The 57457-nt window shown below is 59.4% G+C and carries 54 protein-coding genes (1 of these 54 cut by a window edge); 5 read left to right on the top strand and 49 right to left on the bottom strand.

Annotated elements, in window-relative coordinates; translation table 11 throughout:
* The 47 genes from carB to EYQ49_05270 form a co-directional block, all read right to left on the bottom strand.
* Window positions 1–2670, bottom strand: partial view of a carbamoyl-phosphate synthase large subunit gene (carB, locus tag EYQ49_05500; GenBank protein HIG25332.1) — the 5' portion only. The gene continues 636 nt to the left of window position 1, outside the view; only the first 2670 of its 3306 coding nucleotides appear in the window; its start codon is at window positions 2668–2670; its stop codon lies off the left edge, out of view.
* On the bottom strand, window positions 2670–3773 hold the full coding sequence (carA, locus tag EYQ49_05495; GenBank protein HIG25331.1) for a glutamine-hydrolyzing carbamoyl-phosphate synthase small subunit: 1104 nt from the start codon (window positions 3771–3773) through the stop codon (window positions 2670–2672). Before carA ends, carB begins: the two co-directional genes overlap by 1 nt.
* Window positions 3770–5062, bottom strand: a complete 1293-nt coding sequence (locus EYQ49_05490; protein ID HIG25330.1) for a dihydroorotase — start codon at window positions 5060–5062, stop codon at window positions 3770–3772. The genes carA and EYQ49_05490 overlap by 4 nt, the downstream gene beginning before the upstream one ends.
* Window positions 5059–6024 (bottom strand): aspartate carbamoyltransferase catalytic subunit, encoded by a 966-nt coding sequence (locus tag EYQ49_05485; protein ID HIG25329.1) that lies wholly within the window; start codon window positions 6022–6024, stop codon window positions 5059–5061. The genes EYQ49_05490 and EYQ49_05485 overlap by 4 nt, the downstream gene beginning before the upstream one ends.
* Window positions 6021–6599 (bottom strand): bifunctional pyr operon transcriptional regulator/uracil phosphoribosyltransferase PyrR, encoded by a 579-nt coding sequence (gene pyrR, locus EYQ49_05480; GenBank protein HIG25328.1) that lies wholly within the window; start codon window positions 6597–6599, stop codon window positions 6021–6023. Before pyrR ends, EYQ49_05485 begins: the two co-directional genes overlap by 4 nt.
* Window positions 6600–6679: 80 nt before the next feature.
* Window positions 6680–7099 carry a transcription antitermination factor NusB gene (gene nusB / locus EYQ49_05475; GenBank protein ID HIG25327.1) on the bottom strand — a complete coding sequence of 140 codons (420 nt, stop codon included), beginning with the start codon at window positions 7097–7099 and terminating at the stop codon, window positions 6680–6682.
* Between the two features lie 3 nt (window positions 7100–7102).
* Complete coding sequence (gene efp, locus EYQ49_05470; GenBank protein ID HIG25326.1) at window positions 7103–7666, bottom strand: elongation factor P; 564 nt, start codon at window positions 7664–7666, stop codon at window positions 7103–7105.
* A gap of 10 nt (window positions 7667–7676) precedes the next feature.
* The gene (locus EYQ49_05465) at window positions 7677–8882 is read right to left on the bottom strand and encodes an aminopeptidase P family protein (GenBank protein ID HIG25325.1); all 1206 of its coding nucleotides are present in this window, start codon (window positions 8880–8882) and stop codon (window positions 7677–7679) included.
* On the bottom strand, window positions 8771–9214 hold the full coding sequence (aroQ, locus tag EYQ49_05460; GenBank protein HIG25324.1) for a type II 3-dehydroquinate dehydratase: 444 nt from the start codon (window positions 9212–9214) through the stop codon (window positions 8771–8773). The genes EYQ49_05465 and aroQ overlap by 112 nt, the downstream gene beginning before the upstream one ends.
* Complete coding sequence (locus EYQ49_05455) at window positions 9207–10220, bottom strand: 3-dehydroquinate synthase (protein ID HIG25323.1); 1014 nt, start codon at window positions 10218–10220, stop codon at window positions 9207–9209. Before EYQ49_05455 ends, aroQ begins: the two co-directional genes overlap by 8 nt.
* An 11-nt stretch (window positions 10221–10231) precedes the next feature.
* On the bottom strand, window positions 10232–10768 hold the full coding sequence (locus EYQ49_05450; protein ID HIG25322.1) for a shikimate kinase: 537 nt from the start codon (window positions 10766–10768) through the stop codon (window positions 10232–10234).
* 39 nt (window positions 10769–10807) lie between these two features.
* Window positions 10808–11377, bottom strand: coding sequence for a prepilin peptidase (locus EYQ49_05445; GenBank protein ID HIG25321.1), 570 nt, complete (start codon window positions 11375–11377; stop codon window positions 10808–10810).
* Window positions 11284–12168, bottom strand: coding sequence for a shikimate dehydrogenase (gene aroE / locus EYQ49_05440; protein HIG25320.1), 885 nt, complete (start codon window positions 12166–12168; stop codon window positions 11284–11286). Before aroE ends, EYQ49_05445 begins: the two co-directional genes overlap by 94 nt.
* Window positions 12152–13549, bottom strand: a complete 1398-nt coding sequence (gene mltG, locus EYQ49_05435; protein ID HIG25319.1) for an endolytic transglycosylase MltG — start codon at window positions 13547–13549, stop codon at window positions 12152–12154. The genes aroE and mltG overlap by 17 nt, the downstream gene beginning before the upstream one ends.
* Entirely contained in the window at window positions 13546–13974 is a 429-nt protein-coding gene (ruvX, locus tag EYQ49_05430; GenBank protein ID HIG25318.1) for a Holliday junction resolvase RuvX, read from the bottom strand. The genes mltG and ruvX overlap by 4 nt, the downstream gene beginning before the upstream one ends.
* A gap of 6 nt (window positions 13975–13980) precedes the next feature.
* The gene (gene alaS, locus EYQ49_05425) at window positions 13981–16560 is read right to left on the bottom strand and encodes an alanine--tRNA ligase (GenBank protein ID HIG25317.1); all 2580 of its coding nucleotides are present in this window, start codon (window positions 16558–16560) and stop codon (window positions 13981–13983) included.
* Window positions 16561–16602: 42 nt separating this feature from the next.
* Window positions 16603–16860, bottom strand: coding sequence for a hypothetical protein (locus EYQ49_05420; protein HIG25316.1), 258 nt, complete (start codon window positions 16858–16860; stop codon window positions 16603–16605).
* Window positions 16860–18167: a replication-associated recombination protein A gene (locus EYQ49_05415; GenBank protein HIG25315.1), complete on the bottom strand. Its 1308-nt coding sequence runs from the start codon at window positions 18165–18167 to the stop codon at window positions 16860–16862. Before EYQ49_05415 ends, EYQ49_05420 begins: the two co-directional genes overlap by 1 nt.
* A gap of 7 nt (window positions 18168–18174) precedes the next feature.
* Complete coding sequence (gene aspS, locus EYQ49_05410; GenBank protein ID HIG25314.1) at window positions 18175–19893, bottom strand: aspartate--tRNA ligase; 1719 nt, start codon at window positions 19891–19893, stop codon at window positions 18175–18177.
* Between the two features lie 32 nt (window positions 19894–19925).
* The gene (locus tag EYQ49_05405; GenBank protein HIG25313.1) at window positions 19926–21185 is read right to left on the bottom strand and encodes a histidine--tRNA ligase; all 1260 of its coding nucleotides are present in this window, start codon (window positions 21183–21185) and stop codon (window positions 19926–19928) included.
* Window positions 21186–21268: 83 nt separating this feature from the next.
* Window positions 21269–23494: a bifunctional (p)ppGpp synthetase/guanosine-3',5'-bis(diphosphate) 3'-pyrophosphohydrolase gene (locus tag EYQ49_05400; protein HIG25312.1), complete on the bottom strand. Its 2226-nt coding sequence runs from the start codon at window positions 23492–23494 to the stop codon at window positions 21269–21271.
* 66 nt (window positions 23495–23560) lie between these two features.
* Entirely contained in the window at window positions 23561–24733 is a 1173-nt protein-coding gene (secF, locus tag EYQ49_05395; GenBank protein ID HIG25311.1) for a protein translocase subunit SecF, read from the bottom strand.
* Window positions 24658–26160, bottom strand: coding sequence for a protein translocase subunit SecD (gene secD / locus EYQ49_05390; GenBank protein ID HIG25310.1), 1503 nt, complete (start codon window positions 26158–26160; stop codon window positions 24658–24660). Before secD ends, secF begins: the two co-directional genes overlap by 76 nt.
* Before the next feature lie 11 nt (window positions 26161–26171).
* Entirely contained in the window at window positions 26172–26489 is a 318-nt protein-coding gene (gene yajC / locus EYQ49_05385) for a preprotein translocase subunit YajC (protein HIG25309.1), read from the bottom strand.
* A 76-nt stretch (window positions 26490–26565) separates the two neighbouring features.
* Complete coding sequence (tgt, locus tag EYQ49_05380) at window positions 26566–27675, bottom strand: tRNA guanosine(34) transglycosylase Tgt (protein ID HIG25308.1); 1110 nt, start codon at window positions 27673–27675, stop codon at window positions 26566–26568.
* Window positions 27672–28679: a tRNA preQ1(34) S-adenosylmethionine ribosyltransferase-isomerase QueA gene (gene queA / locus EYQ49_05375; protein HIG25307.1), complete on the bottom strand. Its 1008-nt coding sequence runs from the start codon at window positions 28677–28679 to the stop codon at window positions 27672–27674. The genes tgt and queA overlap by 4 nt, the downstream gene beginning before the upstream one ends.
* Window positions 28680–28710: 31 nt before the next feature.
* A complete protein-coding gene (gene ruvB, locus EYQ49_05370; GenBank protein HIG25306.1) occupies window positions 28711–29745 on the bottom strand; it encodes a Holliday junction branch migration DNA helicase RuvB in 1035 nt (344 codons plus the stop codon).
* An 8-nt stretch (window positions 29746–29753) separates the two neighbouring features.
* Window positions 29754–30347, bottom strand: a complete 594-nt coding sequence (gene ruvA / locus EYQ49_05365; GenBank protein HIG25305.1) for a Holliday junction branch migration protein RuvA — start codon at window positions 30345–30347, stop codon at window positions 29754–29756.
* Window positions 30344–30844, bottom strand: coding sequence for a crossover junction endodeoxyribonuclease RuvC (gene ruvC, locus EYQ49_05360; protein ID HIG25304.1), 501 nt, complete (start codon window positions 30842–30844; stop codon window positions 30344–30346). Before ruvC ends, ruvA begins: the two co-directional genes overlap by 4 nt.
* Before the next feature lie 45 nt (window positions 30845–30889).
* Window positions 30890–31639 (bottom strand): YebC/PmpR family DNA-binding transcriptional regulator, encoded by a 750-nt coding sequence (locus tag EYQ49_05355; protein ID HIG25303.1) that lies wholly within the window; start codon window positions 31637–31639, stop codon window positions 30890–30892.
* A gap of 14 nt (window positions 31640–31653) precedes the next feature.
* Complete coding sequence (gene pdxT / locus EYQ49_05350) at window positions 31654–32232, bottom strand: pyridoxal 5'-phosphate synthase glutaminase subunit PdxT (GenBank protein HIG25302.1); 579 nt, start codon at window positions 32230–32232, stop codon at window positions 31654–31656.
* A gap of 5 nt (window positions 32233–32237) precedes the next feature.
* Entirely contained in the window at window positions 32238–33128 is an 891-nt protein-coding gene (gene pdxS / locus EYQ49_05345) for a pyridoxal 5'-phosphate synthase lyase subunit PdxS (protein HIG25301.1), read from the bottom strand.
* 50 nt (window positions 33129–33178) lie between these two features.
* Window positions 33179–34312 (bottom strand): DUF3048 domain-containing protein, encoded by a 1134-nt coding sequence (locus EYQ49_05340; protein HIG25300.1) that lies wholly within the window; start codon window positions 34310–34312, stop codon window positions 33179–33181.
* 2 nt (window positions 34313–34314) lie between these two features.
* Entirely contained in the window at window positions 34315–35028 is a 714-nt protein-coding gene (locus EYQ49_05335; protein ID HIG25299.1) for a hypothetical protein, read from the bottom strand.
* 68 nt (window positions 35029–35096) lie between these two features.
* On the bottom strand, window positions 35097–36173 hold the full coding sequence (locus EYQ49_05330) for a glycosyltransferase family 1 protein (GenBank protein HIG25298.1): 1077 nt from the start codon (window positions 36171–36173) through the stop codon (window positions 35097–35099).
* Between the two features lie 9 nt (window positions 36174–36182).
* Window positions 36183–37079 (bottom strand): phosphatidylinositol mannoside acyltransferase, encoded by an 897-nt coding sequence (locus tag EYQ49_05325; GenBank protein HIG25297.1) that lies wholly within the window; start codon window positions 37077–37079, stop codon window positions 36183–36185.
* Window positions 37080–37094: 15 nt separating this feature from the next.
* On the bottom strand, window positions 37095–37739 hold the full coding sequence (locus EYQ49_05320; protein ID HIG25296.1) for a CDP-alcohol phosphatidyltransferase family protein: 645 nt from the start codon (window positions 37737–37739) through the stop codon (window positions 37095–37097).
* Window positions 37740–37778: 39 nt separating this feature from the next.
* Complete coding sequence (locus EYQ49_05315; GenBank protein ID HIG25295.1) at window positions 37779–38282, bottom strand: hypothetical protein; 504 nt, start codon at window positions 38280–38282, stop codon at window positions 37779–37781.
* Between the two features lie 10 nt (window positions 38283–38292).
* The gene (locus tag EYQ49_05310; protein ID HIG25294.1) at window positions 38293–38964 is read right to left on the bottom strand and encodes a ComF family protein; all 672 of its coding nucleotides are present in this window, start codon (window positions 38962–38964) and stop codon (window positions 38293–38295) included.
* 9 nt (window positions 38965–38973) lie between these two features.
* Window positions 38974–39609 carry a uridine kinase gene (locus EYQ49_05305; GenBank protein HIG25293.1) on the bottom strand — a complete coding sequence of 212 codons (636 nt, stop codon included), beginning with the start codon at window positions 39607–39609 and terminating at the stop codon, window positions 38974–38976.
* A 4-nt stretch (window positions 39610–39613) separates the two neighbouring features.
* Window positions 39614–41056 carry an adenosylhomocysteinase gene (locus EYQ49_05300; GenBank protein HIG25292.1) on the bottom strand — a complete coding sequence of 481 codons (1443 nt, stop codon included), beginning with the start codon at window positions 41054–41056 and terminating at the stop codon, window positions 39614–39616.
* 90 nt (window positions 41057–41146) lie between these two features.
* Window positions 41147–42217: a mannose-6-phosphate isomerase, class I gene (manA, locus tag EYQ49_05295; protein ID HIG25291.1), complete on the bottom strand. Its 1071-nt coding sequence runs from the start codon at window positions 42215–42217 to the stop codon at window positions 41147–41149.
* A complete protein-coding gene (locus EYQ49_05290; protein HIG25290.1) occupies window positions 42210–42446 on the bottom strand; it encodes a Trm112 family protein in 237 nt (78 codons plus the stop codon). The genes manA and EYQ49_05290 overlap by 8 nt, the downstream gene beginning before the upstream one ends.
* Window positions 42447–42453: 7 nt before the next feature.
* Window positions 42454–43812 carry a phosphomannomutase/phosphoglucomutase gene (locus EYQ49_05285; GenBank protein ID HIG25289.1) on the bottom strand — a complete coding sequence of 453 codons (1359 nt, stop codon included), beginning with the start codon at window positions 43810–43812 and terminating at the stop codon, window positions 42454–42456.
* Window positions 43805–44971: a glycosyltransferase gene (locus tag EYQ49_05280; protein HIG25288.1), complete on the bottom strand. Its 1167-nt coding sequence runs from the start codon at window positions 44969–44971 to the stop codon at window positions 43805–43807. Before EYQ49_05280 ends, EYQ49_05285 begins: the two co-directional genes overlap by 8 nt.
* A complete protein-coding gene (locus EYQ49_05275; protein ID HIG25287.1) occupies window positions 44964–47468 on the bottom strand; it encodes a hypothetical protein in 2505 nt (834 codons plus the stop codon). Before EYQ49_05275 ends, EYQ49_05280 begins: the two co-directional genes overlap by 8 nt.
* The gene (locus EYQ49_05270) at window positions 47465–48175 is read right to left on the bottom strand and encodes a CPBP family intramembrane metalloprotease (protein ID HIG25286.1); all 711 of its coding nucleotides are present in this window, start codon (window positions 48173–48175) and stop codon (window positions 47465–47467) included. The genes EYQ49_05275 and EYQ49_05270 overlap by 4 nt, the downstream gene beginning before the upstream one ends.
* Before the next feature lie 77 nt (window positions 48176–48252).
* Between EYQ49_05270 and EYQ49_05265 the strand changes: the two genes are divergently transcribed.
* A complete protein-coding gene (locus tag EYQ49_05265) occupies window positions 48253–50160 on the top strand; it encodes an ATP-dependent metallopeptidase FtsH/Yme1/Tma family protein (protein HIG25285.1) in 1908 nt (635 codons plus the stop codon).
* Window positions 50161–50163: 3 nt separating this feature from the next.
* Entirely contained in the window at window positions 50164–50610 is a 447-nt protein-coding gene (locus EYQ49_05260) for a hypothetical protein (protein HIG25284.1), read from the top strand.
* 22 nt (window positions 50611–50632) lie between these two features.
* Here the strand turns inward: EYQ49_05260 and EYQ49_05255 are convergent, their stop codons facing one another.
* Complete coding sequence (locus tag EYQ49_05255) at window positions 50633–52075, bottom strand: hypothetical protein (protein HIG25283.1); 1443 nt, start codon at window positions 52073–52075, stop codon at window positions 50633–50635.
* Window positions 52072–55248, bottom strand: a complete 3177-nt coding sequence (locus EYQ49_05250; GenBank protein ID HIG25282.1) for a glycosyltransferase family 2 protein — start codon at window positions 55246–55248, stop codon at window positions 52072–52074. Before EYQ49_05250 ends, EYQ49_05255 begins: the two co-directional genes overlap by 4 nt.
* Window positions 55249–55283: 35 nt before the next feature.
* Here EYQ49_05250 and EYQ49_05245 point away from each other — a divergent pair, with 35 nt between their 5' ends.
* From EYQ49_05245 to EYQ49_05235, 3 genes are all read left to right on the top strand, one after another.
* Window positions 55284–56252 carry an NAD-dependent epimerase/dehydratase family protein gene (locus EYQ49_05245; GenBank protein HIG25281.1) on the top strand — a complete coding sequence of 323 codons (969 nt, stop codon included), beginning with the start codon at window positions 55284–55286 and terminating at the stop codon, window positions 56250–56252.
* 43 nt (window positions 56253–56295) lie between these two features.
* Window positions 56296–57258 carry a GDP-mannose 4,6-dehydratase gene (gene gmd, locus EYQ49_05240; GenBank protein ID HIG25280.1) on the top strand — a complete coding sequence of 321 codons (963 nt, stop codon included), beginning with the start codon at window positions 56296–56298 and terminating at the stop codon, window positions 57256–57258.
* 7 nt (window positions 57259–57265) lie between these two features.
* A partial coding sequence (locus tag EYQ49_05235) for a 2-phospho-L-lactate transferase (GenBank protein HIG25279.1) occupies window positions 57266–57457 on the top strand: 192 nt, incomplete at its 3' end.

The following is a 57457-nucleotide window of genomic DNA, read 5'->3' as shown; positions in this document are numbered from 1 at the left end:
GAGTCCTTCGGTACGAAGTTCGGCCAGGGTGGCGCCCATCATGACTCGGCTGGCTACTTTGGCAAGTGGCACCCCGGTGGCTTTGGCTACGAAGGGCACGGTTCGAGAGGCCCGCGGGTTGGCTTCGATCACGTAGATTTCTTCGCCTTTTACGGCGAACTGCACGTTGATGAGGCCACAGACTTCGAGTGCTTCGGCGATACGCAAGGTGGTTTTTTCAATGCGCTGGATTACCGAGTCAGAAAGGTATGGCGGTGGGATTACGCAAGCGCTGTCTCCGCTGTGTATTCCCGCTTCTTCCACGTGTTCCATGACGGCACCGATTATGGCTGCCCCGGTGTTGTCGCGTATGGCGTCCACGTCTACTTCGGTGGCTTCTTCTAAGAACCGGTCCACCAGAACTGGGCGTTCTGCGGATAGTCCACCTTCGATGCCCAAACTGCCGAAGGCTAAGAGTTGGTCCATGGCTCGTTCGAGTTGGTGGTGGTCGTAAACGATTTCCATGGCTCGGCCACCTAAAACATAGGAAGGTCGTACTAAGACTGGGAAGCCCACTTGGTCGGCGATCTTTTGTGCCCCGGCTAAGTCAACGGCTGTGCCTCCGGGAGGTTGGGGTATTTCCAGTTCTTCGCATAGAGCGTTCCAGAGTTCCCGGTCTTCGGCTAGATCGATGGAGCGTGGGCTGGTGCCGGCGATGAGTTCCTGAGGAAGTTCTCCGGCCAGTTTTAGCGGGGTTTGGCCGCCGAGAGACACGATGATGCCGACGGGTTGTTCGGCTTCAATAATGTTGGTCACGTCTTCGAAGGTCAGTGGCTCAAAATACAACCGGTCGCTGGTGTCGTAATCGGTGGACACCGTTTCGGGGTTGCAGTTCACCATGATGGTTTCGTAACCGGCTTCGCCGAGGGCGTAGCTGGCGTGGACGCAGCAGTAATCAAACTCGATGCCTTGGCCGATGCGGTTTGGTCCAGAGCCTAAAATCATAACTTTGGGGCGATCGGCGGGGCGCACTTCGTCTTCGTCTTCCCACGCTGAGTAGTGGTAGGGGGTGTCGGCGGCGAATTCGGCGGCGCAGGTGTCTACGGTCTTAAAAGTGGGGTGCACCCCAGCCGCTTGGCGGGCTGCTCGTACGGTTAGTTCGTCGTCTTTCCAGAGGTAGGCCAGTTGGGCGTCAGAAAAGCCGAGTTGTTTGGCTCGTTTCCAGTCTGGGGCGCTGAGGTCGTGGGCGGTGCGGGTTTCCAGGTGGGCACGCTCTTCGGTGATGGCCAACATTTGGTCGAGGAACCACGGGTCTACGGCGGTGTCGGCGTTTACTTGGTCCACGGTGTAGCCCCGCCGTAGCAAAGCTTCCAGTTGAAAAATTCGCCCCGGGGTAGCGATTTTTGCTGCGGCCCGTAGTGCATTGTCGTCGAGGTCGTTTAAGGCTTCTTCAGCGGGGTCAGCGTTGAGTCCCAAGCGTCCGTTTTCTAGCGAACGTAAGCCTTTTTGTAGTGACTCGGGGAAGGTTCGTCCGATGGCCATGGCCTCCCCTACTGATTGCATGGCTGTTCCGAGTACGCCGGAGGTCCCGGGGAATTTTTCGAAGGCCCAGCGGGGGATTTTGGTTACTACATAGTCGATGGATGGTTCAAAGGCCGCTGGTGTTTTTTTGGTGATGTCGTTGGGTATTTCGTCCAGGGTGTAACCGACGGCGAGGCGGGCCGCTATTTTGGCGATGGGAAAACCGGTTGCTTTTGAGGCCAGCGCCGACGAACGGCTGACTCGAGGGTTCATTTCGATGACTACTTGTTGCCCGTTGGCGGGGTTGACGGCGAACTGCACGTTTGAGCCGCCGGTTTCGACGCCTACTCGGCGGAGGCAGGCGAACGAGGCGTCACGCATTTCTTGATATTCGACATCGCTAAGGGTTTGGGCGGGGGCCACGGTGATGGAGTCGCCGGTGTGGACCCCCATGGGGTCAACGTTTTCGATGGAGCAAACCACCACGCAGTTATCGGCGTGGTCACGCATTACTTCGAGCTCGTATTCTTTCCATCCAGCGATGGATTTTTCGATCAAGATTTCGGTTATGGGGCTGGCATCTAAGCCGTTTTGTGCCATTTTGGTGAATTCTTCGGGGGTGGCGGCGATGCCGGTGCCTTTCCCTCCCAAAATGTAGGCGGGGCGGATAACTACCGGGAGGCCGATTTCACCAATTACTTTTTCGGCTTGTTCCATGTTGTGTGCTACTCCAGAGTCCGGCACTTGGAGGCCAATTTCGATCATGGCTTCTTTAAAGAGTTGCCGGTCTTCTGCGGTGGCGATGGCTTCGGCTCGGGCCCCGATGAGTTCCACATTGTTGTCTTCTAATACCCCGGCTTCCACGAGTTCCATGGCCAGGTTGAGGGCTGTTTGGCCGCCCATGGTGGGCAGTAGGGCGTCGGGTTTTTCTTTTTCAATTATGCGGGTGAGTACGTCGAGGCGCAGGGGTTCTATGTAGGTGGCGTCGGCGAAACCGGGGTCGGTCATGATGGTGGCTGGGTTGGAGTTCACCAAAATTACTCGGTAGCCCTCTTGGCGTAGCACCTGGCAGGCTTGGGTTCCGGAGTAATCGAACTCGCAGGCTTGTCCGATCACGATGGGCCCTGACCCGATGATCAGGATGCTGGATATATCGTTGCGGCGAGGCATTAGTTAGTTTTCCCGTTTACGGAGGCCATGAGTTTTTCGAAATCCTTAAAGAGGTAGCGGCTGTCGTGGGGGCCGGGGCCGGCTTCGGGGTGGTATTGCACGCTGAAGGCGGGCAGGTCTGTGCAACGTAGGCCCTCTACGGTTTCGTCGTTGAGGTTTATGTGGGTTAGTTCGGCGTTGTTTAGTGATCCGTCGGCTACGCAGTAGTTGTGGTTTTGGCTGGTGATTTCTACTTGACCGGTGGCTAAGTTTTTTACCGGGTGGTTTCCGCCGTGGTGGCCGAAGGGCAGTTTGTAGGTTTCGGCGCCCAGGGTGGCGGCCAGTAGTTGGTGGCCTAAGCAGATGCCAAAGATGGGGACTTCGCCGAGTAGGGCTTCAATGTTGTGGCGAATTTCTATTAAGGGTTCGGGGTCACCGGGGCCGTTGGAAAGGAACACTCCGTCGGGTTCGTGGGCCAACACTTCTTCAGCGCTGGTGCTGGCCGGTACGACCAGCACGTCGCCCAGGGCGGAGAGTTGCCGCAAGATGGTGGTTTTTATGCCGAAGTCGTAGGCCACCAAGCGGCGGGAGCCTCCGGTGGAGGCCACTTGGTAAGGCTCAGCGCAGGTCACAGTAGAGACCAGGTCCAAACCGTCGGTGGAGGGTGCGTTGGCTACCGCTGTTCGGAGGTCGTCAAGGTCTGCGGTGCCGAAGGCGGCGGGCATGGCGCCGTGGTCGCGGAGGTAGCGGGTTAGGCGGCGAGTGTCGAGGCCTGCCAAACCGGCTAAGGCGTATTGTTCGAGGAGGTCTTGCAAGCTTCCGGTGGCTCGCCAGTTGCTGTGGCGGCGGGTGAGTTCTCGTACGAAAACTCCGGCACAAGCAGGTTGGGTGCCTTCGGCATCGTGATCATTTACCCCGTAGTTCCCGATATGCGGGTAGGTGAAGGTGATGATTTGTCCGGCGTAGGAGGGGTCGGTTATTACTTCTTGGTAGCCGGCCATCACCGTGTTAAAAACCACTTCGCCGGTGGTTATTCCGTTGCTGGGGGTGACGCCGATTGCTTCTCCGGTGAAGACCATTCCGTCGGATAGTACGAGGCGCGCGGGGGTTGGTTGGATGCTCATCGTTGTGCCTCGCCGTCTACCACTACTGCTTCGCCGGCGCAGATGGTGTGGCGTATTCGGCCGCGTAGCGTCCGTCCTTCGTAGGGGGTGTTGGCGCTGCGACTGGCCATGGCTTGGCCCGAAACAGTCCATGTTGCGTCGGGGTCGATGACGCAAAGGTTGGCGGCGGCCCCTGGTTGCACGTTTACTCCTTGGTGGTCGTTGAGCCCGGCGATGATTGCAGGTTGCCAGGACATGACGGCCAGAATATCTGGCAGGTCGAGGCCAGAGTCTTCGAGGGCCACACTAAATGCGGTTTCTAGGCCCAACATGCCGGGAGGGGCAAGGTCGAAGGCGTGTTCTTTGTCGTGTGCGGTGTGGGGGGCGTGGTCGGTGGCGATGGCGTCGATGGTGCCGTCGGCTAATCCTTGGCGTACGGCAGTCACGTCTGAGTCGGTGCGTAGTGGGGGGTGAACTTTGAACACCGGGTCGAAGGTGGCGCAGGCCGCATCGGTGAGGCTGAAGTGGTGGGTGGTTGCTTCGGCGGTTACCGGCAGCCCTTCTGCTTTGGCGGCTCGTACGAGTTCTACCGAGCCGGCTGTGGAGAGGTGTTGAAAATGCATGTGGGCTCCGGTGAGGCGCATAAGGGCGATGTCGCGGGCCACCATGAGTTCTTCGGCTTCGGCGGGCTGGCCGCCGATGCCCAGTTTGGCTGACCATTCTCCTTCGTGCATGTAGCCGCCTTTGCTGAGGGCTTCTACTTCGCAGTGTTGGGCCAATATCACCGGTCGGCCCAGACGTTTGCTGAGCCCGGTGCTGTATTCCATGATGCGGCGCATTAGTCGAGGGTCTTGGAGGCCGGTGCCGTCGTCGGTGAAGATGCCTATGCCGAGGTCGACCAGTTCGCCGAGGGGTGCCATTTCTTGTCCGAGGCGGTCGATGGTCATAGCGGCGGTGGGCACTATTTCGCAGAGAGCGTTTTTTCCGAGGGTACGTATTTGTTCTACTACCGCAGCGCAGTCGGTGGTTGGGGTGGTGTTGGGCATGGTGACCAGAGCGGTGTAGCCGCCGAGGGCGCCACCTCGGGCACCGGTTTCAATGGTTTCGGCAACTTCTTGTCCTGGTTCCCGAAGATGGCTGTGGAGGTCGACGAACCCGGGTGACACGATGCAACCGCTGGCGTCAAGGTGGTGGTCGCCGGAAAGGTTTTGCGCTACTGCTTCGATGCGTCCGTCGTCGCCGATTAACACGTCGGCTTGTTGTTGGCCGGAAGCGTCGATGATGGTCCCGCCGTGAATTACCGTGCTCATTTGTTTCCTTCTGCCGTTGGGCTTTCAATAAGGTCTCGTCCTGCGCCGAGCAGCAAAAAGAGGACGGCCATGCGTACCGATACGCCGTTGGCTACTTGGTCCAGGATGACTGCTCGAGGGTCGGCGGCTACCACTGCGTCTATTTCTACACCGCGGTTGGTGGGGCCGGGGTGGCATATTATTGCTTCGCTGGGTAACAGGTTGGCTCGTTTTTCATTCATGCCGAAATCGGTTACGTATTCGCGAATGGAAGGGATGAGCCCTTCGCTAATGCGTTCGTGTTGGAGTCGAAGCAGGTAGCAAACATCGGTTTCTTCAAGCACGGCGTTTAGGTCGTGCGAAACTTCTACTGGCCACCCGGCTAGCGATGAGGGCAGCAGTGTGGCTGGGGCCACCAGAGTTACTTTTGCTCCGAGGGCGGTGAAGGCCAGCACGTTTGATCGAGCCACCCGCGAGTGGGCGATGTCGCCTACTAGGGCGATGCGCAGTCCGTTGAGGTTCCCGCAGTGTTGGCGCAGGGTATAGGCGTCGAGCAGCGCTTGGGTGGGGTGTTCGTGGCAGCCATCGCCGGCGTTTATTACTACGGCGTCGGTCCAGTTGGCGATGCGTTGGGCGGTACCGGCCATGGGGTGGCGAACGATGAGGGCGTCGGCCCCGTAGGCCTCGATGACTTCGACGGTATCGCGCAGGCTTTCTCCTTTGCTTAGCGAGGATGAGCCTGCGCCGAAGGTCATGGTGTCGGCCGATAAGCGGCGGGCTGCTGTGTCGAATGAAAGGCGGGTTCGGGTGGAGTTTTCAAAAAAGAGGGTGGCGATAGTTTGACCCCGTAGTGCCGGGACTTTCGGAATAGGGCGCTGGCTGATTTCGGCGAAGATGTCAGTCAGGTTGAGTATTTCTTCGATCTCGGTGGCGGTCATGCCTTCGATGCCGAGCAAGTTGCCGTCTACCAGTGCGTTGCTCATTTTTTTACCGCCCCGAGGTCGACCCCTTGCTGGTGCACATCTACTACTTCGTCGCGGCGGGTGGGCAAGTTTTTTCCGACGTAGTCGGGGCGTATCGGTAGCTCGCGGTGGCCGCGGTCTACCATGACGGCGAGTTGCACTCCTTGGGGACGGCCGAAGGTGCCTAGGGCGTCGAGGGCGGCGCGAATGGTTCGGCCGGTGAACAATACGTCATCTACCAGTACTACTGTTTTCCCGTCGAGGTTCATGGTGATGTCGGTTACTGCTTCGGGCACCACAGGGCGCAACCCAATGTCATCGCGGTGGAGTGCCACGTCGAGGGTGCCGGTGGCAGGGCGTTGGCCGTCGATTTCTGCGAGGGCTTCAGCCAGTTGTTCGGTGACGAAAACTCCGCCGGTTTGTAAACCGATGAGCACGACGTCGCTGAGGCCGTGGTTGCGTTCAATAATTTCGTGGGCCATACGGCGGACTGCCCGGGCCATGTCTTCGGCGCCCAATATTCGTGCGTGGGCAACAAAAACGCCCCCAAAGGGGGGCGTTTGTCCTCGTTCTCTTTTTGCCACTTGATGCTCCATTCGTCCGTGTGAGCCTCTCTGAACTCACTTCACGGTCGAAAACAAACTCTAGCAAGAATGGCGACTGAACGCGTCAACTGTTAGCTTTCGCGGCGTTTTTCTTGGGCGATGCCTGAAATAACTCCGTTTACGAAGCGGCTTGATTTTTCGGTGGAGTAGTCGCTGGCCAGTTCTACTACTTCGGTGAGAATGGCTTGGGTGGGTACGTCGGGCCGGTGAGTGATTTCGTAGACCGCCATGCGGAGCAGCGACCGGTCGACGGCGGGCATGCGGTCGATGTGCCAGCCTTGAGAGAACTGGTTGATGAGTTCATCTATTTCGTCTTGGTATTGGGCGACCCCTCGAACGAGGTCTTCGGTGAATGCTTCGGGGGTGAGGGCTTGGTTTTCTAACTCTGTGATGAGGTCGTGTTCGGCGTGTTCGGCGGCGTAGAGAATCCCTAAGGCGGTTTCTCGGTCTTCGCGTCGTGAACCAACACCGGTCCCGGATCGATCAGGCATGCTTTAGACCCGGCTGAGGTATTCGCCGGTGCGGGTGTCTACTTTTACTTTTTCGTTTGGTTCAACAAAAAGCGGCACTTGGATAACCAGTCCGGTTTCTAGGGTGGCTGGTTTTCGAGCTCCAGACACCCGGTCGCCTTGTAGCCCTGGTTCGGTTTCGGCGATGGTAAGTTCGACTGCTGCGGGAAGTTCTACTCCTACTACTTCTTCGCCGTACATCATGAGTTGTGGTTTGCTGGTATCGGTCAGGTAGTTGGTGGAGTCGCCGAGGGTTTCTGGGGTGACGGTGAGTTGGTCGTAGGTTGAGGTGTCCATGAATACGTAGTCTTCGCCTTCTCGGTAAAGGAACTGCATGGTTCGCTTGTCGATAATGGCTCGTTCAACTTTTTCGCCGGCTCGGAAGGTGCGGTCGACGACGGACCCGGTGCGCACGTTGCGCAGGGTGGTGCGTACGAAGGCGTGGCCTTTGCCGGGTTTGACGTGTTGGAAGTCCACGACTTGCACGAGGGAGCCTTCGAGGTTGAGGCTCATTCCGTTTTTTAGATCGTTGGTGGTGATGGTGGCCATGGTTTCTCCGTCAGAGTGTTTTGGGTGCTTTGGTGAGCGCCCGGTGTCCGGTGTCGGTTACTACCAGGGTGTCTTCCCAGCGCACGCCTCCGAGTTCTTCGAGGTAGGCGCCGGGTTCGACGGTAATAACTTGACCGGTGCGCAGGTTATCAGTGGAGCGTGAAGACACTGCGGGGGCTTCGTGAATGTCTAGGCCAACGCCGTGGCCGGTGCCGTGAATGAAGGCATCGCCGAGGCCGGATTTTTGCAAACTGTTGCGACAGGCGGCGTCTATGTCTTTAAGTGGCACCCCGTTGGCTACTGCGTTGAGGCCGGCTTGTTGGGCTTGCAACACTGCTTGTAGGAGGTCGGCTTTGGGGCCTTGGCCGGTGCCGCCGACCCGGAATGAGCGTGTCATGTCGGAGCGGTAACCGTCGATTTGCGCTCCGAAGTCGCAAATAACTAGGTCGCCTTCTTCGAGTTGACGGTCGGTGGGTTGGGCGTGGGGGCGGGCGCTGTTGGGTCCGCTGGCCACCAGGGTGGTGAAGGCTGTTCCGTCGGCGCCTCTGACCATCATTTCTTTTTCGAGGGTTTGGGCGATTTCTTTTTCGGTGGTTCCGGGGGTAATGAGGCCTGTCACGGCGGCCAGTGCTTGGTCGGCCAGGTGGCCGGCGTTTTCTATGCGGTCGATTTCTCCGGGGTCTTTGATGCTGCGGAGTTCTTCTACCAGGCCACTGGTGGGGGTTACGGCGGTGGGGGCGAACCAGTTGACATAGTTTTGTTGATCGGCCCAGGTCACGTTGTTTGCTTCAAGGCCGATTGTGGTTTGGTTTTTAGCTAATTCGGTGAGTTTTTCTTTCCCGCCGTCGCTGGTTATTTCACTTTGTGTGTCGGTGGCGGCAACTTCTGCGGCGGCTTGGCTGCGGTACCGTCCGTCGGTAATTAGCCAGGCCTCTTTTTCCTCTACCCAAAGCACTCCTGCTGAGCCGGTGAACCCGGTGAGGTAGCGGATGTTGGTCAGGTTGGTCACCAGTAAGGCCGAGCAAGATGCTTGGTCTATGAGAGGGCGCAAGCGGTCGAGGCGGCCGGCCAGTTCAAGAGGGGCCAGATTAAGGGGAGCCGGGGTCACTGTTTGAGTAGCGCGGCGGTTGCGTCTAGCGCGAGGCGGTACCCCAAGGCGCCAAAACCGGCGACCGTGCCTGAAGCCACGGGGGCCACTACCGAGGTGTGGCGCCATGGTTCACGGGCCGCGGGGTTAGAGAGATGTAGTTCAATGACCGGGCCTTCAAAGGTGGCCAGGGCATCGTGGATGGCCCAGGCGTAGTGGGTGAACGCTCCGGGGTTTATGACAATGGCAGCGCAGCGTCCTCGGGCGGCGTGGATGGCTTCCACCAGTTCACCTTCGTGGTTGGACTGCTGGTGTTCGAGGGTTAGGCCGTGAGCGGCGGCGGCTTTTTCTGCGGTGGCTTGATGCTCTTGGAGTGTTTCGGCGCCGTACACCTCGGGGTCGCGTTGACCCAAGAGGTTGAGGTTGGGGCCGGAGAGCAGCAAAACAATTGGTTCACTCATGAGAGGTTCCTCGTTTTTCTTCCATTTGGTTCAGTGTTTGGAGCACATCTTGTGGTTTTATGTCGGCCACTACTTCTACCCCTTGGGGGCCGTCGAGGGCGAAGGTTAAACCATTGAGTGCTTTTTTGTCGCGTCCCATTACTGCGAGCAGTTCTTGATGGTCGGTGCCTGCTGGCAGATCAACGTGGAGGTCGTAACTGGCGACTGTTTGGTAATGCTCGGCTACTCGTTGTTGATTTATGCGCCCCAGTGAGGCCGCCAGGTGGGCGGCAAAGATCAAGCCGATGGCCACCGCTTCGCCGTGGCGTAACCCGTATTGTCCGGTGGTTTCTAAGGCGTGGCCCAGGGTGTGGCCGTAATTCAATATGGCTCGGCGGCCAGACTCTCGTTCGTCTTCGGCCACTACTTGGGCTTTTATTTCTCCGCAGCGGGCGACTTTTTCATCGAACGATAATCCGGCAAGGTCTTGCCCGCCGAGGAAATGATATTTCGCCATTTCGCCGAAGCCGCTACGCATTTCGGCGGCCGGCAGGGTGGCCAAGGTGGCGGTGTCGCACAGCACAGCGGTGGGTTGCCAAAAAGCTCCGACCAAGTTTTTTCCTTCGGGCAGGTTGACGCCGGTTTTTCCGCCGATGGCGGCATCTATTTGGCCCAGCAGGGTGGTGGCTACATGTATCACGGGGGTTCCTCGATGGTATGACGCTGCGGTGAATCCGGCGAGGTCGGTGACCACGCCGCCTCCTACTCCGACGATGCAGTCTTGTCGGGTGAGTCCCCATTGGGCCAGCGAGCGGCAAAGGTTTTCTACGTTGCTTAAGGTTTTGGCTTGTTCGCCGTCGGGCACCAAAAAGACTTGGTGTTCTCGGCCGGGGTCTACGGCCACCCCGATGCCTTCTTGAGTGATGATGGCTACTCGTTGCGCAGCGTCTGGCACTACTTGAGCCAATTCGTTTACTGCTCCGGGCCCTACCAAAACTGGGTAATCCCGGCCGTTGTTTAGGGGCACTTCTCTGCGAATCATTGGCTTGCTCCGGTGAGGTTGAGGGCCATAATTTCTTCAACTATGGCTTTTAGCGTGCGGTCATCGGTGTCGATGGTTGCTTCGGCGGCGGCTTGGTAGTCCGGCCGGCGTTGGCGTTCGAGTTCTTGCAAAATAGTTAAAGGGTCGCCTTGGGATAGAAGGGGGCGGCCGGTGCCGTCACCTACTCGTTGAGCCAGTGTTTCTGGGGTGGCACGAAGCCACACCACGTGGGTGCGTTCTTTAAGTATCTGCTGGTTTTCTGCCCGGGTTAAGACCCCTCCCCCGGTGGACAGCACTAAGGGTTGTTCGGTTTGGAGCACTCGTTGCAAGGTGTCTGTTTCGACTTGGCGAAAAGATTCTTCTCCGCCTTCGGCAAACAGTACGCCGATGGATCGTCCGGTGTCGTTTTGTATCCACCGGTCGAGGTCAATATGGCGACGGTTGCTTTGGGCCGCCACGGCGGCACCCACCGTTGATTTGCCGGCACCCATTAACCCGATGAGGGCCAGGTGGGGGCGGTGTTGAGCGTTCATGTTCTTAGGTTACTGACTACCACCGGTTAGGTCGGGGGATTAATTCCAGATCGCGGAAATTAATAGTGTGGCGGCGGCTAGTGGGGGGCCAAAAGCGACCGGTCCGGTGAAGCGTTTGCCGGAGCGTTGGAGCACTAAAAGCATTAAGGCGCCTCCGCAGGCCACTATGAGAGTAAGGGCCACCGCCAAAAAAATGTCGGACCCGGCGACCCAACCCAGTTGCCAACCTAGGGGCCCGGCGAGGCGCACGTCGCCACCGCCGAGGCCTTCGGGGGCTCGCCGGTGGATGAGATACAAGAAGCCGGCAAAGCCGACCATGCCCAGGAGCGCCCAAAATAATGGGGCGGGCCGGTCTTCGATTAAGACCACCGCCACGTGGAGCGCTACTAGTCCGGCAGCCAAGCGGCTCACCATGGAGGTGGGTAGCCGGTGTTGGCGCAGGTCCACTAGAGACAGCGCCACGAGCCAGCCGATAAGCCACAGCCACGCTAAATCGTTAAATACAGTTTGGGCGGTCACTGAGCAGTGTGGGAGCGGGCTTCCAAAGCAGCGGTTACTGCGTTTTCCATGGCCTCTATAGGGGCAGGCTGGTTGGTCCACAGGTTGAATGCTCGGGCCGCTTGGAACAGCAGCATGGAGACCCCGTTGTGGGCTTCGATGTCTTGTTTTTTTAGAGCCGCCATCCAGGGGGTAACCAACGGGTGGTAGATCAAGTCGATCGCTACTTGCCCGGGGTGGAGCAGCGTGGGGTCACAGGGCATACCTGGGGGGCCGCCGTGCATGCCGACTGAGGTGGCGTTCACAATTAAATCGGCGGTAGCCAGAGATTGGTGGTCTCCGGTGTGGCCAATCGGGCCAGCGAGTTGCGCAGTTTCTTGCGCTTTTTCTGCGGTGCGGTTGATGACCGTTACGGAGTTTGCTCCGGCTTGGGCGAGGGCCAAAACTACGGCGCGGGCCGCTCCTCCGGCCCCCAGTACCACGGCTCGGCATCCGGCCACGGTGAAGTTTGCGTCGTGGGCTAGGCCGCCCAGGAAGCCTTCGCCATCGGTGTTGTGGCCTACTAATTCTTGGCCTTGGGGGGCCACACAATTTACTGCATTGAGCAGGGTGGCGGTTTCGGTGCACCGGTCAACTGCGTTGGCTACTGCGGTTTTGTGGGGCATGGTGACGGAGAGCCCGCCCAAACCGGTGCTGCGCATATCATTTAGTGCTTGTTCTGCTTCGCCGGGGGCCACCTCAACGGCGGTGTAATGCCAGGTCAAGCCAGCAGCGGCGAAGGCGGCGTTGAGCAAAGTTGGCGAAAGCGAGTGGGCAATAGGGCTTCCGATGACGGCCGCCAGGGTGGTCTCGTCGGGCAACCCTTGGGCCGCTGCGGTAAAGGTGTTAGCCACAGCCCAAATCTTTGGCTCGGCATATTTCTACGGCTGCCGCGAATTCTTCTCCGGTGACGGCGAAGGTGTGGGCTCCTAACACATCGTTTTCGTCGGTGCGAACAAAAAACATCCAAGGCCCGTCTTCTGGGTTAACTGCTGCTTCGAGCGAGGAGCGTCCGGGGGCAGAAATTGGGGTGATGGGGAGGCCGGGTTCGATCCAGGTGTTCCACGGGGAGTCGCTGGAAAGGTCGGCGCTTACCAGGTCTTGTCCGGCGGTTTTTCCGGCGGCGTAACGCACGGTGGATTCCAACCCTAATGACCACCCTTGGTCAAGACGGTTGTGAATGACTTGAGAAATTTTGCCTCGATCAAGGTTGAGCAAGGCTTCTTCTTCAATAAGCGAAGCCACTATCAGCGCCTCGTAGGGGGTGAGCCCGACTTCGGCGGCCCGCGCTTCGAAGTCCAGTTCGGCCACCACGTTGAGGAACTGGTTGTGCATGCGGGTAACCAGGCTCAGCTCGTTGGTCAAGGTGGCGTCATCAAGTTGGTAGGTGTCGGGGAAGAACATGCCTTCGTAGTAGGGCAGGTTGAACTCTTCGGGGTAATGCTCCCACCGCACCACGTCGCTGACGAACGCTTCTTGTAGTTGCTCTTCGCTGTAGGTGGGCATGCGTTCTTTGAGTCGGGTAATGGTTTGGCTAATGGTCAGACCTTCGGGGATGGTTACCCGAATAACTTCCGGCGGTATTGGCCCTTCGTTTAATGCGTCAACCACCCCTTGGAAACCCATGTGTTCTTGTAGTACGTAGTCGCCGGCTTGAAACGAGTATTCCACGTCGGCCGGACAGTCAATAAACCAAGCCAAGGTGGGGTGGCAGCGCATCCATTGGCGGAACATGGCCGAATCGTCGATTATGTCGACGCTGCCCAGGTTGACGGCTACTTCGTTGGCTGACCAACCGGGTTCGATAACGAAGTCAATTTCTTCGCCGGGAAGCGCTTGTGGGGACACCAAACTGTTGACCCAGTTGTCGACTTTTCGGTAGGCGAAACCGAGGGAAGAAAAGACTACGAAAGCCACAATTCCCCAGCGTGGGAGCGGGCCTAGGGGTGGCCGGTGGCGCACCCAACGCACATCAGGGCTGGTATCGGCTCGGCCGCTAAAGATTGAGTCGTCTTCAGTTTCAGAAAAAACTGAGGGGTCCCACACGATTTCTTCGGCTACTGCTTCTTCTTCGGGCACCACCGCTACTTCCTGGGTGGTGGGGTCGAGTCGGGGAGGGCTCTGTTCAGCGGCCAGGTTGGCGCCGATGCTGGCCGAGGAACGTCCCGATGAAGCAAGGTCGGACGACGAGCGACGTGCGCTGTTTTCCTCTAACCCTTTTTCGGGTTGCTCTTCCTCGCTCAACGTTCCTCCTGGTTTTGTTGACTATCTAGCCAAGCCTGCAGCATGACTGCGGCCGCTATTTGGTCAACAACTTGGCGGCCGGCTTTTCCTTTGAGTCCTTGCTCCCGCATGGAGCGCTCAGCGGTGACGGTGGTCAGACGTTCATCGTAGGTCTCCACCGGCACCCCAAGGGTGGCACCCAACTGTTTTGCTTCTTTTAACATAAGCAGCGCCATGGGTCCGATGCTTCCGTCAAGCGAGTAGGGCACACCAACTACCACTATTTCTACTTCCCATTCAGCAACCAGTGCCGCCAAGGCACGGTGTTCGCTGGGGCGATCGTTGGTGCGTTGCACAGTTTCTATGGGCGTAGCCAGGCGGCCGCCGCTGTCGCTTACCGCTACCCCGATGCGTCGGGAGCCGAGGTCCAGGCCGAGGGCCCGCACAGTTGGTTAGCTCGCCTGGGCAGCGGCCCGGGCTTGTTCTAAGGCTTGGGGGAGGTTTTCTGGGTTGCGCCCGCCGATGACCGTCATTTCGGCATTGGGGCGTCCTCCGCCACCGATTGTTTTTGCTGCTTCGGCTACCAACACTCCGGCATCTAGTCCGCTTTGGGGGGCGACTACCGCTACTAGGGCTGCTCCCCCACCTTCGGGGGCTGTTCCGAGGACCACAGCGTTCACGCCATCTTGGGTGCTGATTGCTACCGCCAGGTCACGCAATCCGTCACGGTCTATGCCATCTACTTGGCTCACCACTAGGCCGTCTTGGGCGGTGGCGGCTAATTCGTCGGCTCGGCCTAAGGCCAGCTGGCTGCGGGCTTGGGCGAGTTGTTGGCGAGTGGTTTTGTGTTCGGCTAAACGTTTTTCTACGCCGTCGAGCAGGTCGTCTACCGGTACGCCGATCAGGTCGGCGGTTTGGGCCAGAGTGGTTTCGGCTTGGCGGAGGCGTTCTATGGGGGCGGCACCGGTGATTGCTTCGATACGGCGAATGTTTGATCCGATAGAACTTTCACTCACTATTTTGAACGACCCAATGTCGCCGAGGGCCTTTACGTGGGTTCCGCCGCAGAGCTCCACGGAGTGGGGGCCGGCTTCTAGCACACGTACCCGGTCGCCGTATTTGTCGCCAAAGAAGGCTATGGCTCCTGCTGCTTCGGCTTCTTCTTTGCTGGTTTCGTAGTTGTTGCAGGTGGGGTTGTTCAACACGTCGGTGTTAACAAGGTCTTCGATGGCTGTGGTTTCTTCTGCAGTGAGGGCTTCGTAGTGGCTGAAATCGAAACGTAACCGGTCGGGGCCCACGGAGGAGCCTTGTTGTTTGACGTGGTCGCCGAGGACTCGCCGCAATGCGGAGTGCAGAAGGTGGGTGGCGGTGTGGTTGCGACGAATGTCTGAACGCCGGTTTACGTCTATGGCTGCTTCTACTTGGTCACCAGGAGCCAAGGCTGGTTCGTCTTGTTCTACTTGGTGGGTATGTAACCCATCGAGGGCCAGGGTGGTGTTGGTTACCGTGAGTGCCCCTTGGGGGCCGGTCAGGGTGCCGGTGTCGCCTATTTGCCCGCCAGATTCAGCATAGAAAGGGGTGCGGTCTAAGACGACCAACCCGTGGTCGGCGTAAAGCACTTGAGCGGTCACCGTGTTTTCGTCTCGTCCGCAGAATTCGGTGACCCCATGGGCGTCGATGACCGCACGCAGGTCGCCGGCGGCGGCTGAGGTTCCGGTTTCTTTACGGGCTGCTTTGGCTCGCTTTTTTTGTTGGTTCATGGCGGTGGCGAAACCGTCAAGGTCAACAACCAGAGAGCGTTCGGCGGTGATTTCTTCGGTCAACTCCAGGGGGAACCCGTAGGTGTCGTGGAGTTTGAAGGCGACCTCGCCGCTGAGCGACTGGCCTGCGGTGAGTTCCGCTAAGGCGGTATCCAAAATAGTTAACCCGGAGCGCAGGGTTTCGCGGAAACCTTCTTCTTCTCGGTCTAGTACACCGCGAATAAAGTCATGGTTTTGAGTAATTTCTGGGTAGTCGGCACCCATTACTTCCATGACTGCGTCTACTAAAGGCCCCATTATTTGGTCTTCTACCCCGAGTAGCCAGGCGTGGCGAACGGCGCGGCGGACGATGCGGCGCAGTACGTAGCCCCGGTCTTCGTTAGAGGGGAACACTCCGTCGCTTACCAAAAATGTTGAGGAGCGTGCGTGGTCGGCCAAAATGCGCATGGAAACATCGGTGGCCGGGTCGGTGCCGGGTGTTTTGCCGGTGAGTTGGCTGATGGTGCCCAGCAGGCGAGCGAATTCGTCGGTTTCCCATACGGAATCTACGTTTTGCAGTACCGACAAGATGCGTTCTAGGCCGGCCCCGGTGTCGATGGAGGGTGCGGGTAGCGGGGTTTGGGAGCCATCTTCGTATTGTTCGAATTGCATGAACACCAGGTTCCAGATTTCAATAAAACGGTCTTCGTCGCCGTGGGCCGGGCCGCCGCCGTCGCCGTGTTGGGGGCCTTTGTCCCAAAATATTTCTGAGCAGGGGCCGCAGGGGCCGGTGTCGGCCATACGCCAATAGTTGTCTTCGTCGAGGCGTTGGATACGTTCGGGTGGTACCCCGATTTCATGTTCCCAAATTGCTGCGGCGTCGTCGTCGCTGATGTGCACGGTGACCCAGAGGCGTTCTGGGTCAAGGCCGAGGGTGCCGGTGACAAATTCCCAGGCGTAGGCGCAGGCTTCAGATTTGAAGTAGTCGCCGAAACTAAAGTTCCCCATCATTTCAAAAAAGGTTAGGTGTCGGCTGGTGCGTCCGATTTCGTCGAGGTCGTTGTGTTTTCCGCCGGCGCGAACGCACTTTTGTACGGTGACTGCTCGGGGCCAAGGGGCGGGTTGTTCGCCGGTCAGGTAAGCCTTGAAGGGCACCATGCCGGCCACGGTAAAGAGCAGGGTCGGGTCGTGCGGGATGAGGCTCGCTGAGGGTTCTGGCGAATGCCCGCGTTCAGTAAAGAAGTCGGTGAATGCTTGTCGTACCGCTTGGGCGGTGAGGAGTTGTTCGGCCATGTCTGGGTGAGTCTACCGTTCTGGTTGCTGCCCTTTTGATGGTTATTGGCGAGACCGTGGGCGGTGCTGGCTAGCGCTGGATGCTCGGTGGTCGTGGCGGCTAGATTGAGAGGCTTCGTTTAGTTCGCTGCTGAAGCGGCGTACTCGGTTGGCTAGGTCGGTGCCTCGGGCCGTGAGGTCGTTGCGGAGGTGTTCTGGGGTGTAGCGGACTACGGCACGTCGCAGTCGGCGTTGCACCCACACTGATGAAGAAAGCCCGGCGGCCCAACCCATTATTAGCCAGAGTGCTCGTCGTCTCATTAGTTTTCCTCTTTTGGTGGAGTTTGGTTTTTTGCCATGCGGCGGGCCACTTCTTCTTCGAATCCGTGGTCAGAAGGAGCGTAGTAGGTGTGGTCGGCTACTTCGGGCGGGCGGTAATTTTGTTCTACCCAACCACGTGAATCATCGTGGGGGTATTGATAACCGTCGCCGTGACCCAAACTGGCTGCCCCTTGGTAATGGGCGTCTCTTAGGTGGAGGGGTACTTCGCCGGTGCCGGCGGCGCGGGCATCGCTGCGGGCGGCAAAAATTGCTGAGGTGATCCGATTGGATTTTGGTGCCGTGGCCAGGTACACCACTGCGTGGGCCAAGTTTAGTTGGGCTTCTGGCAGGCCGACGAATTCTACGGCTCGGGCGGCGGCTATGGCCACGGTGAGGGCGTTGGAGTCGGCCATGCCTACGTCTTCGCTGGCCAAAATAACTAACCGTCGGGCCACAAATCGGGCGTCTTCACCGGCTTCGAGCATGCGAGCCAGCCAGTACAGGCCGGCGTCGGCGTCGGAACCGCGGATGCTTTTTATGAAGGCGCTGATGACGTCGTAGTGGGCGTCTCGGCCGTAGCGCAGGGCTTTGGTGCCTAAGGCTGCTTCGGCGTCTACGAGTTCTATTTGTTCGCTTTGTCGCCCGTGGGCCAGGGCGGAGGCCACTTCGAGGCTGGTTAGGGCGTGGCGCCCATCGCCGGAGGCTCGGTCGGCTAGCAAGTCGAGGGCTTCGTCGGTGGCGGTGGTTTCTTCGGCTTGTAGGCCGCGTTCGAGCAGGGTGCGTACCGCTTCTGGGGTGAGAAGCTCTAGGCGAAACAGGGTAGATCGAGAAAGCAGCGGTGGGTTGACTTCAAAAAACGGGTTTTCGGTGGTGGCGCCGATGAGCACTAAGAGCCCGGATTCCACGGAGGGCAGCAAGGCGTCTTGTTGTGATTTGCTGAAGCGGTGTACTTCGTCGAGGAACAAAATGGTGCCGGTTCCTCGTTCACCTAACCGGGCTTGGGCGGCGGCGGTCGTTTGACGTACGTCTTTTACCGAAGCGTTGACGGCAGAGAGTTCAACGAATTCTTTGGTGGTTACTCGGGCGATGAGGCGGGCCAGGCTGGTTTTTCCGGTGCCCGGTGGGCCCCACAGGATTACTGAGGAGAGTTGGTCGGCTTCGATGAGGCAACGCAGGGGGCTTCCGGGGCCTACCAGGTGGTCTTGGCCTACTACCTGGTCAAGACGGGTGGGGCGGAGGCGGGCTGCCAGGGGTGAGCGTTGAGCCAGTCGGTCGGTGGCCGCTGCGCTAAAGAGGTCCTCGGCCACCTGTGCCTTATTGCCGTGGGGGAAGAACCCGTAGGCCGAGTTCTTCGAGGTGTCGGTCGTCGATGGGGTTCGGGGCGGAGGTCAAGGGATCGGCGCCTGATTGTGTTTTGGGGTAGGCGATGACTTCACGTATGTTTTCTTCGCCGGCCAAAATGGCAATGAGTCGGTCCATGCCAAAGGCGAACCCGGCGTGGGGTGGGGCGCCGTAGCGGAAGGCGTCGAGCAGGAAGCCGAACTTTTCTTGGGCTTCTTCGGGGCTGATGCCTAGCAGAGAAAATATTTGTTGTTGGATTTCACCGCGGTGAATTCGCACGCTGCCTGAGCCGAGTTCCCAGCCGTTGAGCACGAGGTCGTAGGCCTGGGAGCGTATGTTGAGCAGGTCGCCGGAGGCTAAGAGTTCGAGGTCTTCTTCGTGGGGCATGGTGAAGGGGTGGTGTGCGGGTTGGGGGTTGCCGGCTTCGTCGATGCCTTCGAAGAGGGGGAAGTCCACCACCCAAAGAAAGTTCAGCCCGCCTTCGGTTACTGGGGGGCGGCCCATTTCAATGCGTAACAAGCCCAGAATGTGGCGCACGGCGGGGCGTTCGTCGGCTACCAAGAATAGCAGGTCGCCTTCTTGGGCTTCCATGGTTTGGCGTAGAGCGCTTTGTTCGTTGTCGGTGAGGAACTTGGCCACTGGTGAGTTGAGAGCGTCGGCTTCAACGCGCATCCAAACCAAGCCTTTGGCTCCCCATTGTTTGCATTGTTCGGTCAGGTCGTCGAGACGGTTGCGTGACAGGTCTGCTCCGCCGGGGATGCGGATGCCTTTAATGCAGTCGGCTTGGAAGGCCCGGAATTCTGTGCCGGCGAATACTTCGGTGAGTTCTACCAGTTCCATGCCGAAGCGGGTGTCGGGTTTGTCGCTACCGAAGCGTTCTTGGGCCTCTAGCCAAGAGATTTGTGGGATTTCTCCGGGGCGTTGGCCGGTTACTGCTTCGGTGGCTGAGGCCACGGTGTGAGAGATGAAGGCCAGCACGTCTTCTTGGTTTACGAAACTAGCTTCGGCGTCGAGTTGCATGAATTCAAACTGGCGGTCGGCGCGGAGGTCTTCGTCGCGGAGGCAGCGGGCGATTTGGTAGTAGCGGTCGACGCCGCCGATCATGCAGAGTTGTTTGAAGAGTTGCGGGCTTTGGGGTAGGGCGTAGAACGAGCCTGGTTCTTTGCGTGAGGGCACCACGAAGTCGCGGGCGCCTTCGGGGGTGCTGGCGATGAGCATGGGAGTTTCGACTTCGATGAAGCCTTGTTCTTCCATGGCGGTGCGTACGGCGCTGTTGACTTGGGCTCGTACGGCCAGGTTACGTTGCATGCGGGCCCGACGTAGGTCGACGTAGCGGTGGCGCAGGCGCAGGGTTTCGTCAATGTCGGTGCGGTCGTCGAGAGGAAAAGGTGGGGGTTCGGCGGCGGAGAGCACGGTGACTTTTTGGGCGTCTATTTCTATGTCGCCGGTGGCTAGGGAGGCGTTTGCGGTGTCGTTGGGGCGTTGGCGTACTGTGCCTTCTACTTGGATGACGTATTCGGAACGCAGGTCGGCAGCGCCGTCAACTACTACTTGGACTATTCCGCTGCGGTCACGTAGGTCGACAAAGGCTAGGTGTTCGCCGTGTTCGCGGCGTCGGCCTACCCACCCGCAGAGGGTGACGGTGCGGCCTTGGTCTTCGAGACGCAGGTCGCCGCACCGGTCGGTGCGCATGGAGGTGGAGTAGTCGGGCTGAGAGTTGGTGGTCAACGCATCATCTTTCGGAGGGTTTCGTTTACTTGGGTGCGGGGAACGGTGGTTTGTCCGCTTTGACCTCGTAGGTCACGCACGGTGACGGTATCGGATGCTGCTTCTTCTTCACCGATTATTAAAGCAATTTGGGCGCCGCTGCGGTCGGCGGCTTTCATTTGGGCTTTCATGGAACGGTTGTCCCAGGATCGGTCGGCTCGGTGGCCTTCTTGGTGGAGGGCTGCGGTGAGGGCCAGGGCGGCTTGTCCCCCGGTGGTATCCACTACAAAGATGTCGACCACGTTGGTGGGGCCGGGGAAGGTTTCTTCGGCGTCGCAGGCCAACAGGGTGCGGTCTACGCCGAGGGCGAATCCGACGCCGGGGGTGGCGGGGCCGCCGAGGCTTTCGGCGAGCCCGTCGTAGCGTCCTCCCCCGCCGACGGCGTTTTGGGCGGCGTCGAAGGCGTCGGAGATGAATTCGAAGGTGGTGCGGACGTAGTAGTCCAAGCCCCGTACTAGGCGGGGGTTCAGGGTGTAGGGGATGCCCAGAGCGTTGAGGCCTTGTTGTACTTTTTCAAAGTGTTCGACGGCTTCTGGTGAGAGGAAGTCCAGCATTTTTGGTGCGCTGTTGATGATGGATTGGTCTTGTTCACGTTTGGAGTCCAGCACGCGTAGCGGGTTGACGGCCAGGGTGGTGCGGGATGCTTCGCTGAGTTCGTTTTGGTGGGTGGCGAAGTGGGCTTGGAGGGCTTCGATGAATCGTTCTCGATCGTCGCCGCTGCCTAAGGAGTTGAGCATGAGGGTGATTTGGCGGAGCCCTAAGCGCTGGTAGAAGCGCCAGGCGAGGGCGATGACTTCTACGTCAAGGTGGGGGTCTTCGGGGCCGAGGGCTTCGATTCCTACTTGATCGAATTGGCGGTAGCGGCCTTTTTGGGCTCGTTCGTAGCGAAAATTGGGTCCGCTGTACCAGGCTTTCCAAGGGGTGAGGGGCCGGTGTTCCACGAAGGCTCGCACGATGGAGGCGGTTTGTTCGGGGCGCAGGGCCATGTGGCGGCCGCCTTTGTCTTCAAAATCGTACATTTCTTTGCTGACCACGTCGGTGGCGTCGCCGAGGCGTTTGAAGACTTCGATGTTTTCGAACATGGGTGGGATGACTTGGGTGTAGCCCGCTTCTTCTACTGTTTGGGCAAATACTTGGCCTAACGCTCGCCAGCGGGCGGCGTCGGGCCACATGATGTCACGGGTGCCTTTGGGGGCACGAAAAGTTGGAGAAGCCACGAAGTAAGGCTACCCGTCCGGCACCCGCCCCACGGGTGTTTACTTCAACCTGCTTACCTCGGGTCTGACCCCAGGTAAGCAGGTTACGAGTTGGTGGTTTGGCCGGGCACTACTCGGTAGACGTCGTATACCGAGTCAATGTTGCGCAAAATGCGAATGAGTGGGTCCAAATGGGCGGGGTCGCCGAGTTCAAATTCGAACTTTAAGCGGGCTATTCGGTCTGCTTCGCTGGTCACCGTTGAGGTGCCCACCACGTTAATTTGATGGTCGGCCAGCACGTTGACGATGTCTCGCAGCAACATGGGGCGATCCAAAGCTTTTACTTCTACGGTGGCAATAAATGAAGCCACGCTTTGTTGGTCCCACTCCACGTCAATTAATCGGTCTGGTTGGTCTGCCGATAGCGACACGGCATTGGCGCAGTCGGTGCGGTGCACGGTGACCCCGCGGCCGCGGGTAACAAACCCCATGATTTCGTCGGGCGGCACTGGGGTGCAGCAGCGGGAGAGGCGCACCATCAGATCGTCGAGGCCTTCGACGTGCACGCCTACCGAGTCGCCTTCTTTGCGGCGCGGCCGGGCCCGTAGAGACGTTATGGGGAAGTTGGGCGCTTGGTCTGATTCGTCGTCTTGCGCCTGGTTGATTTGATGCACTAAAGATTTTGCCGAAACATGCCCTTCGCCGATTGCTGCGTAAAGGGCTTCCGCATCGAGGTAGTTCATGGCGGCGGCGACTTCTGCCAGTTTGGTGCCTTCTAAGGTGGGTTTTATGGGTAGTCGGTTGCGGCGAAGTTCATCTACCAAAGTGTCATGGCCGCGTTCTATGGCTTCGGCGCGGCGTTCTCGTGAGAACCAGTGTTTGATTTTGTTTTCGGCCCGGTGGCTGGCCACAAATTTCAGCCAGTCGCGTGAGGGGCCGGCTTCGTCTTGCTTGGAGGTGACGATTTCCACGGTGGACCCGGAAACCAATTTGCTTTCTAGGGGCATCAGGCGGCCATCTACTCGAGCCCCGACGCAGGCGTGTCCGACTTCGGTGTGCACGGAGTAGGCGAAATCTACGGGAGTTGCTCCGCTGGGTAGGGTGATTACTCGCCCTTGGGGGGTGAAAATAAATATTTCGTCTTGTTCGAGATCGGTTTTGAGGTTGGCCATGAAAGCACCGGGGTCGGTGGTTTCTTCTTGCCATTCCACGATGCGGCTCAGCCAGGCCATTTCGTCGCTGGGGGTGGTGCTCTTGTAGTCCCAGTGAGCGGCTACTCCGTGTTCGGCTCGGTGATGCATGTCGAAGGTCCGCACCTGAAATTCAACTTGTTTGCCTTGTGGCCCTACCACGGTGGTGTGCAGCGATTGGTAGAGGTTGAACTTTGGCATGGCTACGTAGTCTTTGAAACGGCCTTGTATTGGTTTCCATACGGCGTGAATTGACCCCAAAGCGGCGTAGCAGTCGCGTACGTTTTCTACGATGACTCGAATACCTACCAGGTCGTGGATTTCGTCAAAGGAGCGGCCTCTGACAATCATTTTTTCGTAGATGCTCCACATGTGTTTTGGCCGGCCATTTACCTCGGCTTGGATGCCGAGTTCTTTGAGACGGCTTTCGACTTCACTAATCATTTGGGTGAGGTAGAGGTCTCGTTCGGGCGCCCGTTCGAAAACCATTTGATCTATCTGGCTGTACCGCTTGGGGTGCAGGGTTGCCAAAGCTAAGTCTTCGAGTTGCACCTTGACTTCTTCCATGCCTAAGCGGTGCGCTAATGGAGCGTAAATGTCTAGTGTTTCTCGTGCGGTGCGTTGTTGTTTGAACTCTGGTAACGCGGCCAGGGTGCGCATGTTGTGGAGACGGTCGGCCAGTTTGATGATGAGCACTCGAAGGTCTTTGGCGAGGGCCACCAGCATTTTGCGCATGCTGGCTGCTTGCTGGTCTTCTTTTGAATCAAAGTGGAGGCGTTCGAGTTTGGTGACGCCGTCAACGATGAGGGCAACGTCGGAGCCGAATGCTGTTTCGAGGTCTGCGAGTTCGACGTTGGTGTCTTCTACTGCGTCGTGCAGTAATGCGGCGGCGATGGTTACGTCGTCGAGTCCTTGGCGGGCCACGATGGTGGCTACGGCCATGGGGTGGTGAATGTAGGGTTCGCCAGATTTTCTGGTTTGGCCTTCGTGGGCGGCTAAGGCAACTTGGTAGGCCCGTTCTATAAGGTCGGTGCTTTGGCGCGGGTGCCGCTCGGCAAAGGCGGTTAGTAGCGCCGAGGTTTCTTCTACGGCCGATTTCGGGCGGCGACGCCACGGCAGCACGCGTTGCACGGTCACCATGCAGGGGTTCCTTGCCTTAGCGCTTCCATAGCACCACGGTACCTCCGGTGAGGCTCGGGGGTTGGTTTAGTTGCGGCGTTTTTTGCGGGGTCGTGGTGGCACCCCGTTGGCGGGGCGCATTGTGGCGACGGGTTTGCTGCGGGCTGGCCCGGCGGAGCGGTTGGTGGCTCGTGGGTCGGGTAATGCTGCGTCTCGCCGGTCGATGCTGCGGGTTTCTTCGCTGGTTAACCCTTTTTGGTTGAGTTTTGTATCTATTTGTTGCCAGCGGGGTTCGCGACTTTTTAGTGCTGCGACGAGCGATGAGGCGAGGAAAAGCGACGAGTATGAGCCAACAATGATTCCTACCAGCAGCGCTACGGCAAATTCTTGCAGGCTGGTGGCTCCCAGCAGCCATGATCCGACGATCAGGAGCGAAACGACTGGTAGTGCTGAGGTGATGCTGGTGTTTATTGATCGCATGGTGACCCGGTTGAGGGCGAGGTTCATGAGTTCGGAGTAGCGGTAGCGTTCGGTTGCGCCGAGGCGGCCTACGATTTCTCGTACTTTGTCGTAGACCACGATGGTGTCGTAGAGCGAGTAGCCCATGATGGTTAAAAAGGCGATGACCGTGGCGGGGGTTACTTCGAGTTGGAAAAGCGAATACACCCCGATGCTGACCAGAATGTCGTGGCCTACTGCCACGAGTGCGCCGACGGCCATTTTCCATTCCAGGCGAATAGTTATGTAGAGGGCGACCACGATGAAGAAGGTGATGAGGGCGCGTAGTGCTTTGCTGGTGACTTCGCTGCCCCAGGTTGGTCCGACTTGTTCGAAGGTTTCTACCGCTCCCAGGTCGGTGTTGAGGTGGTCGCGAATTTCGGCGGCCAGCGCGGGGTCGGTTACTTCGGAGCGAATTCGTATGACTTGGTCGTCAACGGTTTGGATACGAGCTTCTTCGCCGTTGTAGTTGGCCATGGCTTCTCGTGCGTCGGCCACTGATGCTCCGGGGGCTCGCACTTCGAACGAGGTGCCACCTTCGAAGTCAATTCCGAGGTTGAGGCCTTGTAGGGCTATTGAGCCGAGGCTGATGAGTACGGCGGCGGCCGATACTATGATTGCTCGGCGCCACCAGCGGGGGTAGTCCATGGGGGCTTCGCCGGCGTATAGAAGCTTGAGGGTGCGCATTATTTTGCTTCTCCGATGGTTTTTACTGCCCCGTCGGCTGGCAGTCCGAAGCGGAGGGGGTGGTGTTTGAACCATGAACTGCGGGCCAGGAGGTCAATCATGGGGCCCATAAAGAATTTGGTGGCTACCAGGTCCAAGATGGTGGCGAGGCCAAGGTAGAGGGCGAAGCCGCGTACGGCGCCTACGGTGAGCCACCAGAGCAATCCGGCGCCGATGAGTGACGCGGTGTTGGCTTTGATGATGGTGGAGAAGGCGATTTTGAATGCTCGATCTACTGATGATCGGGCGGTGCGGCCGTCGCGTATGTCTTCTTTTAGGTGTTCGAAATAGACCACGTTGGAGTCCACTGATACGCCGATGGCCACGATGATGCCGGTTACTCCGGCCAGGGTGAGGGCCAGGCCTGATTGGGTGCCCAGGTGAGCGATTATGGCCCACAACAGTGACCCAGAGATAGCCAGGCTGGCTAAGGCCACTAACCCTAATATGCGGTAGTAGGCCACGATGAATAGGGCCACGGCGGCTAAACCGACGAGGCCGGCGATGATGCCTGCTTTGAGTGCGTCTTCGCCAATGGTGGCTGATACGAGTTGGGTGTTTTCGGCTACCAGTTCTATGGGTAGGGCTCCGTAGCGCAGAGCGAGGGCGGCGTCTTCGGCGCTTTGTTTGTCGAACGAGCCGGAGATCAAGATGGCGTCGCGTTGAAACGAGGTGGCGCGTATTTGGGGGGCGGTTATGACTTGGCCGTCGAGCACCAGCGCTACTTGGCCGTTTCCGTAACCGCTTTGTACGGGGCAGTAGGCGGTACCGGCGAAGCATTCGGCGGCGATGGCGTTGAAGGCGTCGATGCCTGATGCGCCTTTTTTCATGGTGAGGCTTACTTGCCAGGTGAAGTCAACAAAGTTGGCGTCGGCATCGCTTAGTCCGTCACCGGTGAGGATGGTGGGGCCCAGTACGAGGCGTCGGGTGATTGTTTCTCCGGGCATGAGTTCGTCGGTGAGGACGACAAAGTCTGCTGCGTGATCGTCTTCGTGGGTGGTTAACCCGTTTGCTCCGGTGGCGGGGATCACTTCGCCAGCCAGTAGTGGCCAGCAGGAGGCGGGGGCGTCTCCGGGGTCGCCTTGGGCGAGTACGGGCGCTTGTGCGCCCACGGCGGGCAGGGTTTCGCAGACCGGGCGAAAGCGTAGTTCGGCGGTGGTGCCGACCAGTTCTAAGGCCCGGGTTTGGTCGTCTACGCCAGGGAGGGAAACCATGACTCCGGTGGCGGTGCGGGAGATTTCTGGTTCGGCTACTCCGAGGCCGTCGACGCGGGCTCGAATTACTTCTACTGCTTGGTCCAACATTTCTTCGTCGGCTTCGCCTACTGCGGTGAGGCGCACTGAGACTCCACCTTGTAGGTCGAGTCCGAGGAGGGGTTCGTTTCCCCACCACATGGTGAGCGAAAGCGAGGCTACGGAGAGCAGCAGTATCCCAATGAGGTAGAGGCGTTGGCGTGAGGGCATAGCGGAAACGGTTAGTTTTCGATTGGTGAGTCGTCTTCGAGGCCGACTTCTGGCTCTTCTTCAGCGTCGTCGTCGTTTGTGTCGTCGTTGAAGCGGCCTTCTACTGCTCCACGTAACACTTTGAGTTCAAGGTCGCCGGCTACTTCGAGCCAGACAACATCGCCGTCTACTTCGCTGATGACTCCGAATATGCCGGAGTTAAGCACTACTTCGTCGCCTGTTTTGAGTGAATCGACGAGCGATCGTTGTTGGCGCATCTTTTTTTGTTGGGGCCGGATCATGAGGAAATACATGATGGCGAAGATGGCTATGAGTGGTAGAAACTCCATGAGGGATCCTCTGCGTTGACTTATTTGCGGACCGGGAAAGCCTACGCCGCAGGTGAGCGTTCTCCCCGATTATTCCTTAACCCCAAACTTCGAGGGTTTCTTTTCGGAAGTTATTGAATTCTCCGTGGTTTATGGATTCCCGTAGGCGGTCGACAAAGTCCAGGAGCCAGGCCAAGTTATGGAGGGTAAGGAGTCGGCGTCCGGTGGGTTCGTCAGTCATGAGTAAATGCCTGAGGTAGGCCCGGCTCCAGTTTGCGGCGGGGCTGGCTGGGAATTCGGGGTCGAGGGGCAGTTGGTCGGTGGCGAAGCGGGCGTTTCGGAGGTTGAATTTTCCGGCGGTGGTGAGCACTGTGCCGTGTCGAGCGTGGCGGGTGGGTAGCACGCAGTCGAACATGTCGATGCCTCGTCCGACTACTTCTACGAGGCCGGCGGGGTCGCCTAATCCCATGAAGTAGCGGGGCTGGTCGGTGGGCAGCATTTCGGTGACTGCAGACAGGGGGTCGAGCATTTCGTTGCGGCCTTCGCCGACGCTGAGGCCTCCTACGGCGTAACCGTCGAAACCGACTTCCAGGGTGCGTTCGGTGCTTTCGATGCGTAGGGCTTGGTTGGTGCCGCCTTGCACGATGCCGAATTGGCTTTGGCGTTGTTGGGCGTCGGGGTGGTTGAGGAACTCGTTTCGTCCTCGTTGTGCCCATTTTGCTGTGCGGTCTACGGCCTCTTGCAGGGTGCGGTCGGTGGCGGGCAGGGCGGGGCAAACGTCGAGCACCATTTGTATGTCGGCTCCCAGGTCGGCTTGGATGTTGGCTGCTGTTTCGGGAGTGAGCTGGTGGGTGGAGCCGTCGTAGGTGGAGCGAAAAGTGGCCCCGTCGTCGTTGACTTTGGGTTTGAGGGAAAATATTTGGTACCCGCCGGAGTCGGTGAGGGTGAGGCCGTCCCAGGCGGCGAAACCGGCTAGGCCGCCGTGTTGGCGCACGATGTCGGCTCCGGGGCGCAACATGAGGTGGTAGGTGTTGCCGAGCACAACTTCGGCGCCCAGGTCGTTGAGGTCTTTGGATGAAAGGTGGCGTACGGCTCCTCGGGTTCCTACGGGCATGAAGCAGGGGGTGGCGAAGGTACCTCCGGCGACGTTTACTTGGCCGGTGCGGGCCCCTTGGTCGGTGGCTTTGGTGGTGAATTCGGCTTTCACTTGGTGTTTTCTCCTTGGCTTTTCGCTATCAGCATGGCATCGCCGAAGGATAAGAACCGGTAGTTCTGGTCTAAGGCTATTTCATAGAGGTTGCGCCATTTTGGTCCGATGAATGCTTCGAGCATTACCAGCAGGGTGGACTGCGGCAGGTGGTAGTTGGTCAACATGAGGTCAACGATTTGAAAATCAAAGGGGTGCCGTATGAAAAGTTCGGTGCGGCCGGTGTTTCCTTGGCGAGCTGCGGATTCTAAGGCGCGTACGGTGGTGGTGCCGACGGCGATTACTCGGCGGGCTTGGTGGCAAGCGTCGAGGGTTTTTTCGGGTACGGCGAAGGCTTCGGAGTGCATGTGGTGGTCGTCGAGGTTGTCCACCATGACGGGGCGAAAGGTGTCGAGGCCCACCACGAGTTCGAGTTCTTCTATTTGGGCGCCGGCTTCTTGACATTGCCTGAGGAGTTCTTTGGTGAGGTGTAGCCCGGCGGTGGGGGCGGCGGCGGAGGCTGGTCGGTCGGCGTACACCGTTTGGTAGCGGTCGGGTTCTTCGAGCACGGTGTTGAGGTAGGGCGGGAGCGGCATTTCTCCGTATTTGTTGAGGGCGGCCATGACCCCTTGGGGGGCGTCGAGGGTGATTTGGCGGCGTCCTTGGCCGAGGTCTTCGCCTACCGTTACCGTTAAGCCGGGCCCGGGGTGTAACACGGTGCCGGGGGCTACCCGTCGGCTGGGTTTGACCAGTGCTTCCCATTGGGTTTCTTGGTGTTGTTCGAGGAGTAATACTTCGACCGCTCCTCCGCTGTCTTTTTTGAGTTTCAGGCGGGCGGGTACTACCCGAGTGTTGTTGACCACTAGGAGGTCTCCGGGGCCTAAGAATTGTGGCAGGTCGCTGACTTGGTGATGGGTGGGCCCGTGGCCGAGGTCTACTAGGAGTCGGGCCGCGGTGCGGTCGGCGAGGGGTTGTTGCGCTATTGCTGCCTCGGGCAGGGGGTATGCGTAATCGTCGGGGCCCATGGGTTATTTAGCCTAGGCAGGCCAGACGCTGCTAGTCGCTAAAGAGCGTAGACCCTCCGCCGGTTGGCGGGGTGAGGCCCAGGTGGGCGAAGGCGGCGGGGGTAGCGACGCGGCCTTTGGGGGTGCGTAACAAGAGGCCTTGTTGAATCAAAAAGGGTTCGTAGACGTCTTCTACGGTGTCGTCGGGTTCGCTGACGCTTATGGCCAGTGTTTTGAGCCCTACGGGTCCTCCGCCGAAACTGCTGCAGAGGGCGGTCAGAATGGCTCGGGTGGGTTTGTCGAGTCCTCGTTCATCAACGCCGAAGAAAGCGAGGCCGTCGTGGGCGATTGCCGCATCAATAACCCCTTTACTTTGGGGTCGTTCTATTTGGGCGAAGTCGCGTACTTGACGCAAGAGTCGGTTGCCGATGCGGGGGGTGCCTCGGGAGCGATGGGCGATTTCTTTTGCTCCCTTTGCGTCGATGCTGACTCCGAGAATGCCGGCTGCTCGTTCGACTATGGATTGCAGGTCTTCGGGTTCGTAGTACTCGAGGCGTGCCGTGAGGCCGAAGCGGTCGCGTAGGGGTCCGGTAATGAGCCCGGTGCGGGTGGTGGCTCCTACCAGGGTGAAGCGGGGCAGTTCGAGTCGTATGGAGCGGGCGGCGGGGCCTTTTCCTAAAATTATGTCGAGTTCGAAGTCTTCCATGGCGGGGTAAAGCACTTCTTCAACGGCTCGGCTGAGCCGGTGGATTTCGTCGATGAACAGCACGTCGCCGGGTTCGAGTTTGGTCAAGATGGCAGCTAGGTCGCCGGCGCGTTCTAGGGCGGGGCCGGAGGTGATGTGGAGTTCGGCGTTCATTTCGGTGGCCACGATGTGGGCCAGGGTGGTTTTTCCCAGTCCGGGAGGGCCAGCAAAGAGAAAGTGGTCGGCGGGTTGTTGGCGTTCTCGGGCGGCGGCCAGCATGACCCGAAGGTGGCCTTTGAGTTCGCTTTGTCCCACAAATTCGTCGAGGCTGCGGGGCCGCAGGCCGACTTCTACTTCTCTTTCTTGTGGTTCTTGGTCTGGGGAGAGGAGTTCTTCGCGCATGCTGTTCCTTATGCCCGGGCTAATCGTTGTAGGGCTTCGCGTAAGAGGGCGGCGACGTCGTCGCCGGCCAAGTCAGCCAGTACGGGGCGAATTTCTTCGATGCTGTAGCCCAATCCGTTTAGGGCTTCGTGCACTTCGGTAAGGGCCGATCGTCCGGTGGTGGGTTTTCCGGTTTCGTCGAGCACCCCTTCTACTGGCAGGTCGAGTGAGCCTTTGAGTTCTATCAGTAACCGGGTGGCAGTTTTTTTGCCGACGCCGGGCACCAGGCAGAGGGCGGCGACGTCGTCGTCGGCCAAGAGTTGCGCGAGTGCGTTGGGCCCGTGTACGCCGAGGACGGCCAGGGCCAGCGAGGGCCCTACCCCGTGGGCTGATAAAAGCGCTTCGAAGCAGACGCGTTCTGGTCGGGTGGTGAAGCCGTAGAGGGTTTGGTCAGTTTCTCGAATGTGGTGGTGTATATGGAGGTAAACCTCTTGGCCTATTTCGCCCAGTGTTACTGCGGTGGTGGGGGTGACGGTGACTCGGTAGCCCACGCCGGCTACTTCTATAAGTACTTGTCCTTTGTTTAGCCGGTCGGTGAGTAGTCCTCGTAGTGAGCCGATCATTGTTTTTTGGCGGCGGTTAGTGCGGCGGAGGGGCGCATGGCGAGGTGGCAGATGGCTACTGCTACGGCGTCGGCGGCGTCTACGGGGCGCAGGGGTTTGGTGATGGAGAGTTGGCTTTGCACCATGCGTTCCATTTGTTGTTTGTCGGCTCCGCCCCACCCGGCGACGGCCAGTTTTACTTCGTTGGGCGAGTACAAGGCGACGGGGAGGCCGGTGGATGCGGCGGCGGCCATGGTGACGCCGGCTGCTTGGCCGGTGGCCATGGCGGAGCTGACGTTTACTTGAAAGAGCACGCGTTCTACGGCTACTTCTTCGGGTTGGTAGTCGGCGATGAGGGCGTGAATTTCTTTTTGCAATTCTGCGAGGCGCAGGGCTAAATCCATTTCGGGTGGGGTGCGGATTACCCCGGCTGCTACGGCACGCAAGTTTTTTCCGTTGCTTTCTACAACGCCGTAGCCGCAGCGCGATAACCCGGGGTCTATGCCTAATACGAACATATGTACGACTCTAGCCGATGAGTGCCCGGAAGGCGAACACCTTGGTTATTCGGCGAGGGCGTCGAATATTTCGTCGGCTATAGAAAAGTTTGCGTAGACGTCTTGTACGTCGTCGAGGTCGTCGAGGAGGTCTATGACTCGCAGCACAGATCGGGCTTCGGCTTCGCTTTCGATGTCGACGGTAGAGGTGGGCAACATGGTGACGTCGGCTGAGTCGAAGGCCACGTTGGCTTCTTCGAGAGCTTGTCGTACTTCGGGGAGGTCGGTGGGTTCGCAGGTTAAGCGCCACAGGCCGCCATCGTCAACCAGGTCTTCGGCGCCGGCGTCGAGGGTTACCATCATGATTTCGTCTTCGTCGGTTGTTCCGGGCAGCATGATGACGCCTTTGCGTTCGAATTGCCAGGCCACGGATCCGGGTTCGGCGAGCGATCCCCCGTTTTTGGTGAGCAGGGAGCGTACTTCTGACCCGGTGCGGTTGCGGTTGTCGGAGAGGGTCTCTACGTAGAGCGCTACGCCGTGGGGGGCGTACCCTTCGTAGGTGATGGATTCGTAGTTGACTCCTTCGAGTTCTCCGGTGCCGCGTTTGATGGCTCGTTCAATGGTGTCGAGGGGCACCGAGGAGTCGCGTGCTTTTTGAAACATGGTGCGTAGTGAGGCGTTGGCGTCCATGTCTCCCCCGCCGGCTCGGGCTGCTACTTCTACTTGTTTAATGAGTTTGGCAAACAGTTTGGCGCGCTTTTGATCGGCGGCGCCTTTTTTGTGTTTGATAGTTGCCCATTTGGAATGTCCGGACATGTTTTTCCTTTAGGTCATTGAGCGGCGAACGCCCGGTCGACGAAGAGTTGATGCAGGCGGAGGTCGTTGGTGAGTTCGGGGTGAAACGAGCTGACCAAAATGTTTTCTTGTTGGCAGAGTACGCCATGACCGTCCACGCTGGCCAGTACTTCTACTTTGGGGCCGATGCGTTGGGCTAGAGGTGCCCGAATGAACACCCCGCGAAAGGGGTGGTCGAGGCCGTTTATGTCAAGGTCGGCTTCGAAGGATGCGATTTGTCGGCCGTAGCCGTTGCGGCGTACGTCAAGGTCGATCAGCCCGAGGGGTTGTTGGTCGGGGCGACCGTCGGCCATGTGGGCGCTGAGTAGGATCATCCCGGCGCAGGTGCCGAATACCGGGAGCCCGTTTTGTATACGTTCCACCAGCGGGGTGCGTAGTTGTGAGGAGTCCAGCAGCATCAACATGGTGGTTGATTCGCCCCCGGGGATAACCAGTGCGTCGACGTCGGCCAGGTCTTGGGGGGTGCGAACTTCGGTGGGGTTGACGCCGGTGGCCGTTAAGGCGGCGTGGTGGCTGGCGAACGCCCCTTGGAGGGCTAGTACCCCAACCTTCATGGGGTTTACCAACCCCGGTCGGCCAAGCGGGTTTCTAGGCCTTCAATTTCGAGGCCGGGCATGGCTTCACCGAGGCCGCGGCTTACTTTGGCTACTACTGAGGCGTCGGTGTAGTTGGTGGTGGCTTCTACGATGGCGCGGGCTCGGGGGGCCGGGTCGTCGCTTTTGAATATGCCGGAGCCTACGAATACTGATTGGGCGCCCAGTTGCATGACCAGCGAAGCATCGGCGGGGGTGGCGAGGCCGCCGGCGCAGAAAAGCGGTACTGGAAGTTCTCCGGTTTCGGCGATTTCTTGAATGAGGGGCAGTGGGGCTTGTAAGCGTTTGGCCCATTCGAAGAGTTCTGCGCTGTCGGCTTGGGTGATGCGACGAATGTCGCCGGTGATGGAGCGTATGTGACGTACTGCTTCTACTACGTTGCCGGTGCCGGCTTCGCCTTTGGAGCGAATGAGGCAGGCCCCTTCGGAGATGCGTCGGAGCGCTTCGCCGAGGTTGGTGGCGCCGCACACGAATGGCACGTCGAAGGACCATTTGTCGATGTGGTGCGCTTCGTCGGCGGGGGTGAGTACTTCGCTTTCGTCGATGTAGTCCACGTTGAGGGTTTGCAGGATTTGCGCTTCGGCAAAGTGCCCGATGCGTACTTTGGCCATAACGGGGATGGTCACGGCGGCTTGGATCTCTTCGATCATTTTTGGGTCAGACATGCGGGCTACGCCGCCGTCGCGTCGAATATCGGAGGGCACTCGTTCGAGGGCCATAACGGCTACTGCTCCGGCGTCTTCGGCGATGCGGGCTTGGTCGGCGTCGACCACGTCCATGACTACCCCACCTTTGAGCATTTCGGCGAGGCCTCGTTTTACGAGTTGGGTTCCGGTTTGGCGTGTTACGTCTGTCATGGACTGCAGTCTAAGAGGCAGTTTTGCTGCTCCCGGTGCCAATTTCGGCTTTAGTCAACCAAAGCCGAAACTTCTTGGGGGCCCAGGATGCTGCCTTGCCCTATTTTTGCGAAGGCCACCCAGGCCGTTCCGGGGTCGAGGGTTACTGGTTGGCCGGTTCCGTCGTCGGTGAGGGTCCACGGGTCGGCGGCGAAGTTGCGTTCCCAGGTGATGCCGGTGACCGTGCCGTCGCGCAGCAACCAGCCGTCGCCGAAGCCCGTGGTGAGGGCTTGCGGAGAGTTCGAGTCAGCGTTTGAGATGCGGTAACTGATGTAAAGAACGAGCACGTTGTCGACGGCCAGGGGGGCGCCGACTTCGTCGAGGTGGCCGTAGCCGTCTTGGTAGCGCAACCATTGAGTAATTCCGGCGTCCCATACGTAAGCGATATCTCGGTTGGGGGTTGACCATTGCACTCCGAGAGCCGGCACGGCGGAGGCGGGAAGTTCTCCGTAGGCAAAGACTGCGTGGGGTGCGTTGGAGGAGTCGGGGGCCGAGCCGAGGATTACTTCTGGTTCAATCATTCCGTTGTAGGGGGCGGGGCGGCCTTCAAACCGGCTGAAGTATTGGTTACCGCTCCCGGAGGCCGACCGACTGTCGAAGATGCCACGATTTTCGGCACTGCGGCGTTCTCCATCTACCCCATCGTTGGCCCCCCAGTAAACAAACAGCGGCCGATTGAGGTTTCCCATAAGGTCAAAATCGCTTGACCGGGCCGAACGAACCGGCATTACCATTTCCGGGAGGCGGCTATGAAAGACGGAGATAAACCGAGTTTTTTCGTTTTCTATGCGCACTTCGTAAACAATGTCGGCGGACATCAAACCATATTGAGGCCTTGATTCGGCACTATTGTTGCCAACTTTTACCACTAGGGCGGGTTCGGCGGGTATGCCGTCAAGGGCGGGCAAACCGGTAAGCGGGTAGACGGGCCCCGTCCAGGTGGGGTCGGCGGTGATGGTGGTTGCTACGGCGACTGTGGTGGTGGTTCCTTGGGGAACGGTTGTGGTGGGGGTGGTTTCTGGGGCGGCTGTGGTGGTGGAGTGGGTGGAGGAGGTGGTGGTTTCGGTGGGGGTGGTTTGCTCGCTGCCGCCGCAGGCCACCAGCAGTACGCCACAAAGTAGTAGCGGTGCAGCTAGGTGCTTCATGTTTAGAGTTCGCCTAAAACTGCGGAGCGCAGTTCGACGCTGGGGTGCCCGGAGGCGGTCATTGCTGCGGTGGGGTCAAGCACCCAAAGGTTGGCTGTGGCGGAGGATCCTTCAATGAATGAGCCGACGCTTCCGGCTTGTTCCAGGGCCTGTGCTAACCCAGGGGGGAAGCGGGTGAGCGCTACTCCCTTTTGGTCGGTTAACAAAAACTGTTCTTCGTCAACTTTGCTTGTTCCGCCGAGGGGGAAGGTGCACCAAAAGACTTCGCGGGTTTGGGTGGCCAGTTTCGTTTCGTCGCAGCGAGCCAGGCTGTGGGCCAGCAGGCCTTCGAGTTCTACCAGTCCTAAGGTGTCGAGGGCCCCGGCGGTTATTACCAGGACTGATTCTTTTCGGTCGGCGGCCACGGCGATGTTTATTGATTTGTTTTTGAGAACCAAGAGTTCTGGTTGGTTTATGCCGTGGGTGAGGCAAAGTCCGTCGACGATGTTGTACAAGCGGGGAAAGTCTTGAGCAGAGGTGGGTTCGCCTCCTAACAGGTTTTTTACTTTTCCGAGAGCCCGGTTTTCTAAAAAGGTGATGATCAGTGATGGCACCACGATGCCGGCCAGCAAAGCTAACCAAGAGGGGGCGCCGGCCAGGCCAGCGGCCGAAACGGCAACTATGGCGGCGAGGGCAAAAATTAGCATGGCCGGGGGGCGGCGCAAATTGTTAGTCATGAGTGGTTTTCTGAGGTTGCGTACGAGGTATCCCCGCATGATACGCCTTGGCTGTACCTTCGTGGCGGTCAGGCGTCGTCTATTACTTCTTGATAAACGGTGAGGTAGCGCTGAGCTAACTGTTTCATAGAGAATTGGTGGGCTCGTTGGAGGCCGCTGGCTCGCAGTTGTGCGGTTCGTTGCGGGTCTTGCAAGGTTTTTTCGATGGCTGCGGCGAGGGCGGTGCTGTCGCCGGGGGGCACTAATACTGCGTGTTGTCCTTCTTGGGCCACTTTGGCGTAACCCGGTATGTCGCTGGCTACCACCGTGGTGTCACAGGCCATGCCTTCGAGCAGTACGACACCAAAAGATTCACCGCGCAGCGAGGGGGCGCAAAAAATGTCGGCTCCTTTCATGCGGGACAATTTTTCTTCTTCGCTGATGCGTCCCAGCCACTTGATGCGTGCGTCTCCGGCTGAGCGGGCTTTGAGGGCTTCGGTTTGTGGGCCGTCGCTGGCTACCCACAGGGTTAGGTTGGCGGGCAGTTCGTTCATGGCGTCGAGCAATACGTCGAGGCCTTTTCGTGGTTCGTGGCGTCCCACAAAAAAGATGGTGGGGCCGCTGGTTTTCCAGGGTTGGGCGGCGGCACAGCGGTCGGTTTCGACGCCGTTGAATAGCACTTCGTATTGGTGCCCGAGGGAGTGTTGGGCCATTTCGGCGGCGTCGTCGGATACGGCAAAACGGCGGTCGATGCGTCCGCTGAGCCAGCGGACCGGTCGCTTGAGAATGTCGTAGGCGCGGCTTCCTCCGGCGGCGTGAAAGGTGGCCACCATGGGGGCTTGGGCCATAAAGAGGGCGGTGGTGGTGGGGCCTGGGGCCATGGGTTCGTGGAGGTGCAAAATGTCGAACTGGTTATCGCGTAGGGCTTGGATGGTCCGTAGGGCGCAGGGTACGTCGGGGGCGATGGGTGCTACTGAGCCGTTGGCTGAGGTGGGCAGGCTGTCGCCGAGGGGGATAACCCCAGCATCAGGTGGTGGGCCGTCGCAGGGGCCGAGCACTTGGGCGTGGTGGCCGGCGGCCCGGAGTTCTCTGGCTAAGCCGAGTACTTGGCCTTGTACCCCGCCGGGCAGGGTCAGGCTGTAGGGGCTGATGACTCCGATGCGCATGGGTTTACGTTACTGGCCGTCGGGCGGCAGGTGGTCCGAGGGCCAGTTTGGTTGCAGTAGGTGCCATTGTTGGGGGGCGGCGCTGATGAGTTCTTCGAGTCGGTGGGCCAGGTCTTGGGTGATGCGGGTGATGTCTTCTCGGAGTCGTCCTTGTCGTTCGACGTTGAGTGGGGGCTGCACTACGCCGTGGCATCCTTGGCCTTTTATGTAGATGGCGGTGGGGATTATGGCGGCGCCGGTCCGGAGGGCCAGGGTGGCTGGTCCGGCGGGTAGTTGGGTGGTTTCGCCAAAGAATTCTACTTCTACGCCGGCGCCGCCCAGGTTGCGGTCGCAGAGCAAACTGACGGATTTTCCGCTGCGCAGGAGGCTCATGACTTCGGTTCCGGCTTGAGGCCCGAGAGGGATGACGTTCATGCCCAGCGAGGCGCGGAATTGGCGGAACCATTCAAAGAGTTCTGGGGGTTCGAGGGGTTCGACTACTACGTTTACTGAGGCGCCGGCTACTTGGTTCATCCAGAAGGCTGCCCATTCCCAGCCGCCGAGGTGGGGCATGGCCACGATGGGTCCGGTGCCGCTGGCCAGGGCTTGTTCGATGTGGTGGTAGCCCTCTTGGGTGAACCCGTCTTGTATTTGTTGGGGGGTCATGCCGGGGAGGCGCAGGCTTTGGAACCAGTAGGTGGCGTAGGAGGCGAACACTTCGTCGATGGCGTCGTTGAGTTCTTTTCCAGATAACTGGGGGTTCATGGTGCGGCGCAAATGGCGGGCCACCATGGTGCGGCGGTCTTTGTTGCGGCGGCCGGCCAGGCGCCCGGCGCTTCGGGCGAGTTGCCCGCCGAGGCCTCGGGGTAGGGCTCGAGCGACTACTCCCCCGGCTCGGTAGCCGGCGGCTACGGGTAGCACGCCCATGTCAGAGTGTCGGGTTTAGTTGCGCTGGTCGCGGCGTTGTTGCCGGCGTTGGCTGCGTTCGCTTACCGGTACTTCTCGTTCGGCGCTGGCTTGTTTCCATACTTTGGCGAAGCGTTGGCCGGCGGTAAACAGGGTGAGGGCCAGCATGACCCACAGGGTGGCTAACAGTATTTCTGAGAACAGCAAGCCGATGCCTAATACGATGAACCGTTCGGCGCGTTCCATGAGCCCGCCTTTGGCGTCGTAGCCCAAGAGTTCGGCTTTGGCTCTTTGGTAGGAGATCAACATGGCGGCGGCCATGACTGCTACGGGCAGCATCATGATGTGCCCGGGTTGGGTTTCGGCGTAGTGCCAGGCCAAGCCGCCAAAGAGCAGCGCGTCGGTTAGGCGGTCGGAGACCGAGTCGAAGAAGGCCCCGCGTTTTGAGGCGGTTCCAGAGGCTTTGGCGACTGCGCCGTCGAGGGCGTCGGGTACTCCGGTTAAGACGAGAAACAAGAATCCGAAGCGCAGGTTGCCTAATCCGATGGCTACGGCGGCGGCCCCCGACATGAGGATGCCGATAACGGTGATGACGTCGGCGCTGATGCCGGTGCGGCGCAGGCTTTCTCCTATGGGGGTTAGCCCTCGGTCTACGGCTCCTCGCCAGGTTCCATCTAACATTGTTTTTTAGGTTAGCAGCGGCTTAGGCCCGGTGGCCGCTTAGCTTTCGTTGGCCCATTCTTCGGGGTTTTCTTCTACGTATTGGGCCACGATTTCGCCGTCTACGCCGTCAATGAATACTAGGCCACGTTTTTCGGGTGGGGATTCGTTGGAGTAGAGCAAGATGCGCCAGGTGGGTCGGCTTCGTAGGCCGCGCCAAGCCATTTGGGCTGAGGCGTGGCCGACGGGGAAGCCCACGGCTCGGTTGGCGGCTACTAGGGCGTCGGCGTCATCAACTTTTAGGGTCCAGGCGCCTTGCAGGTGGTAGAGCCCGACTAAAGCTAGGGCGGCGCTTCCGAGGAGGAGACCGTTGTTGACCAGCGGTGATCCGTCGGCCAGCAGTACTCCGCCTACGGTGATGGCGGCCAGCACCAGGTAAATAATTCCAGGGATGCGGCGCCGGTTGTTGTCGGGGAAGATGTAGGGGCCGGCCAGTGCGGTGGGGTCGAGGTCGGCGGGCAGGGAGTCTCGTTGTTGGGCATCGGTTTCGGCGGGTTGGTTCACAAAACGGACTTTATCGGCTACGGGCGGTGAGGGGGCGGGGCCGCCGAGGGGTGTAGCGGGGCGGGGTGGCGGCCACCACCGCAACCGTTACTTGTTTTGCGCCGGCTCGCCGCAGGGCCCGGGCGGCGGTTCGTACCGAAGCACCGGTGGTGGTCACGTCGTCGATGAGCAGTACTCGGGCGTCGGGGTTTATGGGTCGGGAGCGCAGCGTGGGTCCGGAGCGTCGTTGGGTGACCGTCAGGGTGTGTTGGGCGGGCCCAGGGGCGCGCAATAGCAACCGCCGGGCGGGCAGGTCAAGGTGGTGGGCTACTGAGCGGGCTAAGAGTTCTGCGTGGTCGGCGCCGCGTTGAGCGCGGTGGCGGGTCGAGGCCGGTATCCAGGTGACCACGGTGGCGGGCCGGGGTTGACCGGTAGCTACTTGTTGGGCGAGGGCTTTCCCGAGAGCTTTTATGGGTGAACGTAGGCCTTTATATTTGATGGCTTTTACTAAGTCGGCAGCCGGGCCTTGGTAGGAGGCCAGGGCGGTGAACCCGTTGAGGTCGGCGGGCGGCAAGAAGAGCGGGACGGGGCCCAGACAGGTCAGGCAGTTGCTGCAGGGCCCAGGTTGGCTCAATGGGCAGTTGGTGCAACCGGTTTTGCGCAAGAGGTTGATGGCCTTGGCGGCCCACCAGTTTTGCTTCATGGGTAAAACTTAGATGAGGGGTGTGACATCCTTGGGGCCGAGTTGCGCCACTATTTGGTCAACGGCTTTTTTCATAGTGCCCATGCCTTTGACCACCACGTCTGCTTGGGCGGCGAAGGGCTCAACAAATTGGTCGTGCATGGGGGCCACGGTGGTGGTGAATTGTTTTTGGATGCTTTCGGGGGTGCGGCCGCGTTCTTCTACGTCGCGTTTTAGGCGCCGCTGGTAGCGCAGGTTTTGTGGGGCGGCCACGAACACTTTGAGCCCCAGTTGGTGGCGCACCTCGGCTACGGCGAAGAGCAGTATTCCTTCGGCGATTATTATTTCGTGGGGCTCGACTACCAGCACTTGGGGGCTTCTGGTGTGGGTAGAAAAGTCGTAGATAGGCACCTCAACGCTTTGGCCGTTGAGGAGTTGCGCTAAGTGTTCGAGGTAGAGCTCGTGTTCTAGCGAGTCGGGGTGGTCAAAGTTGACTTGGGTGCGTTCCGGGTAGGGCCGGTCGGCGAGGTCTCGGTAGTAGTTGTCGAAAGGCAACACGGTGGCGGTACGGCCCTCTTGGGCCAAGGTTTCCACCAAGGCCCAAGTGAGGGTGGTTTTGCCGGCACCGCTGCCTCCAGCGATGCCACAAACCCGTATTCCGTCCAAGTTTTTAGTACCGGTAGTGGTCTGGTTTGAAGGGACCGTCGACGTTGACACCGAGGTATTCGGCTTGGTCGTCGGTCATTGTGGTGAGCCGTACGCCGAGGGCGTCGAGGTGTAGGCGCGCTACTTTTTCGTCCAAAAGTTTAGGCAAGGTCACCACGTCTATTCCGTAGCTTTCGGCGTTGGCGTGTAACTCTATTTGGGCCAGTACCTGGTTGGAGAAGCTGGCTGACATCACGAAGCTAGGGTGCCCGGTAGCGTTGCCGAGGTTCAGCAAGCGGCCTTCAGACAAAATGATTACTGAGTGGCCGTCGGGGAACACGAACTCATCTACCTGGGGTTTGATGGTGATGCGTTGCACGTCGGAAAGTTTTTGCAGCCCGGCCATGTCGATTTCGTTATCGAAGTGCCCGATGTTGCCCACGATGGCTTGGTGCTTCATTTTTCCCATGTGTTCGGCGGTCAAAATGTCTTTGCAGCCGGTGGTGGTAATGAAGATGTCTGCTTTGTCGATGACCCGTTCGAGGGTGTTGACTTCGTAGCCTTGCATGGCCGCTTGGAGGGCACAGATGGGGTCAATTTCGGTGACGATGACCCGGGCGCCTTGGCCGCGGAGTGATTCTGCGCAGCCTTTGCCGACGTCGCCGAAGCCGCAAACTACGGCGACTTTGCCGCCGATCATGACGTCGGTGGCGCGGTTGATGCCATCAATTAGTGAGTGGCGACATCCGTAGAGATTGTCGAATTTTGATTTGGTTACCGCATCGTTGACGTTGATGGCCGGGAAGCGCAATTCGCCGGCTTCTTTCATGTGGTAGAGGCGGTGTACCCCGGTGGTGGTTTCTTCAGAGACGCCACGGACGCCATTCATGATGGTGGTCCATCGGGTGGGGTCCTCGGCGAGGGATGCTCGCAGAGTGTCGAGGACGATGCCCCATTCTTCTGAGTCGTCTTCGGTGGCGGCGGGCACGGCGCCTGCTGCTTCGTATTCGGCGCCTTTGTGGACCAACACGGTGGCGTCGCCGCCGTCGTCCAAAATAAGGTTGGGGCCGGCTCCATCGGGCCATTGGAGTACTCGGGTGGTGGCCCACCAGTATTCTTCGAGGGTTTCGCCTTTCCAAGCGTAGACCGGTACCCCTTCGGGGTTTTCTGGGGTGCCGTGGGGGCCCACCAGCACGGCTGCTGCGGCGTGGTCTTGGGTGGAGAAAATATTGCAGCTGGCCCAACGCACTTGTGCGCCGAGGAAGACCAGGGTTTCGATGAGCACGGCCGTTTGGATGGTCATGTGCAGTGAACCGGTAATGCGGGCTCCGGCGAGGGGTTGGGCATCGGCGTATTCGGCTCGTAGGGCCATGAGGCCGGGCATTTCGTTTTCGGCTAAGCGAATTTCGTGGCGGCCAAAGGTATGCAGGCTTATGTCAGCAATTTTGCTGTCTTCGAGTAGGGACATGACGACTCCTTATTTTGTGCGCTGGGTTGCGCTGATTATTGGTTTTGCGGCCGGGGTCGTCTGACACCAAATCATGCAGCCGAGAACAGTCTAACCGGTGGGGCTACTTACTTGGAACGCTTCACCGTCGGTGGTCAGGTGGTAGGGGCCGTCGCTTTGGGGCACCCAGGCAACGTTTCCGGCGGTGAGGGCGAGTTGTTGCCCATTGGCGGTCAGGGTGGTGGTGCCAAAAGCGGCAACCACCAAGTCGCCGCGGCGTTGGGGTCCAATGGTTAGTTCGGTTTGTTGCAGGCGTTGCAGGGTAAATGTTTTACCGGTTTGGTATTGGTGCACGGGGCTCGCCGGGTTTTGTATTTGGGGAGCCTCGTCGGTTTCGATGATGGCCAGCAGGGTGGTCGGGTCAACTTTTTTGCTAGTGAAGCCGGCTCGTACCACGTTGTCGCTGGGGCCCATGACTTCGAGGGCTAAGCCGCCGAGGTAGGCGTGGAGTACTCCTGGGCTGAGGTAAAGGGCTTGGCCGGGTTGCAGTATGTGGTGTTCTAATAAGGGGACCAGAAGGAGCGCCGGGTCGGTGGGGTAAAAGGCCGCCAGGTCGAGGATGGCTTTGGCGAGGGGTTCGGTGCGTTGCCTGCAGTGGGCAATAAGTGCGGCGGTTTCGGTTTCCCATGTATTGGCCAGCACGGCCGCCACTATTGCTTTGTACCCGTCGGGTTGGGTCAACAGGTTTTGTAGTTTGTGGGGCAGTTCGTAGTCGGCGGCGTTTTTTTGTGCTTGGTTTAGTGGCCGGAACCCGCACAACACTTCAAAAGGGGTGAGGGCGCACACGATTTCTGGTTTGGCTTGGGGATCAGAAAAGTTCAGGGCCGGGTCGGCGGCTTGGGTGGCGTTGGGGTGGGTTTGCAACGAAAGTGGTTGGTCGGCGGCGAGGAGCTTGACCAAGTAGGGCAGGGTTTCGTTGGCTTGGGCGACGGCGTCCGCCAAGGTTGTGGCGGGGTCTGCTTCTAGTGCGGTGGGCCCGGCCGGGTGGGTGCCGAACCATTTTTCTGCTTCGGGGGTGGAGGCCGGTGGGCGATTTTCTAGGGCCGCTAGGGCGTGGGTTGACCCCCAGTGGTAGTGCTGAACAAAGCCGGAGAGGAGTTCCACGGGGCCGAGGTTAGGCAGTGAAGGTGGGGGCCAAGTCTTCGTCGGCTACTCGGGCCATGAGTCGGGCGTGTTCGGCTTGGTCAACGTCTTGGGCTTCGTCGACCAGCATCACGGGAATGTCTTGGCGTATTTCGTAGCGGCGTTGCAGGCGGTCGTTGTAGAGAGCGTCTTCGTCGGCGAAGTAGTAGAGCGGTCCTTTGTCTTGGGGGCAGGCCAAGATTTCTAAGAGTCGGGCATCGAGGGTCATGGTGTTCCTAGGGTTGCGGGTTGGTAAAGAGTTGACGTACTTCGTCTATGCCTTGTTGGCAAAGGGTGGGGTTGTTTGCTTCAAGGTTAAGCCGTAGCAGGGGTTCGGTGTTGGAAGGGCGCAAATTAAACCACCAATCGGCGAAACGCACGGTCAGGCCATCCATGCGGTCTTGGGGGTGGGCGGCGTAGTGGGCGGCTACTTGGTCAATGACTTGGGCGGGGTTTTCTACTTGGGTGTTGATTTCTCCTGAGGCGGTGTAACGCTCGAATGGTGCTATTAAAGCGCTTAACGGGGCTTCGGCGCCGGCCAGTTGTTGCAAAATTATGAGTGCAGCAATAATGCCGGAGTCGGCAAAAAAGTTGTCGCGAAAATAATAATGGCCGGAGTGTTCGCCGCCAAAAATAGCGTTTTCTTGGGCCATGATGGCTTTGATATATGAGTGCCCTACTCGGGTGCGTACGGCCCGTCCTCCGCCTTCGGCGATGACTTCGGGGACCACGTTTGAACAGATCAGGTTGTGCACGATGGCCGCTGCGGGTTCTTGGGCCAGCATGTTTTGCGCGACCAAAGCGGTGGTCAGCGACCCAGATATGGGTTGGGATTTTTCGTCGATTAGAAACACCCGGTCGGCGTCGCCGTCGAAGGCCAAGCCCACATCGGCTCCGGTTTCTCGCACTCGTTGTTGTAGCGCTACCAGATTTTCTGGCTGTATAGGGTCTGCTGGGTGGTTGGGGAAGGTGCCGTCGAGTTCGGGGTAAAGCACTTCGAGTTTGAAAGGCAGATGGGCGAATACGGCAGGCACCACTAAGCCGCCCATACCGTTTGCGGTGTCGGCGACGACTTTTAGGGGCCGCAGGCTGGGCAGGTCAACGAAGGAACACACGTGGTCGGCAAAGGCGGCCAGCAGGTCTTGGTGGGTTACTTCTCCCCCGCCGGGGCCGGTTGGTACGCCGGCTTGTATTTGGTCTCGTACTTGGTCAAGGCCGGTGTCGAGGGCTACTGGGCGAGCGGCGGAGAGGCAGAATTTAATACCGTTGTAGCCGGCTGGGTTGTGGCTGGCGGTAAATACCGTGCCGGGCAGGTTTAGGTGGCCGGAGGCGAAGTACATCATGTCGGTAGAACACAGGCCGATGTCGATCACGTTGAGTCCTTGGGCGGTGACTCCATCGGTGAAAGCGGCCACCATTTCTGGGCCCGAGGGGCGCATGTCGCGGCCCACGATGACCGTGGTGGTGGCTGGTTCTTTTTGACGTACTAAACGCGCCCATGCGCCGCCGATGGCTTGGGCCAGTTGGGCATCAAATTGCTCGGGTACTAAACCGCGGACGTCGTAGGCCTTAAAGATTGCGGTGGGGTCAAGCATGGTGGTCGGACCCTAGCGGCAGGCCGGGGTCTGCCGGGTAGTGGCCTTGACGGGCTTGGCGGCGCACCAAAGAAATATCACGTAACAAGCGCAGGCCGTCGCGGGCGGCCCGCACGGTGGTGCGTTCGGAGTGTTCGACTGCTACCGGTACTTCAGCCAGCGAGAGTCGCCAGCGTTCGGCGAGGTGGAAGAGTTCGATGTCGAAGGCAAAGCCGTTGAGAGTTGAGGAGGCAAACAGCGCTTGGGCTACGTCGGAGCGAAAAGCTTTGAGGCCGCATTGGGTGTCGCGGTATTGGCCTAACAGGAGCACGTGGGTGGCCAGGTTAACGAGGCGCCCGCCGGCTTGGCGCATCCATCCGGTTTCCACCACGGTGCGGGTTTCGGCGTGTTGACGGCTACCCACTACCCAGTCGTGACCGTTTTCTATTTGGGCTAAGAGGTCAACTATTTGGGCCGGGGCGTAGGCCAGGTCGGCGTCGGTAAAAGCAATGGTGCGGCCTTGGGCTGCTGCTACGCCGGCCCGTAGAGCACCGCCTTTGCCGAGGTTTTTTTCTAGCACTACTATTTGGTCGGCACTAGCCGCTGCTTGAGGGGTCCGGTCGCCGGAGCCGTCGTCGACCACGACAATTTCTAGGTCATCGATCTTTGTGCCCAGTTCGCTACGTACCCGCTCAATGGTTTGGCCGATGCGGTCGGCTTCCCGGTAAGCCGGTATGACCACGCTGAGGCGGTAACGGCCCGGCGGGGTGGGGCGGTTCGTGGGGTGGTCTTGTTCGTTGCGGATAATGCGAAAAACCACCATGCGGTAGGCGGCTGCTCGTACCAGGGCGGCCGCGGCTACTGCCACCGTTTTGGCAAAAAGTGCAGCGCTCCAGGTTCGTTGCGGGCTGAGGATCATCATGGTCATCAGGTCAACCAGCCCGGCAGTTACCACCATGACTCCGAAAACGGTGGGCGAACCGATCCAGCGAACAAAAGGGTCGTCAGAGAGGGTGACCGAACGGTGAAGGGTCCAAGCCACTAGGGCGGCCGCGTTAAGCACCAACAGTTCGGCCCAAACGAGGGGCCAACCAGCTTTATAGAGCACCACGAAGCCAGCCACGTCTACCACGGTGGCCAGCAAGCCCACCATGGCGAAGCGCTGCAGGCGGTTACTCATCGCTGCCGGGTTCTTCAGCGTTTTCAATATCTGTCTCGGTTTCTGGGGCTGGCTGGCGGCGTTTCTCTACCCACTGGTCGAGTTTTTCATCGGCTTTAGCGGGTAGCAGAGGCTCAAGTTCTGGTTCAGGGCGGCGCCACATAGCTATCAAAAACACCATGCCCAGCAAGGTGAGGAACCCCGAGAATTTGTCTACACCGGTTCGGCCGTAAGTTAGGGTCACGTTTTTTTCAGTGGGGATAACCACCATCAAGTTGGGGGTAGCCCGCCAAGGTCCGTCTGCTCCGGTGACTTCCCAGTTGGGGAAGTAAGAGATTTTCACGATGACCGGTACCCCTATTTGGTCCACCGTGAAGCTCAGGTGGTCGGTACCGACCTCTATGTCGCTTACCGTTACTGGGTCCAGGGGGCGCTGCTGGGGGGGCGTTTCGGCGGTTACTCGTTGCCAGGCCAGGGGGCCGTTTACTGTGCGCACGGTGGCTGCTCGTCCTTCGGTGAATACGTCGGCGGCGGAGTCCAACCAGGTTTCGTGGGTCACGTCGCTCCACACGGCGGGTTCGTAGGCCATGGGTTCCACGAGGGCAGAGTCGGTCACTAAGAAAATGGTCCAGGGCCCGGTGGTTGCTACTTCGATGAGGTCGGGGTGGTTGCGAGCTTCTTCGACTGGTCGTTGTGATTCGGCGGCGTAATAACGCACCCCGTATTGCTGCAGGTGATCGACACCGTCGTTGATGTTGAACGATTGGTAGGGCAAGCCGCGTTGGGCGCGGGAGGGCCCCACTGAGAGTTCGGATTGCATCATGAAATGGTAGGGCGTGGTGGTGGCTGCTTCGAAGTAGAGGCCTTCCATGGAGCCGATGCACCCGTCGGTCCAGTGCGGCATGAGCATGAGCGCCATGGGGGTTCCGTAGCGCACCAGTTCGCTGCTGTATTCCCACATCAGGCGACCGCAGCCGTGTTGGTCGGCCACTGCTTCCATGGTGGAGATCAGGGCGCGGTGTTCGTCCCATCCCCCGCCGTTGGCGTCGCCGGTGCGGCCTTCGTAGCCGGCGAAGTTCCAGTTGACCCAGGCGCGGCCCAGGTTGAATTGTTGGGTTTCCAGGCCCATCCACCGGTAGGTGTTTCCGTCCATGTTGCCGAGGGGTAGGGCTCGCAGGGGCATGCCGAGGGCCACGATGAGCCCCAAGGTGGCGGCGATGGATCCGATAGCCACCAGAATGGTTCCGGGTTGTTGGCGTTTGGCCAGCAACCCGTCGAGACCTCGGCCAGCCAGGCGCAGTAATTCGGCTATCCCGAGGGCGGCCAGCAGGTAGGCGCTGAGGTAGTAGGCCGGCAAAATACGCCCGTTGTAGAGGCGGCCGGGCGGCAGGTGGATAAATGCTAGGGCCAGCACCCCGATGCTGCCCGCCAGTACGAGGCCGAGGCGGCGGCGAAAGATCAGCGAGGTGATGGCGCCGATGCCCGCTAAGACCAGCACCAGTTGTAGCGGCGGGTCGTTGGTTAAAAAGTCGGCGGCCAGGTCGCTGCGGTCCCAGAGGTAGGAGCGGAAGCGGGGCAGTTTGTCCCAGGCCATGTCGTTGAGGTGGTTGCGTTGCCACCAGAAGGGCAGCACCCAAAAGGCGGAGAGTAGCCCGGCGAGGGCGCCGGTGGTGATTACCCAGCGCAGGCGTTTCCACCCGGGGTAAACCACCAGGGCCACTGCGGTTGCGGTAACGGCAAACAGGGCCACCAAGAGGTGGCAGAGGCCAACGAGGGCTAGGGTGAGGGCGGCCCAGGTGCGACCTTTTTGTGTTTCGAGGCCACGGATTAACAGGCCTAAATACACCAGGCAGAGGGTGGTGGCCAGCACGAAAGCGAATTCGCCGGCCATGGTCGACATGAGGTTGCCGCCGAAAATATTAAACGAACGGTCGAAGATGAAGGCCAGGGTGGCGGCGCTCATGAGGGCGGGGGTCGGGAAGGGCAGCCCGGCCAGGCGAGCCATTAGCCAGCCGGCCAGCGGCATGGCTATTAGGCCGATCATGGTGACGAATTTGAAGGCCAATCCGTAGTGCACGGGCCATATCAAAACCATGAGGGCCAGCGCTAAGCCGAGGAGCGGGGCCCAGGCTTGGGGGCGGCGTTGCACTAAGACCACGGAGGCGGCGGCCAGGGCCATGACGAGCGGTACGGCGAGCGGCAGCACGAGGCCGACGTTGACGGCCACGATGAACAGCATGGGGACCACCATGTAGAAGTGGTAGGCCGGAAACCCGGCGTACCAGTCGGGGGTCCAGCCAGTGAGGCGAAAGTTGGGTAGTAGTTCGTCGCGTATAAACGCCGGGCCCCAAACGTGGGCGCCCAGGTCTCCGCCGGTGGGGGTGGTGGTCGAGAACAATACTCCGTTGGGGTTCATGACCCAGAGCAAAAATAATGTGGCGAGGGCGACCAGGCTGCCGGTCACCCAGGCGGTGAGCGAGATGCGTTTTAAGGCGGCGATGATGCTTTCTCGGTTCATAGAAGCACCAGCATGCCTACGGTCCAGGCGTTAAAACCCACGTGAGCCCAAATTGCTCGTCCGAGGCGACCATCTTTTTGGGTGAGTTTTCCGGCCACGAGCCCGAACATAAATAATGCGGGGAACTGCAGGGGCTGCCAGTGGATTAAGCCAAATACCAGGGCGCTGGCCAGCAGTGCGGTGCGGGGGGAGAATCGATTTTCGAAGGAGCGAAGAGTTACGCCGCGAAAAAAGATTTCTTCTATTATTGGTGCGCCGACTACCACCACAAGCACTAAGAGGATGATGTCGAGTCCTTGAGCTCGGTTGATGAGTTCTCGGGCCGGGCCGGAAACGTCAAGGTCGTCTTTAATAAGAATCACTGGCAGGTAGACCAGTGGCACGAAAACGGCTTGAGCTAAAACGCCGATGCCCAGACCGGAAAGTACATCTTTTTTTTGAAATTGCCAGCCCAGGTCGTTTTTCCATGACAGTTTGCGGCGCCGCACGACCCACCAGGGCACACCAAGTAGACCTGCCCAGAGGGGTATTTGCATGACGGCGGTTACCCAGAGGGGCAGGGTGTCGGTGGTTTCCCAGCCGCCGATTACCAGCACGAGCCCGCCCAAAAATACGGCAGCGAACGTGGAGATCATTAGCCCTGAAACGATGTGTATTCCTCGCCAGGGGCAGCCTGGCGTGGGGAAAGTTGGTTCGGGTGTTTTCACCGCACGAACACTACCGACCTGAAACCCTTGGTTGGGGGCGCAGGGGCAACGTCTTTGTATTCCTCTAGCATGGGGGGATGGCTGATCGCGCAAAAAAATCTTCTCCTTCTTCAGAACCTTCGGGGTCTAAGGCCAACAAAGGGTGGCCTCGTTGGGGCATTTGGATGCTCATGGGTTTGTTGGCGGCCACGCTGCTTTACCCACTTTTGCAGCCTTCTGAGGACCTTGAGGCCCTCCCCTATGACCAGTTTTTGGCTCGGGTGGCCGATGGTGAGGTCACTGAGGTAACGGTCGATAACCAGACGGGTCGTATTGAGATTCGTACTTCCGAGGGGGTGGCTTTTACTACTACTGGCCCGTTGGAGCTTTCGGCGGTTGACCGTCAGGTGTTAACCGATAGCGGGATCTCGGTTATTTTCGAAACTCCGCAGCCAGGTTTTGCTGCTACTTGGTTGCCTTTGTTGTTGCCGGTGGGGCTTATTATTTTATTTTTCGTGTGGATGAACCGCCGGGCGCAGGGCCAGATGAACGGCATGATGTCTATTGGCCGGTCGCGAGCCAAAACGTATTCTTCGGAGAACCCGGGAACTACTTTTGATGATGTGGCGGGCTATGACGGGGTGAAGCAAGAGATCCGCGAGGTGGTGGATTTTTTAAAGAAGCCGGAGAAGTTTGCCGAGGTGGGTGCTCGGGTACCGAAGGGTATTTTATTGGTGGGCCCTCCGGGGACAGGAAAGACTTTGTTGGCTCGTGCAGTTGCTGGCGAGGCCGGGGTGCCTTTTTTGTCGGTGACTGGCTCGGACTTTATGGAAATGTTTGTTGGGGTGGGCGCAAGCCGGGTGCGTGATTTGTTTGAGACGGCGCGCAAAATGGGGCGAGCTATTATTTTCATCGACGAGTTGGATTCTATTGGCCGCAAGCGGGGTGCTGGTTTGGGCGGCGGACACGATGAGCGTGAGCAAACGTTGAATCAAATGTTGTCGGAGATGGATGGTTTTGAAGCCAGCGAAGGCATTGTCGTTTTGGCGGCTACTAACCGGCCAGATATTTTGGATCCGGCGTTGCTGCGTCCTGGGCGTTTTGACCGCCAAGTAGTGGTGCCGTTGCCTGAACTGTCGGATCGTCGAGATATTTTGGCGGTGCATGCTAAGGGCAAGTCTTTAGCGGATGATGTGGATCTTGACGTTTTGGCCCGGGGTACGCCGGGCATGAGCGGCGCTGATTTAGCCAACCTTATTAATGAGGCGGCGTTGATTGCGGTTCGAGAAAACTTTGATGCTATTGCCGCTGAGCATTTGGAGGCGGCGCGGGATCGCACCATTATGGGGCAAAAACGTGAGTCGATGGCTTTGACTGCTTCGGAAAAAGAGACTATTGCTTTTCATGAGGCGGGGCATGCTTTGTGTGCGGCGCTGTTGCCGACCGCTGACCCGTTGCACAAGGTGACCATTATTCCGAGCGGCATGGCTTTGGGAGTGACCATGCAGTTACCGGAAGAAGAGCGCCATATTTATCGTCAGGATTACATTGAGGATTCTTTGGTGGTCCGTATGGGCGGGCGCATTGCCGAGGAATTGGAATTTGGGGTTATTTCTACGGGGGCCCAAAATGATTTGGAGGGCGCTACAGAATTGGCTCGCAAAATGGTTCGCGAGTGGGGTATGAGCGAACGTATTGGTCCGATGGCTTGGAGTAGCCAGGGTCAAGTATTTTTAGGTGACGATTTGATGCAGACTCGTGATTACAGCGATGTCACGGCTCGAGAGATTGATGAGGAGATGCATCGCATTTTGGTGTTCCATGAGTCTCGGTGTCGTGATTTGTTAACGAAGAATCGTAGCGCTTTGAATCTAGTGGCTCGGGCTTTGTTGGAGCATGAGACTATTTCTGGCCAAGAGGTGGAGCGTTTGGTGGCTTTGGCTGCTCAACCTGCTTCTACTGGCTCGGATGAGCCTCTGCCGGTTGAGTCTTCGCCGGTTGATTAATTCTTGGTTGAGCGCTTAATTCTTTTGGCCGTAGTGGCCGTAGTGGCTGGTTTGGCGGCGACTTTTTTGCAGCGGCGCCCGTCGGATGCTCCGGTGCGTACTGGTTGGTCGGTCCCTGAGCAGTTGGATCGTGCTGATTTTTCTGATCCTTCGACCGCTTGGTTGGTGGCGGTGTTTACGTCGACTACTTGCGATTCGTGTACCGGGGTCTTGACCCGTGCTTTGCCGCTGGCTAGCGATCAGGTAGTGGTCCAAGAGGTTGAAGCTAAGCGAGACAAAGGTCTCCACGATCGTTACCGCATCGAAGCAGTCCCCATGGTGGCCATTGTCAACGCCGAAGGCGTAGTGGTCGACCACCATCTCGGCCCAGTAACCGCCACCCACCTCTGGGCTTCCTTAGCCGAAGCCCGCTCCCCCGGCTCCACCCCAAAAGGCTGCGGCTCCCACTAAAAAGCGGGACGGGAGGTGGGGGTTAGCGGGTTATTGCGGTGGTGGTGTTTTCTAGGGTGGTGGCGTAACTGGTGGTCCAACCGAGGGGGCTGTGTTGTTGGCGGGTCACGATGATGGGGGCGGTTGATCCGATGCCGATTATTACGTCGGCGTCGACGGTGAGTTCTACCTGATCACCGGGGTCGAGTTCGAATGCTTCGGGGAGGGGGTGGTCGGCGGCGGTGGTCAAGGTGACGGTGGCGATGCTGTCGAGCCCGGGGTTGAAGATGAGAATGGTTGTTGGGGTTATTGTTGATCCGATGGTGTCTACCCACCATTGGGTGGCGCCATAGTTGATGGCTGGCAGGCCGGTGAGGCCGGGTCCGAGGGGCTCGTCTTCGTCAGCGGCTCCTCTTTGGCGGTTTACGGCAACGGCGGCCAGGGTTGGGGCGTCAAGGCTCCGTACGTAAATACTGTAAGCACCTGTTTCTGCTAGCCGCCCGTCGGCGTGAAGGTCTACGGCTTGGCGTTGGCCGGGGCGCAGCATGACGCCGAAGGGTTCTACGGTGTTTTCTTGGTCGTTGGTGCGGATAACGATTTCTAGTTCGACGGTGGTGTCGCCGGGGTTTTGCACTACCACCGTGGGGTGATTTTGTCCTTCTGCCGCTCCGGGCAAAAAGAGGTCGCCGCTGAGGGTCAGCGAGCTGGCGGCCAGGGCGAGCCCTTGGAGGCCGGAGGGGGTGGTGCCGTCGGCTATTTGTAGTCCGGTCATGACGAGTTGGCCGGTGCGTACGGTGGCCGAGGCTGACACGATGAGTGAGTCGGGGAGTTTTTCGGTGAGTTCGTAGGCCACTACGGAACGCCCGGGTATGACGAGGCCTTGTGCGTCGAGGGTTTGGCGGGTGTCGAGGTCGCCGAGCAGGGTGAGATCCACGACGGCGACGGCTTGAAATGGGTTGTGGAACAGTATGACTTGGCGGGTGCCGGGCCGTTCGGTAGTTCCCCAGGGTATTTGTCCGGTGGGTACGGTGGCTGTGGTGCAGTGCTGCCGGTCTTGACCGGCTGTGTTGCTGGCGGCAATTTGTTGTTCTACGAGTAGTCCGCCGTGGGGGGCTTCGATGGTGATGCCGGCGTATTGGGCTTCGGCGACCAGTTGGTCGGTGCGTAGTTCGAGTCGGTCACCGGTTTCGAGTTGTATTGATCGTTCGCTCCACGTACCGAGGTTGTCGACCACGGTGACCAGGCCTTCGTTGGGTTGGTCGGCCAGGTTGGTGATGGTGATGGTGCGGTTTTCGATTCCTTCGAGGCGGCTGGTGGGTCCGACGCAAAACCACACGTCGCCGGAGTCGCCGGGGGGTGAAAATTCGGTGTAGGCGGTGGGGGCAGCGGTTTCGATCACTGCTTCTTTGGGTGTTTCGGCGAACACGAAGGCGCCGACAGCGAGGGCCAGCAAGATAGCTAGGGCAGGAAGGCGTACGGCGTTCATCGGCGTTTTCCTCTGCGGCCGGCGTGAGCCCAACTGGTTGCGAGGGCTACGGCGGCTAGGGCGGCGAGTTGTAGTGTCCGGCGGGCGGTGCTTTGGGTGGTGTTGAGGGCGAGTTGGCCGGTGGCGGAGCGTGCCATGCGTATGGTGGGTTCGCCGTGGGGGCCGGGTTGGGTTTCTGAGGCGGCGTTTTGGCCGGGGGTGAATTGCCAGTTTTCTTCGGGTTGTAGTCGCCAACGGTAGGCGCCGTCTACTGGTGATTCGATGGCGATTTTTGTGTAGTTAAGTGGTTCGGTGCGGGCGGGTACGGTGCGTCCGCGGCCGTCGCGCACTACGCCGTGGATGGGTTGGTTTGCGGTGTTGGTAAAGATGTTGACTGATCGGTTGAGTCCTTCTATGCGTTGCAGGTCGAGTTGGCGGGTCATAGTGGCGAAGTAGTTGGGGTTGAGGGGTGTTCCGGTGTTGCCGTAGGGGGCGGGGGCGGAGCGTTCCACAAGCACGATGTGTCCGACGGACCATTGGCCGAGTTGTTCGCCGAGTCGGCTGGTGCCACCGGTTAGGGCGGTGGTTAACGAGTTTCGTATTTCGTTGAGGGCGCTATCTGCTTCGAGGGTAAATGGTGCTTGGTCGAGCAGGGTGGGGTAGCCATCGGTGAGGGCGAGGGCGTTTTGTTGGTCGAGCATTACTCCGACGGCGGGCAGCAACTGGGGGTCGCCTATCCAGAGCACTCGTTGGGTTGGGTCTGAGGTGGGGGTTCCGTCGAGTTCTTGGGTGCCGATGAGGGTGGGGATGGTGCTGGTGAAGTCTTTGGCGGGTAGCGCCCAATGGCCGTCGAATGAGGCGAGGATTATTGGGGTGATGGCCAACATGAGGGCGAGGCCAATGGTGGCTGAGCCGAGGTAGCGCAGGCGGGCGGTGCGGTTGGCCAGGAGTTCTCCGAGGCTGGCGGTGCCTGCGGCGGCGGCCCAGGCGATGCCCAGTCCGGCGGGCACTAGCAGGAATTCGGCGCTGGGGGCGGCGTGGCTCCACCATCCTTGGTCGACGATGTAGGCGGTGGCGAATCCGCCGGCTATCAAAAACCAGGAGCGTACGGCGATGGCCAGGTACCATCTTTTGGTGGTGACGAGCGCTACGCCGGGGATGATGAGGAAGGCGGCAGCGAGCAACGGGTAGCCGTAGGTTCCGGTGTTGAAGAGCAACAGGTTTTGGGGGCCGTGTTGGGCGGTGGTCCATGTTTGGGGACCGAACCAGGTTTCCCATGATCGTCCGTCGAGTATTTCGAGTGTGGCGGGCAGGTGTATCAGGGCGGCCAGCAGGGTGGCGCCGATGGTTACGAGCAGGAGCCTCCAGAGGCCGGCGATGCTGCCGGCTACCATGCTGCCTAAAAAAAGTGCGGCGACTACGAGGGCAGCGGGGATCACCACGGTGGGTTCGAAGGCGACGGCGAGGACTAACACCATGCCGGTGGCGGTGGTTTCGGCCCAGAGGCTGCGTAGTCCGCCGCCGGGGCCGGGTTGGCCGCCGCGTTGGCCGTACGGTACGACGCCTTGGGCGCGGGCCAGGTGTTGGCTTATCCAGGGCAGGGTGGCGTAGATGGCGAGGGGCGCCCATTGGCCTTCGGCGAGGGCGTTCCAGGGTACAGGTAGGGCGAGGTACAAAATGACGGCGACGGCGCGGGATCTTCCGCCGCCGACGGGTTGCACCATGCGCCAGACGCCGAGGGCGCCGAGGGGGAACATGGCCAGCACGGCGAGGGCCAATATTTGGCTGGAGTCAAGAGGTAGTAGCCAACTCAGGCCACCCAGAAAGGCCAGGGCGTCGGGGGTGGTTTCGTGGAGTCCGGCGGCGGTGGTTCGCCAGGTGGTTCGCCAGGCGTTGATGAGGTCGAGTGGGTCGGCAGGGAGGGGTTGGTAGCGCCCGATGGCGGGGAGGCCACGGGTGATTAGGTGCCGTGAGCCGAAGCCGAAGATGACGGCGCCGGCCATGAGGGCGAGCCCGCCGGGGCCGAGAAGGGCGGCCCAAAGGCTTTGTAGGCGTAGCCGGGTGGGGGCTTCGCTGCCGGTGCCCAGGGGGGCACGGCCGGTTGCGGCGCGGCGAAACGAGTGCCGGGGGGTGTTGGCCCAGGCCAGCATGGCGAGGTGTCCGCCGCCTTGGTGGGAGCGCAGCAGGGCGCGGCGGGTGCGCAGGCTTCCAAAATGGCCGATGTTCCAGAGCCAAGCGGCGAGGAGTGCTTGTACGTAGTGGAAGCGGCCGCGTAGTAGCCCGTAGGCCACGCCGACCAGGGTGGCGGCGAGGAGTTCTAGAGTGAGCAGGAAAGCTCGGGAGGCGGGTTGGTTGGCCCAGGTGAGGCGGAGGCGGTGGCGGGGGCCGTAGCGTTCGGGGTTGTTGCTGCGGTGTCGTTTTTTTTCTTCTTGTTTTTTTACTACTATTTGGCGGCCTACGGCGTTGGGGGCGGTGGCGACGATGGCTCCGAGTAGACGGGCGCGCCAGCACAGGTCGGTGGGGGCGTCGGCGGGCTTTAGGGCGGGGTCGAACCCTCCAACTGCCGTGTAGAGGTCGGTGCGTACCAGTAATGCGGGGGCAGCGGCCACGAATACTTCACGGTCGGCGTCGTATTGGCCTTGGTCTATTTCGCCGGGTTCGTGGCGGGGCACGGTGGTGCCGTAGCGGTCGATGGTGGCGCCTATGTCGGCGAGGAGGTCAATGTTGTGGCCGTTGAGGGTTTTGAGCCCGGTGATGCCGGCGTTGGTGTCGCGAGCTGCTTCGACCATGCGTCGGAGGGCGGTGGCGTCGAGTACCAGGTCGTCTTGGAGGAACAGGTGGTATTGGTGTTTGGTGGGCCGGTCAGCCACCAGGGCGGTGGCGGCTCCGTAGGTGGTGGTGCTTTTGGTTTGGATTATTTCGGTGCCGGGCAGTATTTCGTTGACTTGTTCGCTCAGCGTGCTGCGGCGGCTGGCGTCGACCACGGTGACTTGGTAGTTGGGGTGATCTTGGGCGGCCAGAGCGGTGAGTACTTCGCCGAACCACTCTCCTGGTTTGCGGGCGACGAGGATTACGTTTACTTGTGGGGTTGTGGCGGGGCTGGGTTCGGGTGTCGAGGCAGGGGCGGGTATTGGGTCAGCCGAGGCAGTTGTGGTTGTTTCGTCCGGCTGTTCCGGTGGGTTTGGGGAGTCCACGGTAGTTTGACCCTAGCGTCGCCGAGGGTGCCGAAGTGATCAAGCACCGTCTAGTGTTGCGGTGTGCATATTTTCTGGGTGTTGGTGGCTTCGTGAAAGCGCTGGTTACGGGGGCGGCGGGTTTTGTGGGCCATTATTTGTTGGCTCATTTAGCTGATTTTGGCGATGAACCGGTGGGGACTGACCGGGCGACCGGTGGTCCAGATTTGTTGGATTCTGCGGCTTTAACCGCGTTGTTTGCTGCCGAGCGGCCGGAGGTTGTTTATCATTTGGCGGGTCAGGCCGATGTGGGTCGTTCGTGGCAGGAGCCGTTGGCAACTTTTCGGGCCAATGCGGAGGGCACGTTGAATGTGTTGGCGGCGGCTCGTGAGGCGGGGGTGCGCCGGGTGGTGACGGTGACTAGTGCGGATGTTTATGGGCGGGTAAGTCCTGAGGATCTTCCTCTTTCTGAGCAGGCGCCGCTACAGCCGGTGTCGCCTTATGCGGCGTCGAAGGCGGCCGCCGATTTGGTGGCTCAGCAGGCTTTTGTGGGTCAGGGTCAAGAGGTTATTCGGGTGCGGGCTTTTAATCATTTGGGCCCGGGGCAAAGCGAGCAGTTTGTATGTTCTGCGTTGGCGGCTCGTATTGCGCGTAATGAGGTTTCGGGTGAGGCGACTCTTCGGGTGGGTGATTTGTCGGCTAAACGTGATTTTACCGATGTGCGTGATGTGGTGCGGGCGTACCGTCTGCTGGCCGCAGAGGGCCACCCGGGTGAGGCCTACAACGTGTGTTCTGGGGTGTCGGTGAGTGTGCAGAGTGTGGCTGAGCAGTTGTTGGCTTTGGCTCGTCACCCGATGGATTTGGTGGTGGATCAAGCGTTGTTGCGGCCGATTGATTTACCTGATTTACGGGGTGATGCCACCAAACTTCACTCTCATACGGGGTGGGAACCGTCGACCACCTTAAAAAATTCATTAACTGATTTACTTGAATACTGGCGTTTGCAGATTTCCCCGGCAGAATAAACGAACCGGTTGCCGTCGGCAGCCTTTATGAGGATTAATTTACGTGACCAAACGAGCATTAATTACTGGGGTTACCGGCCAAGATGGGTCTTATCTTGCTGAGTTTTTGTTGGCCAAAGGCTATGAGGTCGCGGGCCTAGTACGCCGAAGTTCTACCCAAAGCCATGAGCGCATTGACCATTTACTTGATCGAGTAACTCTTATCCCTGGCGATCTATTAGATCAAACCTCGTTGATGGCGGCCCTTAACGACTTCCAACCGGACGAGGTCTACAATCTCGCTGCGCAGTCTTTTGTACAGACTTCGTTTACTCAACCGGTGCTGACCGGCGAAACCACTGCTTTAGGGGTGACGCGGCTCCTTGACGCCATCCGCATGGTGAACCCTGGCATTCGTTACTACCAAGCCAGTTCTAGCGAGATGTTTGGCCAAGCCCAAGAGGTTCCACAAACCGAAACCACTCCATTTCATCCGCGGAGCCCTTATGGGGTGGCCAAGGTTTATGGCCATTGGATCACCATTAATTACCGTGAAAGCTACGACCTCTATGCTTGTTCCGGTATTTTATTTAACCACGAGAGCCCGCGTCGTGGGTTAGAGTTTGTGACCCGCAAGATCACCAATGCCGTGGCCCAGATTGCTTTAGGCCAAGCCGATTCGTTGGCGTTAGGCAACCTTGATGCTCAACGTGACTGGGGTTTTGCCGGCGACTATGTTGAGGCCATGTGGCTCATGTTGCAACAAGACACTCCTGAAGATTTTGTTATTTGTACGGGTGAAACTCATTCGGTGCGGGAGTTTCTTGAGGTGGCTTTTGGCCGGGTGAACTTGTCTTACCAAGATTACGTCACCATTGATGAACGTTTTTTCCGCCCTGCTGAGGTGGACTTGTTGGTGGGCGATGCTTCGCTAGCCAAAGAAAAACTGGGGTGGACCCCTAAGACCGACTTCACCACTCTGGTGACCGACATGGTCGACGCCGACCTTGCTTTGCTAAAAGATTGATAGCCCAGTGATCGTTACCTTGGCTGGCGGGGTGGGCGCAGCGCGTTTTCTCAAGGGGTTGCGTTTGGTTAAGCCGCCCAGCGAACTCGTGGCCATCGTTAACACCGGCGACGACACAGTGTTGCACGGTTTACATATTTCGCCCGATCTTGACACGGTCATGTATTCACTGGCCGGGGCCGACAACCCAGAGACCGGC

It is taken from the genome of Acidimicrobiia bacterium, from assembly GCA_012959995.1.
GTDB lineage: Bacteria > Actinomycetota > Acidimicrobiia > Acidimicrobiales > MedAcidi-G1 > MedAcidi-G2B.
This window is presented reverse-complemented; position numbering and strand designations above follow the sequence as displayed.

Excerpts from the sequence above, each read along its gene's own strand:
- carA (HIG25331.1), bottom strand. The coding sequence starts at position 3,773 with ATGAGCATCCAACCAACCCCCGCGCGCCTCGTACTATCCGACGGAATG.
- EYQ49_05300 (HIG25292.1), bottom strand. The coding sequence starts at position 41,056 with ATGTCCCTACTCGAAGACAGCAAAATTGCTGACATAAGCCTGCATACC.
- EYQ49_05450 (HIG25322.1), bottom strand. The coding sequence starts at position 10,768 with ATGAACGCTCAACACCGCCCCCACCTGGCCCTCATCGGGTTAATGGGT.
- nusB (HIG25327.1), bottom strand. The coding sequence starts at position 7,099 with ATGCCTGATCGATCCGGGACCGGTGTTGGTTCACGACGCGAAGACCGA.
- yajC (HIG25309.1), bottom strand. The coding sequence starts at position 26,489 with ATGGAGTTTCTACCACTCATAGCCATCTTCGCCATCATGTATTTCCTC.
- pdxS (HIG25301.1), bottom strand. The coding sequence starts at position 33,128 with ATGACAGACGTAACACGCCAAACCGGAACCCAACTCGTAAAACGAGGC.
- alaS (HIG25317.1), bottom strand. The coding sequence starts at position 16,560 with ATGGCCGAACAACTCCTCACCGCCCAAGCGGTACGACAAGCATTCACC.
- EYQ49_05340 (HIG25300.1), bottom strand. The coding sequence starts at position 34,312 with ATGAAGCACCTAGCTGCACCGCTACTACTTTGTGGCGTACTGCTGGTG.
- EYQ49_05275 (HIG25287.1), bottom strand. The coding sequence starts at position 47,468 with ATGAACCGAGAAAGCATCATCGCCGCCTTAAAACGCATCTCGCTCACC.
- EYQ49_05330 (HIG25298.1), bottom strand. The coding sequence starts at position 36,173 with ATGCGCATCGGAGTCATCAGCCCCTACAGCCTGACCCTGCCCGGCGGG.
- EYQ49_05320 (HIG25296.1), bottom strand. The coding sequence starts at position 37,739 with ATGTTAGATGGAACCTGGCGAGGAGCCGTAGACCGAGGGCTAACCCCC.
- EYQ49_05490 (HIG25330.1), bottom strand. The coding sequence starts at position 5,062 with ATGAGCACGGTAATTCACGGCGGGACCATCATCGACGCTTCCGGCCAA.
- aspS (HIG25314.1), bottom strand. The coding sequence starts at position 19,893 with ATGCGCACCGACCGGTGCGGCGACCTGCGTCTCGAAGACCAAGGCCGC.
- efp (HIG25326.1), bottom strand. The coding sequence starts at position 7,666 with ATGGCCACCATCACCACCAACGATCTAAAAAACGGAATGAGCCTCAAC.
- ruvC (HIG25304.1), bottom strand. The coding sequence starts at position 30,844 with ATGTTCGTATTAGGCATAGACCCCGGGTTATCGCGCTGCGGCTACGGC.
- secF (HIG25311.1), bottom strand. The coding sequence starts at position 24,733 with ATGGTTCAAACACCACCCCCTCCGCTTCGGACTGCCAGCCGACGGGGC.
- EYQ49_05265 (HIG25285.1), top strand. The coding sequence starts at position 48,253 with ATGGCTGATCGCGCAAAAAAATCTTCTCCTTCTTCAGAACCTTCGGGG.
- EYQ49_05465 (HIG25325.1), bottom strand. The coding sequence starts at position 8,882 with ATGGCGCCACACCTCGGTAGTGGCCCCCGTGGCTTCAGGCACGGTCGC.
- EYQ49_05325 (HIG25297.1), bottom strand. The coding sequence starts at position 37,079 with ATGGGCGTGCTACCCGTAGCCGCCGGCTACCGAGCCGGGGGAGTAGTC.
- ruvB (HIG25306.1), bottom strand. The coding sequence starts at position 29,745 with ATGCGCGAAGAACTCCTCTCCCCAGACCAAGAACCACAAGAAAGAGAA.
- queA (HIG25307.1), bottom strand. The coding sequence starts at position 28,679 with ATGGGCCCCGACGATTACGCATACCCCCTGCCCGAGGCAGCAATAGCG.
- EYQ49_05255 (HIG25283.1), bottom strand. The coding sequence starts at position 52,075 with ATGAACGCCGTACGCCTTCCTGCCCTAGCTATCTTGCTGGCCCTCGCT.
- EYQ49_05310 (HIG25294.1), bottom strand. The coding sequence starts at position 38,964 with ATGAAGCAAAACTGGTGGGCCGCCAAGGCCATCAACCTCTTGCGCAAA.
- EYQ49_05400 (HIG25312.1), bottom strand. The coding sequence starts at position 23,494 with ATGGTGACCGTGCAACGCGTGCTGCCGTGGCGTCGCCGCCCGAAATCG.
- EYQ49_05485 (HIG25329.1), bottom strand. The coding sequence starts at position 6,024 with ATGAGCAACGCACTGGTAGACGGCAACTTGCTCGGCATCGAAGGCATG.
- pdxT (HIG25302.1), bottom strand. The coding sequence starts at position 32,232 with ATGAAGGTTGGGGTACTAGCCCTCCAAGGGGCGTTCGCCAGCCACCAC.
- EYQ49_05285 (HIG25289.1), bottom strand. The coding sequence starts at position 43,812 with ATGCTTGACCCCACCGCAATCTTTAAGGCCTACGACGTCCGCGGTTTA.
- ruvA (HIG25305.1), bottom strand. The coding sequence starts at position 30,347 with ATGATCGGCTCACTACGAGGACTACTCACCGACCGGCTAAACAAAGGA.
- secD (HIG25310.1), bottom strand. The coding sequence starts at position 26,160 with ATGCCCTCACGCCAACGCCTCTACCTCATTGGGATACTGCTGCTCTCC.
- EYQ49_05420 (HIG25316.1), bottom strand. The coding sequence starts at position 16,860 with ATGAGACGACGAGCACTCTGGCTAATAATGGGTTGGGCCGCCGGGCTT.
- pyrR (HIG25328.1), bottom strand. The coding sequence starts at position 6,599 with ATGGAGCATCAAGTGGCAAAAAGAGAACGAGGACAAACGCCCCCCTTT.
- EYQ49_05335 (HIG25299.1), bottom strand. The coding sequence starts at position 35,028 with ATGACTAACAATTTGCGCCGCCCCCCGGCCATGCTAATTTTTGCCCTC.
- EYQ49_05280 (HIG25288.1), bottom strand. The coding sequence starts at position 44,971 with ATGAGTAACCGCCTGCAGCGCTTCGCCATGGTGGGCTTGCTGGCCACC.
- EYQ49_05290 (HIG25290.1), bottom strand. The coding sequence starts at position 42,446 with ATGACCCTCGATGCCCGACTCTTAGAAATCTTGGCCTGCCCCCAAGAC.
- EYQ49_05355 (HIG25303.1), bottom strand. The coding sequence starts at position 31,639 with ATGTCCGGACATTCCAAATGGGCAACTATCAAACACAAAAAAGGCGCC.
- aroQ (HIG25324.1), bottom strand. The coding sequence starts at position 9,214 with ATGAGTGAACCAATTGTTTTGCTGCTCTCCGGCCCCAACCTCAACCTC.